At 68.0% G+C, this 57212-nt stretch carries 46 protein-coding genes (2 of these 46 running past the window's edge); 19 read left to right on the top strand and 27 right to left on the bottom strand.

The window, feature by feature from the left end; translation table 11 throughout:
* Nucleotides 1-221: the 3' end of a hypothetical protein gene (locus ABNQ38_RS20115; RefSeq protein ID WP_377809909.1), read on the top strand. 499 nt of this gene lie to the left of the window's left edge; only the last 221 of its 720 coding nucleotides appear in the window; the start codon falls outside the window, past its left edge; the stop codon is at nt 219-221.
* A 19-nt stretch (nt 222-240) separates the two neighbouring features.
* Here ABNQ38_RS20115 and ABNQ38_RS20110 read toward each other — a convergent pair whose 3' ends face one another.
* The 3 genes from ABNQ38_RS20110 to ABNQ38_RS20100 all read right to left on the bottom strand — a co-directional run bounded on the left by ABNQ38_RS20110 (nt 241) and on the right by ABNQ38_RS20100 (nt 2913).
* The gene (locus ABNQ38_RS20110; RefSeq protein WP_377809908.1) at nt 241-1128 is read right to left on the bottom strand and encodes a DMT family transporter; all 888 of its coding nucleotides are present in this window, start codon (nt 1126-1128) and stop codon (nt 241-243) included.
* A 191-nt stretch (nt 1129-1319) separates the two neighbouring features.
* Nucleotides 1320-2303, bottom strand: coding sequence for a cobalamin biosynthesis protein (locus ABNQ38_RS20105; RefSeq protein WP_377809907.1), 984 nt, complete (start codon nt 2301-2303; stop codon nt 1320-1322).
* 34 nt (nt 2304-2337) lie between these two features.
* A complete protein-coding gene (locus tag ABNQ38_RS20100) occupies nt 2338-2913 on the bottom strand; it encodes an ankyrin repeat domain-containing protein (protein WP_377809906.1) in 576 nt (191 codons plus the stop codon).
* 121 nt (nt 2914-3034) lie between these two features.
* Between ABNQ38_RS20100 and ABNQ38_RS20095 the strand changes: the two genes are divergently transcribed.
* Entirely contained in the window at nt 3035-3178 is a 144-nt protein-coding gene (locus ABNQ38_RS20095) for a hypothetical protein (protein WP_377809905.1), read from the top strand.
* A 96-nt stretch (nt 3179-3274) separates the two neighbouring features.
* Nucleotides 3275-3922, top strand: coding sequence for a hypothetical protein (locus tag ABNQ38_RS20090; protein WP_377809904.1), 648 nt, complete (start codon nt 3275-3277; stop codon nt 3920-3922).
* A 45-nt stretch (nt 3923-3967) separates the two neighbouring features.
* Here ABNQ38_RS20090 and ABNQ38_RS20085 read toward each other — a convergent pair whose 3' ends face one another.
* Genes ABNQ38_RS20085 through ABNQ38_RS20075 form a run of 3 tightly spaced genes read right to left on the bottom strand, consistent with a single transcriptional unit; the run spans nt 3968 to nt 10472 of the window.
* Nucleotides 3968-5386: a DUF1329 domain-containing protein gene (locus tag ABNQ38_RS20085; protein WP_377809903.1), complete on the bottom strand. Its 1419-nt coding sequence runs from the start codon at nt 5384-5386 to the stop codon at nt 3968-3970.
* Nucleotides 5383-8073, bottom strand: coding sequence for a response regulator (locus ABNQ38_RS20080; protein ID WP_377809902.1), 2691 nt, complete (start codon nt 8071-8073; stop codon nt 5383-5385). The genes ABNQ38_RS20085 and ABNQ38_RS20080 overlap by 4 nt, the downstream gene beginning before the upstream one ends.
* Nucleotides 8070-10472, bottom strand: coding sequence for an ATP-binding protein (locus ABNQ38_RS20075; RefSeq protein WP_377809901.1), 2403 nt, complete (start codon nt 10470-10472; stop codon nt 8070-8072). Before ABNQ38_RS20075 ends, ABNQ38_RS20080 begins: the two co-directional genes overlap by 4 nt.
* Nucleotides 10473-10761: 289 nt before the next feature.
* Here ABNQ38_RS20075 and ABNQ38_RS20070 point away from each other — a divergent pair, with 289 nt between their 5' ends.
* From ABNQ38_RS20070 to ABNQ38_RS20060, 3 genes are all read left to right on the top strand, one after another.
* On the top strand, nt 10762-11067 hold the full coding sequence (locus ABNQ38_RS20070) for an STAS domain-containing protein (RefSeq protein WP_377809900.1): 306 nt from the start codon (nt 10762-10764) through the stop codon (nt 11065-11067).
* 63 nt (nt 11068-11130) lie between these two features.
* A complete protein-coding gene (locus ABNQ38_RS20065; protein WP_377809899.1) occupies nt 11131-11934 on the top strand; it encodes an ATP-binding protein in 804 nt (267 codons plus the stop codon).
* Between the two features lie 10 nt (nt 11935-11944).
* On the top strand, nt 11945-13132 hold the full coding sequence (locus ABNQ38_RS20060; protein ID WP_377809898.1) for a PP2C family protein-serine/threonine phosphatase: 1188 nt from the start codon (nt 11945-11947) through the stop codon (nt 13130-13132).
* Between the two features lie 16 nt (nt 13133-13148).
* Here ABNQ38_RS20060 and ABNQ38_RS20055 read toward each other — a convergent pair whose 3' ends face one another.
* The 5 genes from ABNQ38_RS20055 to ABNQ38_RS20035 all read right to left on the bottom strand — a co-directional run bounded on the left by ABNQ38_RS20055 (nt 13149) and on the right by ABNQ38_RS20035 (nt 18517).
* On the bottom strand, nt 13149-14015 hold the full coding sequence (locus ABNQ38_RS20055) for an NAD kinase (protein ID WP_377809897.1): 867 nt from the start codon (nt 14013-14015) through the stop codon (nt 13149-13151).
* Nucleotides 14016-14186: 171 nt separating this feature from the next.
* Nucleotides 14187-16502 (bottom strand): ATP-dependent Clp protease ATP-binding subunit ClpA, encoded by a 2316-nt coding sequence (gene clpA, locus ABNQ38_RS20050; RefSeq protein ID WP_109051261.1) that lies wholly within the window; start codon nt 16500-16502, stop codon nt 14187-14189.
* Nucleotides 16503-16510: 8 nt separating this feature from the next.
* Nucleotides 16511-16837, bottom strand: coding sequence for an ATP-dependent Clp protease adapter ClpS (clpS, locus tag ABNQ38_RS20045; RefSeq protein WP_014246998.1), 327 nt, complete (start codon nt 16835-16837; stop codon nt 16511-16513).
* Nucleotides 16838-17180: 343 nt separating this feature from the next.
* A complete protein-coding gene (locus ABNQ38_RS20040) occupies nt 17181-17660 on the bottom strand; it encodes a phasin family protein (protein WP_377809896.1) in 480 nt (159 codons plus the stop codon).
* Nucleotides 17661-17992: 332 nt separating this feature from the next.
* Complete coding sequence (locus tag ABNQ38_RS20035) at nt 17993-18517, bottom strand: phasin family protein (protein WP_377809895.1); 525 nt, start codon at nt 18515-18517, stop codon at nt 17993-17995.
* 511 nt (nt 18518-19028) lie between these two features.
* Between ABNQ38_RS20035 and ABNQ38_RS20030 the strand changes: the two genes are divergently transcribed.
* Entirely contained in the window at nt 19029-19790 is a 762-nt protein-coding gene (locus tag ABNQ38_RS20030) for a peptidase (RefSeq protein ID WP_109051258.1), read from the top strand.
* Nucleotides 19791-19856: 66 nt separating this feature from the next.
* On the opposite strand, the gene ABNQ38_RS20025 is transcribed toward ABNQ38_RS20030, so the two are convergent.
* Nucleotides 19857-20603 carry a hypothetical protein gene (locus tag ABNQ38_RS20025; protein WP_377809894.1) on the bottom strand — a complete coding sequence of 249 codons (747 nt, stop codon included), beginning with the start codon at nt 20601-20603 and terminating at the stop codon, nt 19857-19859.
* Nucleotides 20604-21080: 477 nt separating this feature from the next.
* Here ABNQ38_RS20025 and ABNQ38_RS20020 point away from each other — a divergent pair, with 477 nt between their 5' ends.
* Nucleotides 21081-22346 (top strand): D-alanyl-D-alanine carboxypeptidase, encoded by a 1266-nt coding sequence (locus ABNQ38_RS20020; RefSeq protein ID WP_377809893.1) that lies wholly within the window; start codon nt 21081-21083, stop codon nt 22344-22346.
* A 32-nt stretch (nt 22347-22378) separates the two neighbouring features.
* On the opposite strand, the gene ABNQ38_RS20015 is transcribed toward ABNQ38_RS20020, so the two are convergent.
* The 3 genes from ABNQ38_RS20015 to ABNQ38_RS20005 form a co-directional block, all read right to left on the bottom strand.
* Entirely contained in the window at nt 22379-23146 is a 768-nt protein-coding gene (locus tag ABNQ38_RS20015) for a response regulator (RefSeq protein WP_377809892.1), read from the bottom strand.
* An 85-nt stretch (nt 23147-23231) separates the two neighbouring features.
* Entirely contained in the window at nt 23232-23723 is a 492-nt protein-coding gene (locus ABNQ38_RS20010) for an MmcB family DNA repair protein (RefSeq protein WP_377809891.1), read from the bottom strand.
* Nucleotides 23724-23866: 143 nt separating this feature from the next.
* Nucleotides 23867-25477: an ATP-binding protein gene (locus ABNQ38_RS20005; protein ID WP_377809890.1), complete on the bottom strand. Its 1611-nt coding sequence runs from the start codon at nt 25475-25477 to the stop codon at nt 23867-23869.
* 254 nt (nt 25478-25731) lie between these two features.
* On the opposite strand from ABNQ38_RS20005, the gene ABNQ38_RS20000 reads away from it, so the two are divergent.
* From ABNQ38_RS20000 to ABNQ38_RS19980, 5 genes are all read left to right on the top strand, one after another.
* Nucleotides 25732-27201 (top strand): response regulator, encoded by a 1470-nt coding sequence (locus tag ABNQ38_RS20000; protein WP_377809889.1) that lies wholly within the window; start codon nt 25732-25734, stop codon nt 27199-27201.
* Nucleotides 27202-27503: 302 nt separating this feature from the next.
* Nucleotides 27504-29789: an ATP-binding protein gene (locus tag ABNQ38_RS19995; RefSeq protein WP_377809888.1), complete on the top strand. Its 2286-nt coding sequence runs from the start codon at nt 27504-27506 to the stop codon at nt 29787-29789.
* A gap of 556 nt (nt 29790-30345) precedes the next feature.
* Nucleotides 30346-31734 carry a bifunctional enoyl-CoA hydratase/phosphate acetyltransferase gene (locus ABNQ38_RS19990; protein ID WP_377810102.1) on the top strand — a complete coding sequence of 463 codons (1389 nt, stop codon included), beginning with the start codon at nt 30346-30348 and terminating at the stop codon, nt 31732-31734.
* A gap of 14 nt (nt 31735-31748) precedes the next feature.
* The gene (locus ABNQ38_RS19985; protein ID WP_377809887.1) at nt 31749-32933 is read left to right on the top strand and encodes an acetate/propionate family kinase; all 1185 of its coding nucleotides are present in this window, start codon (nt 31749-31751) and stop codon (nt 32931-32933) included.
* Nucleotides 32934-33040: 107 nt separating this feature from the next.
* The gene (locus ABNQ38_RS19980) at nt 33041-33931 is read left to right on the top strand and encodes a LysR substrate-binding domain-containing protein (RefSeq protein ID WP_377809886.1); all 891 of its coding nucleotides are present in this window, start codon (nt 33041-33043) and stop codon (nt 33929-33931) included.
* A 62-nt stretch (nt 33932-33993) separates the two neighbouring features.
* Here ABNQ38_RS19980 and ABNQ38_RS19975 read toward each other — a convergent pair whose 3' ends face one another.
* The 3 genes from ABNQ38_RS19975 to pgi all read right to left on the bottom strand — a co-directional run bounded on the left by ABNQ38_RS19975 (nt 33994) and on the right by pgi (nt 37031).
* Nucleotides 33994-34836, bottom strand: a complete 843-nt coding sequence (locus ABNQ38_RS19975; RefSeq protein ID WP_377809885.1) for a hypothetical protein — start codon at nt 34834-34836, stop codon at nt 33994-33996.
* Nucleotides 34837-34975: 139 nt separating this feature from the next.
* Nucleotides 34976-35227 carry a hypothetical protein gene (locus tag ABNQ38_RS19970; protein ID WP_377809884.1) on the bottom strand — a complete coding sequence of 84 codons (252 nt, stop codon included), beginning with the start codon at nt 35225-35227 and terminating at the stop codon, nt 34976-34978.
* 151 nt (nt 35228-35378) lie between these two features.
* Complete coding sequence (gene pgi, locus ABNQ38_RS19965; RefSeq protein ID WP_377809883.1) at nt 35379-37031, bottom strand: glucose-6-phosphate isomerase; 1653 nt, start codon at nt 37029-37031, stop codon at nt 35379-35381.
* A 204-nt stretch (nt 37032-37235) separates the two neighbouring features.
* On the opposite strand from pgi, the gene ABNQ38_RS19960 reads away from it, so the two are divergent.
* The gene (locus ABNQ38_RS19960) at nt 37236-37418 is read left to right on the top strand and encodes a hypothetical protein (RefSeq protein ID WP_377809882.1); all 183 of its coding nucleotides are present in this window, start codon (nt 37236-37238) and stop codon (nt 37416-37418) included.
* 41 nt (nt 37419-37459) lie between these two features.
* Here ABNQ38_RS19960 and ABNQ38_RS19955 read toward each other — a convergent pair whose 3' ends face one another.
* The 5 genes from ABNQ38_RS19955 to ileS form a co-directional block, all read right to left on the bottom strand.
* Nucleotides 37460-38782, bottom strand: coding sequence for a M16 family metallopeptidase (locus tag ABNQ38_RS19955; RefSeq protein ID WP_377809881.1), 1323 nt, complete (start codon nt 38780-38782; stop codon nt 37460-37462).
* 188 nt (nt 38783-38970) lie between these two features.
* Nucleotides 38971-40368: a M16 family metallopeptidase gene (locus ABNQ38_RS19950; RefSeq protein ID WP_377809880.1), complete on the bottom strand. Its 1398-nt coding sequence runs from the start codon at nt 40366-40368 to the stop codon at nt 38971-38973.
* A gap of 114 nt (nt 40369-40482) precedes the next feature.
* Entirely contained in the window at nt 40483-41040 is a 558-nt protein-coding gene (locus ABNQ38_RS19945; RefSeq protein ID WP_377809879.1) for a DUF3035 domain-containing protein, read from the bottom strand.
* A gap of 154 nt (nt 41041-41194) precedes the next feature.
* Nucleotides 41195-41698: a signal peptidase II gene (gene lspA / locus ABNQ38_RS19940; protein WP_109049862.1), complete on the bottom strand. Its 504-nt coding sequence runs from the start codon at nt 41696-41698 to the stop codon at nt 41195-41197.
* A 148-nt stretch (nt 41699-41846) separates the two neighbouring features.
* Nucleotides 41847-44690, bottom strand: a complete 2844-nt coding sequence (gene ileS / locus ABNQ38_RS19935; protein ID WP_377809878.1) for an isoleucine--tRNA ligase — start codon at nt 44688-44690, stop codon at nt 41847-41849.
* A 376-nt stretch (nt 44691-45066) separates the two neighbouring features.
* Here ileS and ABNQ38_RS19930 point away from each other — a divergent pair, with 376 nt between their 5' ends.
* The 4 genes from ABNQ38_RS19930 to ABNQ38_RS19915 all read left to right on the top strand — a co-directional run bounded on the left by ABNQ38_RS19930 (nt 45067) and on the right by ABNQ38_RS19915 (nt 50305).
* Nucleotides 45067-46044, top strand: a complete 978-nt coding sequence (locus ABNQ38_RS19930) for a glycosyltransferase family 10 domain-containing protein (protein WP_377809877.1) — start codon at nt 45067-45069, stop codon at nt 46042-46044.
* 31 nt (nt 46045-46075) lie between these two features.
* On the top strand, nt 46076-46798 hold the full coding sequence (locus ABNQ38_RS19925; RefSeq protein ID WP_377809876.1) for a hypothetical protein: 723 nt from the start codon (nt 46076-46078) through the stop codon (nt 46796-46798).
* Nucleotides 46799-46865: 67 nt separating this feature from the next.
* Nucleotides 46866-49511 carry a tetratricopeptide repeat protein gene (locus ABNQ38_RS19920; RefSeq protein ID WP_377809875.1) on the top strand — a complete coding sequence of 882 codons (2646 nt, stop codon included), beginning with the start codon at nt 46866-46868 and terminating at the stop codon, nt 49509-49511.
* Nucleotides 49508-50305, top strand: a complete 798-nt coding sequence (locus ABNQ38_RS19915; protein WP_377809874.1) for a galactosyltransferase-related protein — start codon at nt 49508-49510, stop codon at nt 50303-50305. The genes ABNQ38_RS19920 and ABNQ38_RS19915 overlap by 4 nt, the downstream gene beginning before the upstream one ends.
* 50 nt (nt 50306-50355) lie before the next feature.
* Here the strand turns inward: ABNQ38_RS19915 and ABNQ38_RS19910 are convergent, their stop codons facing one another.
* From ABNQ38_RS19910 to ABNQ38_RS19900, 3 genes are all read right to left on the bottom strand, one after another.
* The gene (locus ABNQ38_RS19910) at nt 50356-51039 is read right to left on the bottom strand and encodes an orotate phosphoribosyltransferase (RefSeq protein WP_014247028.1); all 684 of its coding nucleotides are present in this window, start codon (nt 51037-51039) and stop codon (nt 50356-50358) included.
* 125 nt (nt 51040-51164) lie between these two features.
* A complete protein-coding gene (locus ABNQ38_RS19905) occupies nt 51165-52841 on the bottom strand; it encodes a methyl-accepting chemotaxis protein (RefSeq protein ID WP_377809873.1) in 1677 nt (558 codons plus the stop codon).
* Between the two features lie 130 nt (nt 52842-52971).
* Complete coding sequence (locus tag ABNQ38_RS19900; protein WP_377809872.1) at nt 52972-54678, bottom strand: methyl-accepting chemotaxis protein; 1707 nt, start codon at nt 54676-54678, stop codon at nt 52972-52974.
* A 216-nt stretch (nt 54679-54894) separates the two neighbouring features.
* Between ABNQ38_RS19900 and ABNQ38_RS19895 the strand changes: the two genes are divergently transcribed.
* Entirely contained in the window at nt 54895-56526 is a 1632-nt protein-coding gene (locus ABNQ38_RS19895; protein WP_377809871.1) for a S10 family peptidase, read from the top strand.
* Between the two features lie 90 nt (nt 56527-56616).
* On the opposite strand, the gene ABNQ38_RS19890 is transcribed toward ABNQ38_RS19895, so the two are convergent.
* Nucleotides 56617-57212, bottom strand: the 3' portion of a protein-coding gene (locus ABNQ38_RS19890) for a flagellin (RefSeq protein ID WP_377809870.1). Its footprint extends 1267 nt past the window's final position; only the last 596 of its 1863 coding nucleotides appear in the window; its start codon lies off the right edge, out of view — the gene reads right to left on this strand; it ends in the stop codon at nt 56617-56619.

Genomic DNA, 57212 nt, shown 5'->3' with positions numbered 1-57212 from the left:
CCGAAAGTCTTCCCGGCATCGACCGCACCCGCGCCGACCGCATCCTGAAACGGCTGGGCGAAGCGCCGGTGCCGGACGAGCTGGAGCTTCGCCCGCTGGACGGGGGCGGCGATCTCTGGACCATCAAGGCCGGCGGGATCAGCCGCTTCATCCTGCGGGTCGAGCGCGACCGGCGGGGACCGTTCTACATGGTGGAGGATGTCGGGCCGCAGGCCGCCTGACGGCTGCCGGCCCGACGGTTCAGGAGGACTGCCGCGACCGCATCTGTTCGCGATAGAAGATGTAGACGCCGCTGCCGACGATGACGGCGGTGCCGAGGATCGTCGACAGGCGCAATTCCTCGCCGAACAGCATCAGCGAATAGACCGCCGCCCACACCAGCGTGGTGTAGCCGAAGGGCGCCACGGTGGCGGCCGGGGCGGCGCTGTAGGCGCGGATCAGGCAGAAATGGCTGATACCGCCCAGCGTCCCCAGCAGGATCATCAGCGCCGCGCCCGTCAGGTCGGGCGTCACCCAGTTGAAGGGCAGGGCCAGCGTGCAGGCGACCGTCCCGGCCATGCCGGTGTAGAAGATGGTGGTCGTCGGCGAATCCGCGCCCCGCAGCTTGCGCGTGGCGATCTGGTAAAGCGCATTGCTGAACGCCGCGGCCAGCGGCAGGGCCAGCGCCCATTGGAAGGTGCCGCCCACCGGCCCGACGATGATCAGCGCGCCGGCCATCCCGACCAGCACGCCCGCCCAGCGCCGCCAACCGACCTTCTCGCCCAGCAAGGGCACCGACAGCGCCGTGATCAGGACCGGCACGGCGGCGGCAATCGCCTGCACCTCTGCGAAGGGGATGCTGCGCAGGGCCAGCACGGCGAACAGCGTGGTCGCCAGCAGCAGGCAGGAGCGGACGAGTTGCAGCGGCAGCCGGTGCGACACCATCAGATGCGGGCTGCGCCACGCGACGACCGTACCCACCAGCAGCATGTGCACGGCGAAGCGCGCCCAGGCGACCTCCACCACCGGATAGCTTTTGGTCAGGACCCGGATGGTGGCGTCCTGGGTGACGAACAGCAGTGTCGTCAGCATCATCCAGAAAATGCCGGCCCGGCCCGACCGCCGTTCCGCCAGGGCCCGCTCGGCCAAAATATTTTCCGCCAAAGCCGCTTCCGCCGGCGCAGCCTCAGCCGCAGCCGGTGCACTCTCTCCCGTACTCATCGCCCCCGCTTTCCCTGCTTCGCCATACTAGTATATGGACGGGATGCGGGCAGTGGCCTGACAAGGGCGGGACATTGCCGTGTCCGGGGCGCAGGGCTGAGTCACAGGGCTGCGGTACCTCAGATCCCGGCCACGCCCCACAGCAGCAGCGCCACCAGCCCGACCAGCAGCAGGGAGGCGACGGCGGACAGAGCGAGCGCTCGCCCGATGTCGGCGGGGGTGACGCGGGCGCGGCCGTCGCCGATCCAGTTCTCGGTGATGACCACGCCGCCGTCACGGTGCGGGCCTCCCAGCGCCAGCCCCAGCGCGCCGGCCATCGCGGCGATGGGCCAGCCCATGTTCAGGGACGGATGCTTGCGCGCGTCGCGGCCAAGAGCGCGCAAGGCGCTGCCGGCCTTGGCGGTGCCGATGAAGGGGGCGGCCAGCGCCAGCAGCAGACCGGCCAAGCGGGCGGGCAGGGCGTTCAGCGCGTCGTCCAGCGTCGCCGCGGTCGATCCGAAGCGGCCATGGCGGACGCCGGGGCTGCCGAGCGCGGCGTCGGCGCCGTCCATCGCGGTCCAGACGAACAGGCCCGGCACGCCGAGCAGGGCATAGCCGAAGACCGGCGCCACCAGCTTGCGGTCGAAGGCGCGGGCGGCGGCCTCCACCGCCGCGCGGGCGATGCCATGCTCGTCCAGCCCATAGACATGGCGGCGGGTCAGCGACTGGATCGCCTCCTGCCCGGCGACGACTCCGCCGCTTTCCAGCGCCCGGCGCACCGCCCGCACGCGGGTCCAGGCTGCCCGGCCGCGCAGGCCGCAGAGCAGGGCCAGCAACTCCACCATCCAGCCGCGGCCGATGGAGCCGATCCACTCCACCAGCAGCCCGGCGGCGGCGGCGATCAGCACCAGCGCCAGCACCACCAGCGCTCCTCGGAACATTTGAGCCGACTTGCCCCGCTCCGCCCGGTTCAGCCGGGCATCGGCGGCGTTGCAGAAGCGCCGCGCCAGACCCGCCGGGTCGGGCAGGATGCGGTCCAGCCAGTCGCCGAACAGCGCGTCGATCCCCAGCGCCAGCAGCAGAAGCAGCAGCGGACCGGGACCGCCGAAGGCCGAACCGAACATGGAGTCTCCGGGGCAGAGGATCAGCGGAAGGTGGTCAGCGGGCGCCGGCTTGGCGCAGCAAGGTTCCTACGCGCGAGTTGCGGCTTTCCTGCGCCCAGTTCAGGGCGGTCCGTCCGGTGAAGTCGGAACGGTCGACCTTCGCCCCGGCTTTCAGTAGCCGGTCCACCACGTCGGCCCGGCCGTTGCGGGCGGCGACCATCAGCGGGGTCATGCCTTCGCGGTTCTCCATGTCGACCTTGGCGCCCTTCTTCAGCAGCAGGTCGATCAGTTCCGGATTGCCGTTCTCGGCAGCGGCCAGCAGCGGGGTGACGCCGGCCTTGTCGGCGCGGTTCACGTTGGCGCCGCTGTCCAGCAGCAGGGCGGCGATGGCCGGGCTGGAGCGGTCGACGGCAGCCAGCAGGGCGGTCTTGCCATGGATGTCCGCCTGGTTGGGGTTCTCGCCCCGCAACAGGGCGCCCTTCGTCTTGGTGACGTCGCCGTCATTGACCGCCTGCATCAGGCCGGTGTCCTGGAACAGGCTGATCTGGGCGAGGGCCGGGGCGGCTGAGCCGACGGACAGGCCGGCCGCAAGCAGAGGGGCGAACAGGGTGGCGAGCAGGAGCCGCTTCATGGCGGGTATCCTTCCTTGACAGCATGGATGCCGGATACTAGCCAAAACACCGGTGCTTTTGCCAGATCGGCCTTCATCGCCAGACCGTGGCCCGGCAGGTCCGCATCGACAGGTTGAACCCATGGTCCGCAATCCGCTCGCCCGCCACATCGCGCTTTTCCTGCTGGTGAAGGCCGTGCTGATCGGGCTGGGCCTGTGGTGGTTCCTGGGGACCATGCCGGAACCGCGTGGCACGGTGCCTCCACCGGCCGCCTCGCGGCCCTGATCTAAACCCGCCTCACGCTCCCCAGCGGAACCTTGCCGCCGCTTTCCGGTTGGATTCGGATTGTTCGGACTTCCTGCCAAGCGAAGGGGTGGAGGCATGATCGAGAGCCGCGACCAGAACCCGACCACGATCGATTCCAGTGCCTGGACGGGAGACAGCGGAACCGCCGGCACCGATGCCGGCAGCACCGATGCGACGGTGCGCGAGGCCGTGGCGGTCTTCGACAGCCGCGATGCCCTGCAGAACGCCATCGACGACCTGACGCTGGCGGGCTTCCAGCGCCACGAGCTGAGCCTGCTGGCCAATGACGAGACGATCCGCGAGCGGCTGGGCGATGTGCCGGGCGACGTCGGCAGCCTCGCCCACGACCCCGACGCACCGCGGCAGGCCTACATCTCGCCGGAGGATGTCGGCAGCGGCAAGGGTGCCGCGGTCGGCTTCCCCGCCTATGTTGGCGCCATCATCGCCACCGGTGCCGTGCTTGCCACCGGCGGCACCGCTCTGGCCGCCGCCGCCGCTGCCGCCGCGGCGGGTGTCGGCAGCGGGGCGGCCGGGTCCTTCCTGTCGCAATGGATCACCGACAAGCGCAACGAGCCGATGCTGCAACACCTCGACAAGGGCGGCATCCTGCTGTGGGTCAATGTCGGCGACGCCGCCCGCGAACGCATCGCGCTGGAGATCCTGAACCGCCACGCCACCCGGCCGGCCGAGACGCACGAGGTCAGGCAGACCGGATCGATGTAACGACCCGCCGCCGCTTCACCCCCGCCCCGGCTATCCCCGCCCCGGTTATCCCCGCCTTCCGCGGCGGACCAGCACGTCGGGGGTGAAGTCCTCCGGCTTCAGCGGGGCGTCGTAGCGCGGCGGGGGCAGGCCGTTCTCCACGCCGCGGGCGGTGTAGCGGTCTGCCGTCAGGTCGAAGGCGAATTCCATCGTCGGGACCAGGGCCGGCACCTGCCAGTCCGGCAACGGGTGCGCTTCGGCGTAGCGCAGAAGCTCCCCCTTGCCGTTGTAATGCTCCGACGCCAGGATCTGCCAGCTGTCCTCGTCCAGGTAAAAGGTGCGGTCGGGCAGCGAATGCTTGAAGTTCGGCTTCAGCCGGGCGTCGACCACCCAGACCCGGTGCATCTCATAGCGCAGGAACTGCGGGTTGGGATGGTGCGGCCACAGGATGTCCCGCATCGTCAGGCTGGGGTTAGTCAGCCGGTGGGCGTTGTACGGCATGTACATCTCGCGCCGCGTCACCAGCGTGTAGTCGAAGCGGTCGAGCGCGCCGCTGAACATGTCCAGCATGTCGGCGGTACAGATCCCGCCGGTCACCGGGTCGGGCGTGTCATAGGCGAAGTCGGACGCCGGAACGACGCGTCCGCGCTCCCCCTCCCGAATCCAGGCGCGGGTGCGGGCGGCGATGGGGTCGAGCGTTCCCTGGACGATCAGGCTGCTGCCCGCCTGTTCCCTGGGATCCAGGATCGTGCGGCGGTAGAGCAGGGGTGGGGCGGCGGCATCCCCGGCGGCATAGGGCGAGGCGAAATCCTCGCGCAGCCGGGTCAGCGACCGGGTTCCGTCGCCGGACTGCACCACCGTCAGGCTGGTGCGCGACAGGGTGCCGCCACGCCAGCGCAGCTTGTGGTTCCACATCGCCTGTACGCCGTTCGCCGGAATCGGGAAGGGCACCCCCACCGTGGCGTCGCGCAGGGCCAGTCCGTTCTCGCCCAGCTTGGCGCGGTCGGCGTTGGCGAGCGAGGCGTCGTAGATGCGCTGCGGTGCCGCGGCGCTGCGGCGGCTGGGAAACAGCGCCAGTTCGAAGCTGTCCGGAAACTTCTCCAGCAAGGCCTGCTGCCCGGCGGTCAGCCGGACCTTGTAGCGCTCGACGTCGGCGGCGCCGACGGTGAACCAGCGCACGTCCTCGATATAGGGATCGGGCGAGGGGCGGTCCGGCACATAGCCGCGCGGCGCCGCGGTCAGCCCGCCGGTCCAGGGCGGAATCGCCCGCGTGCGGTTGCCGGCGCGCACCGCTCCGAAGGGCGTCAGTTCCTCGCCCAGCCGCGGCACGCCGACATCGGCTGGGACGCTTGGGGCCGGGGCGCCCTGGGCCGGGGCGCCTTGGGCAAGCGCACTGCGGGCAGTGGCGGCGACGGAGGCAGCGGTCCCCAACAGCAGGCCGAGGGCTTGCCGCCGGTCGGGGTGGAAATCCGTCGGATCGCTCATGCCGTCGACCGCTCCATGAGAGCCAGTTCCCGTTCGATGGAGGTGCAGGTCGCGGCGAAGCTGTCGCGCAGCCGGCCGGCCTCCTCCGCGAGCCGGGCGAGCGGCGCGCCTTCGGCGGCCGACTGCTCCAGCATGCGGGCGGCCTCGGCCAGCGGCTTGGCGCCGGCATTGCGGGAGGAGCCCTTCAGATTGTGGGCGCAAGCCCGCATCCGGTCACGGTCGCCCATGTCGAGAGCCTTGTCCAGATCGGCGACCACCCCGCGGCCGATGGCGATGAAATCGCCCAGCAGTTCCGCCAGAATCTCCGCATCGCCGCCGCACAATGCACGCAGGCCGGCGAGTTCGATATACTCTCCAGGCTGCGCCTCGGACACCGGTTCCGGCAACGCCTTGGGCAACGCCTGTGCCGGCGCCTTCTCTGACGCCGCCGGAGCCGGCGGCATCCAGCGCGCGAGCGTCGCCCCCAGTTGCGACAGCTCCAGCGGCTTGCTCAGCACGTCGTCCATGCCGGCGGCGCGGTAGCGTTCGATGTCGGCCGGGGCGGCATTGGCGGTGATGGCGACAATCGGGAGGCGGTCCGCCGGCGGTTCGGCGCCACGGATCCGGCGGGTCAGTTCGAACCCGTCGATCTCCGGCATCTGGACGTCGGTCAGCAGCAGGGCAAAACGCCGCCGGCCCTGCCGCATGGCATCGAGCGCCTCCAGCGCCTCGGCTCCGCCGGGCGCCATCTCCGCGGCATAGCCCAGCGCCTGCAATTGCATCAGCAGAACCTTGCGGTTCACTGGATTGTCTTCGGCCACCAGGATCAGGCGCCCCTGCGCTTCCGCCTCCTCCACGCCGGGGGCGCTGGCGGCGGGGCCTGTCGCGGTCCTGGCACCAGCGGGCCCCGGCAGGGCGGGGGGCAGGGCGGAGGATTGAGGGTGGGGCTGCGGGTGGACCGGCTGGAGATGCAGCCGCCCGGCGGCGACGGCCACCGCGCGCAACAGCACCAGCCGGCGCAGCGGGCGGCTCAGCACCACCGTGCCGGCTTCCGCCCTACGCGTCGCGGGGTGGGAGGACGGGCCGGCCATGCCGCCAGTCTCATGGCAGAGCAGGACCACCGGTGGCCGGGCCTCGCCGCTGCGGCGGCCAAGCTCCTCCGGCGCGCAGGCGGCGGCCGGGACATGCAGCGCCTCGTCTATGGTGACGACGCCGACCGCGCAGCCGGCTTCGCGCGCGATGCGGGCCTGGGCCGCCAGTTCGGGCGGGGAGGCGGCGGGCAGCACGCGGGCGCCGGCCTGCGCCAGATAGCGGGCGAGGAAACCGCGCTCCGTGTCGTCGGGCACGCCCAGCAGGACGGTCAGCCCGTCCAGACCGATGGCATCGGGACCGTCTTCCGCCGAAACCGGCGCGGCGGTGCTGGCCAGGGGCAGGCGCAGCCAGAAGGTGGAACCGAGGCCCACCTCGCTCTCCACCCCGATCTCGCCGCCCATCAGGGCGGCCAACCGCCGGCTGATCGACAGGCCGAGCCCGGTGCCGCCGAAGCGCCGGGTGGTGGAGCTTTCCGCCTGGGTGAAGGGCTGGAACAGGCGCTGGCGCGTCGCCTCGGCGATGCCGATTCCGGTGTCGCAGACGGCGATGCGCAGCAGCGTCTCCGATCCCGTCGCGGGCGATTCCAGCTCGGCGTGCAGCACGACGCGTCCGGCCTCGGTGAATTTGATGGCGTTGCCGGCCAGATTGAACAGGATCTGGCGCAGCCGCACCGGATCGCCCAGCAATGCCTGCGGGATCGCCGGGTCGACATAGGTCAGCAGTGCCAGCCCCTTGGCCCCGGCGGCGGGCGCCAGCGTTTCCGCCACCCCTTCCACCAGCGCCGGGACCGACAGCGCCACCCGTTCCAGATCCATCTTCCCGGCTTCGATCTTCGAGAAGTCCAGGATGTCGTCGATGATCCGCAGCAGCGCGTTGGCCGACTCGCGCATGGTGCCGACGGTGTCGCGCTGGTGGTCGTCCAGCTCGGTCCGCTCCAAGAGGCCCAGCATGCCGAGCACCCCGTTCATCGGCGTGCGGATCTCGTGGCTCATGGTGGCGAGGAAGGCGGATTTGGCCTTGGTCGCCTCTTCCGCCTGCTCGCGGCTTTCGCGCAGTTCGCGCGTGCGCTCCGCCACCCGGGTTTCGATGGACTGGATCTGGTCGAAGGCGCGCAGCGCCGCGATCACTGCGGTGAACAGGCTTTCCGCCGACAGGTCGGCCTTCGGCTTGTAGTCGTTGATGTCGTAATCGACGATCACGTCACGCTGCGGCGCCTGACCCGGCTGGCCGGTGCGCAGGATGATGCGGACATCGCGGTTGCCCAGCCCGTCCCTGATCCAGCGCACCAGCTTCAGGCCGGAATCGTCCTCCTCCATCACCACGTCGAGCAGAATCACGGCGATGTCGTGCCGGCTTTCCAGCACGGTGCGGGCGTCCGCCGCGGTGAAGCAGCTGACGAGGTCCAGCCGCCGCCGCTGGAAGGCGACGTCGGCCAGCAAAAGCCCGGTCATGGAATGGACGTCGGACTCGTCGTCCACCACCAGGATCACCCAGGGCGGGGCTGCCGGGTCGATCAGGTCCGCGCCGGCGGCCGCCTCACCGGGATCGGGCTGGGCGCCGTCTGCCTCCTCGTCTGCGAACAGGATTTCGTCGTCGTCGTAGGCGCCGGTGCTCATGCGGGTTCGGTCTCCAGCGGTACAGGCGTCGGCGAAGGCGTGGCGGCGGCAGGACTGCCGGGAAGGATGACGGTCTTCGGAATGCGCAGGGTGAAGGTAGTTCCATCGCCGGGAATGCTGTCAACCGAGATCCGCCCGCTCAGCGACTGGGTGACCAGATTGAACACGATGTGCAGCCCCAGGCCGCTGCCGCCCGACCCGCGCCGGGTGGTGAAGAAGGGCTCGAACACCTTGGGCAGGTTTTCCGCGGCGATGCCGACACCGTCGTCGGCGAAGCGGATCTCCACCTCGCCCTCGGCCACCTCGTCCACGTCGATGACCATGTGCCCCCTGCTGTCCGCCGGGAAGGCGTGGGTCAGCGCGTTCATCACCAGATTGGTCACCACCTGGCTCAGCGCGCCGGGGAAGCTGTCCATCAGGATGCCGGGCGAGCAGGCGATGGCGACGCGGTGCGGGCTCTTGCGCAGGGTGGGGCCGAGCGAGGTCACCACCTCCTCCAGATAGGCCAGCAGGTCGAAGCGGCGGCGTTCCTCGCTGGTCTGGTCGACGGCGACGCGCTTGAAGCTCTGGATCAGTTCGGCGGCGCGGGTCAGGTTCTGTTCGATCAGGCGGGAGGATTCGCTGGCGGTGGCGACATAGGCGGCAAGCTCGGACTTCTTCATCGTCCCGCGCTCGAACGTCTCGGCCAGCATTCCGGTCCGGCCCGACAGGTGGGTGGCGCAGCCGAAGGCGATGCCGATCGGGGTGTTGATCTCATGAGCGACGCCGGCGACCAGCAGGGCGAGCGAGGCCATCTTCTCGGCCTGGACCAGATTGGCCTGCGTCTCCTTCAAATCGGCGTAGGCGCGTTCCAACTCCTGCATCGCATTGAAGATTTCCTCGGCCGACCGGGCTTCCACCGTCACGTCGGTCAGGGTGCGGACGAATCCGCCTTCCGGCAGCGGGTTGGTGCGCACCTCGACGATGCGGCCGTCGGGACGACGGCGCTTGAAGGTGAAGGGCTGGTCGATCATCCCCGCCGGCTCGCTTGGTGGCATCGCGAAGCCGTCATCCATACCGGCGTCGGAACCGCGTCCGCGGCCCTCCGGGCCGACGCCGTAGCTGAGATAGAGGTCGGGGTCGTCGCCCATCTCGCCGAACTCGCCCTGGCGGCGCTGGAGCGCCACCACGTCGGCGAAGCGCGGGTTGCCGGCCAGCACCTCGGGCGGGATGTTCAGCAGTTCTGCGGCGCGGCGGTTCGCCGTCACCACCCGCCCGTCGCCGTCGACCTTGATGATGCCCTGGTCGGTGTTGTCCAGCGTGACCTGCAGCACGTTGCGTTCATGGGCCAGATCCAGCTCGGCCCGCACCCGTTCGGTGACGTCGGACATGGTCCCGGTCAGGCGGCGGGCGCGGCCGTCGGGATCGCGCTGGGCGGTGGCGCGGTCCTCGATCCAGGCCCACCGGCCGTCGCGCCGGCGCATGCGGTAGACGGCGGTGTAGGCCATGGCGCGGTCGCGCACCCGGCGCCGCGACTCCTGCATCACCCGCTCCGCCTCGTCCGGATGCAGCAGCGAGGACCAGGTCTCCGCCGTCATCCGCAGCTCGCTCGGACCATAGCCGAGCAGGGCGGGGAACTCCTTCGACCACCAATACTGCCCGGTGCGCAGGTCGTAATCCCAGACGGAGGACCGGGTGGCGGTGATGGCCAGCGCCAGCCGCTGCTCGCTCTTGCGCAGGGCGGCCTCCTCCTGTCCCAGCCGGGCGAGCATGGCGTTGTGGGCCTGGATCACCCGCCCAAGTTCGTCGGCGGCGCGCCAGTCCACCGGCTGGTGCCCGCCGCCCCGTTCCGATTCGAGGATGGAAGCGATCAGCCGCCCCAGCGGCCGGCCCACCGTCAGCCGCAGTGCCGTCAGCGCCGCCGCGATGGTGCCGGCCAGCATCAGCAGAAGCAGCACCGCGGTGTTCACCACCTCCTGCCGCAGCTGTTCGCGCACCACGTCGTGGCTGTAATGCAGGGTGATGGTGCCGACCTGAAGGTTCTGGACCCGGACCGGCCGCCGTTCGATGTTGGCGTCGCTGCTCAAGGGACAGCTCGGCCCCGGCCAAGCGAACAGCCCGTCGGCCAGATCGTCGCTCACCTCGACGCAGACAAGCTCCCGGTTGGCGCCGATGGCCTGGATGACGTTGCGGATCGCTTGGACGTCGAAGGTCCACAGGTTGTTGGACAGTGCCGCCGCGTTGATGTCGGCGATGGTCGCCACCTTCTCCCTCAGCGCCGCCTGCAAATCCTTGTAGCGGTCATAGAAGAACAGGGCCGAGAACAGCGAAACCGCGACCACGAGGCTGGGCATCAGGATCAGCAGGAACTTGGTCGATACGGTCGGTATGCGCCGCCATGCCTCAACGATCCTGGTCATGCCTTCGTTCCGGAGGTTCGTCATAGCGCGGCTGGCGGCGGTGTGGCACGCGGAGCGCGCGCCTCCCCGGGGACGTTCTACCCCGTCGTCCGCCGCCCGTCCATGCGGGTTGAGTGCCAGGAGCGGGAAGCGGAGGAAAAATGTCGCGCCAGGGGAGAGTGGCTCTCCGATTGCGGTATCGGTACTTGAGGCCGGGCAAGTGCTTGCACTACTGTGCATAGGTGGATGGCCTTGGTTTCGCGCGCATTTGTATGGTTGCGGACCGGGTGAGAGGATCTTGAGAGGATCTATGGATTTCAAGACGACCAATACAGCCGATGCGACGGAGGTATGGCTGACGGGCCGCCTCGAGTTCACCGACCATGACCGGCTCAGGGACATCGTCGAACTGGTCGAGCAGTCCCGTGCGCGGCGCTTCGTCATCGACATGTCGAAGCTGGACTTCATCGACTCCGCCGGGCTCGGGATGTTGCTGATCCTCCAGGAGGAGACCGAGAGCCGCAACATCAAGATGATCGTTCGCCATCCCCTGGGTGACGTGAAGCGGTCGATCGAACTGGCGCGGCTGGGCGAGATCATCACCATCGAATTCTAACCTGCCGAGTCCTGGCTTGCCGAGCCCTGACCCGCCGGTCCTTGCCCCAGGGGAGTTTGCCGCATGGATGCCGCTCATCACGACTGCCCGGCCGAAGCGGCACTCCGCGGCTTCAGCCTGTTGCGCGACCGGGTGCCCGCCGACATAGCCGCCCGCGTCGCGTCGCGCTTTGCCGGGACGGTACAGGTCCAGGGGGACGATGCCGTGGCAACCGGGCGGGGGCTGCCGGACCGGGCGGTGGAAACGCTTTTGATGGAGCGGGCCGACCGTGACCGTCTGCGCGCCGCCTTCGACCGGAGCCCCTTTCTGACGGTCGAGCTGGGGGAGGGCGCCGACGAGGCGGCGGCCCCGCTCGACGACTGGTCGGGGGCGCCGGCGGCGGAAGATCCCGGGCTTCCCGGATTCTACCTGTCGCTGACCACCGGCACCGCCTATGGCCTGCAATGCCCGGTGCTGGTCTGCGACGAGTTGGTGCGGCGCGACGTTCTGGATCCGCAGCGCCGGTCCAATGTGGAGCTTTGCCTGCACGAGGCTGTCGCCAACGCCATCGTCCACGGCAATCTGGGCCTGTCCAGCGCGGTGAAGGGGGAACCGGGCGGCTATCGCCGGTTCAGCGAGATGATGCGCGACCGGCTGGGCGATCCCGCCGTGACGCGGCGGCGGCTGGACATCTTCTGCCGCTGGAACGGGCGCTGCATCGCCATCGCGGTGGTGGACCAGGGTGGCGGCTTCGACACCGCGTTGGCCCCGGCGACCACCGGCAACAAGGCGCGGTCGGGCCGCGGCTTCGTCTTCATGCGGACGCTGGCCTCGCGGGTGACGGTGACCGACGGCGGGCGCTGCACCGTCCTGCAGTTCGACCGCTGACGGAGCGTCCATGGCCGCGCCCGCCCTGTCGCTGTCGGACTGCCGCGTCCTGATCGTCGACGACAATGAATTCAACCGCAAATCGCTCGCCCTGGTGATCCGCCGCGCCGGCATCGCCGAGATCGCCTTCGCCGAGAACGGCCGGGAAGGGCTGGCGGCGGTCGACCGCTTCCGCCCCGACCTCGTCCTGCTGGACGTCGACATGCCGGTGATGAACGGCTGGGAGATGTGCGAGGCGCTGCGCCGCAACGCGACGCACGAGCAGCTTCCCGTGCTGTTCCAGACCGCGCTGGACAGCGACGAGGAGCAGGTGCGCTGTTTCGAGGCCGGCGGCAGCGACTTCATCTCCAAGCCGATCAAGCCCGGCGAATGCGTGGCGCGTGTCCGCCATCAGCTGGAAAAGCGCAAGCTGTTCAACGATCTCGCCGCCTTCCGCGAACGGGTCCAGCGCGAGCTGTCGCATGCCCGCGCCATGCAGACCTCGCTTCTGCCGGAGAACCGCAAGCTTGCCGAGGTGGCGGACCGCTACGGCCTGACGCTGGATGCCCATTTCGAGACCTCGTCGGAGCTGGGCGGCGATTTCTGGGGCCTCTATCCGCTGGGCGACCGCCGGCTGGGGCTGCTGATGATCGATTTCGCCGGGCACGGCATCACCGCGGCGATCAACACCTTCCGCCTGCACACGCTGATCGACCGTTTTCCGATGCAGCATATGGCGCCGTCGCAATGGCTGACCCAGCTGAACGGCGCGTTGAAGGACGTGCTGCCGACGGGGCAGTTCGCCACCGCCTTCTTCGGCATCCTCGACCTCGCCATCGACACGCTGACCTTCGCCGCGGCGGGTTCGCCCAACCCGGTGCTGGGGACGCCGGCCGGCGCGAAGGGAAACGGGCCCGACATCCGCCTGCTCGATTCGGCCGGACTGGTGCTCGGCGCCTCGCGCCGGGCGCAGTATGTCGACCAGAGCCACCGCCTGCCGCGCGGCGGCTTCCTGTTCCTGTACAGCGATGCCCTGATCGAATGCGGCAGCGACGAGCATGCCCCGCTGGGGCAGGGCGCCGTGCCCGATTTCGTCCGCGACGCGCTGGCCCGCGACCGCCAGCACCCGCTGCGGCCGATGATGGACAGCTTCTATGCCCGCACCAGACTGCCGCTGCGCGACGACCTGACCGCGGTGTGGGTCGCGCGGCGGGCGTGAAGGAGGGACGCAAGCCTTACGGCGCGAACTGTTCCTTCAGGATGCGCTCTTCGAAGTTCAGTTCCGGGTCGAACAGCAGGGTCAGGCCAACCTCGCGGCATTCCTGGACCTCGACCCGCAGGACCTCGCGCACCTCGGTGAAGTCGGCGACGGCGCTGACCGGGCGCTTGCCTTCCTCCAGCACGTCGAAGGTGATCTTGGCGGTGTGCGGCAGCAGCGCGCCGCGCCAGCGCCGCGGGCGGAAGGCGCTGATCGGGGTCAGGGCCAGTACGCCGGCATTCAGCGGCACGATGGGGCCGTGGGCCGACAGGTTGTAGGCGGTGCTGCCGGCCGGCGTCGCCACCAGCGCGCCGTCGCAGATCAGCTCCGGCAGCCGGGTCACCTTGTCGATGGTGATGCGCAGCTTGGCCGCCTGCCGCGTTTCGCGCAGAAGGGAAACCTCGTTGATGCCGAGCGCCTCGACCCGCTCACCATTCACCCGTGTCGCCACCATGCGCAGCGGATGCAGGCGGACATGCTGGGATGCCACGATCCGCTCCGCCAGATCCTCCTCGCGGTAGGCGTTCAGCAGGAAGCCGACCGAACCGCGGTTCATGCCATAGACCGGAGTCGGCCGTTCCCGGTTGCGGGTCAGCGCCCGGTGCAGGGTTTCCAGCAGGAAGCCGTCGCCGCCCAGCGCCACGATGACATCGGCTTCGTCCGCCAAGGCATTGCCGTAGCGGTGGACCAGCCGGGTGCGGGCAGCCCGCGCCTCGTCCGTGTCGGCGCAGGAAAACGCGATGCGCAGCGCATCGGGCGCCGGCATCAGCGGCGCCTGCGCATCTGCGGACTGGACAAGGCCGGATTGATCGACGGCGGGCGGCGTGGCGGCGGATTCGGTCATGGCGCGACCATACCGCAGTCCGGGCCTTGCGCAAAAGTATCGCGCGGTGACGACCCGACGCAAAAGAGCGCATCCGTCGGCCGCACCCATTGGCCGCACAACGAAAAAGGGGACCGCGGACGGTCCCCTTTTTTACGATGCGGAACGGGTCGGTGGGCCGACAGGCCGAACCTACTCGACCATCTCCGACACCATCTCCTCGTCATCGTCGCCGGAGGTGCGCTTCGGCCGGTTGCCTTCGGTGTAGTCGAAGGCCGGCTTGTCGTCCTTGACGGTGACCTTGACCAGACCGCCCTTGCTGAGCTTGCCGAACAGCAGCTCTTCCGCCAGCGGCTTCTTGATGTACTCCTGGATCACGCGGCCGAGCGGGCGGGCGCCATAGAGCGGGTCGTAGCCCTTCTTGCCCAGCCACTCGCGCGCCTCTTCGTTCAGCTCGATGGACACGCCGCGGTCTTCCAGCTGCGCTTCCATCTGCATGATGAACTTGTCGACGACGCGGTTGATGACCTCCTGCGTCAGCGGCGCGAACGGGATGATCGCGTCGAGACGGTTGCGGAACTCCGGCGTAAACATCTTCTCGACCGCTTCGATGTCCTCGCCGACCCGGCGGTCACGCTCGAAGCCGATGGCGGGCTTGGCCATGTCGGCGGCCCCGGCGTTCGAGGTCATGATCAGGATGACGTTGCGGAAATCGACGATCTTGCCGTTGTGATCGGTCAGCTTGCCGTGGTCCATGATCTGCAACAGGATGTTGAACAGATCCGGATGGGCCTTCTCGATCTCGTCCAGCAGCAGGACGCAGTGCGGGTGCTGGTCGATGGCGTCGGTCAGCATGCCGCCCTGGTCGAAGCCGACATAGCCCGGAGGGGCGCCGATCAGGCGCGACACCGTGTGCCGCTCCATGTATTCGGACATGTCGAAGCGGGTCAGCTCGATGCCCAGCGTCATGGCGAGCTGGCGGGCCACCTCGGTCTTGCCGACACCGGTCGGGCCGGTGAACAGGTAGTTGCCGATGGGCTTCTCCGGCTCGCGCAGGCCGGCACGGGCCAGCTTGATCGCGGAGACCAGCGCGTCGATCGCCTTGTTCTGGCCGAAGACCATGGTCTTCAGGTCGCGCTCAAGGTTCAGCAGCGTTTCCTTGTCGTCGCGGCTGACGGACTTCGGCGGGATGCGGGCGATCTTGGCGACCACCGCCTCCACGTCCTTCACGCCGATCTTCTTGCGGCGCTTGTTCTCCGGCAGCAGCATCTGCGCCGCACCGACCTCGTCAATGATGTCGATGGCCTTGTCGGGCAGCTTGCGGTCGCCGATGTACTTGGCCGACAGCTCCACCGCGACGCGGATGGCGTCGTTGGTGTAGGTGACCTTGTGGTGCTTCTCGTAGTAGGGCTTCAGGCCCTGGAGGATCTTGATCGCATCCTCGACCGACGGCTCGTTGACGTCAATCTTCTGGAAGCGGCGGACCAGCGCCCGGTCCTTCTCGAAGTAGCTGCGGTATTCCTTGTAGGTGGTCGAACCGATGCAGCGCAGCGAGCCGGAGGCCAGCGCCGGCTTCAGCAGGTTCGAGGCATCCATCGCACCGCCCGAGGTGGCGCCGGCGCCGATCACCGTGTGGATCTCGTCGATGAAGAGGATCGCCCCCTCCGTCGCCTCGAGTTCCGACACGACGGCCTTCAGCCGCTCCTCGAAATCGCCGCGGTAGCGCGTGCCGGCCAGCAGCGAGCCCATGTCGAGCGCGAAGATGGTGGCGTTGCGCAGCACCTCAGGCACTTCCTGCTGCACGATGCGGCGGGCGAGGCCTTCGGCGATGGCGGTCTTGCCGACACCGGGGTCGCCGACGTAGAGCGGGTTGTTCTTCGACCGCCGGCACAGGATCTGGATGGTCCGTTCGACCTCCTGCTCCCGGCCGATCAGCGGATCGATCTTCCCGCCGGACGCCTTCTTGTTCAGGTTGACACAATACGCCTCTAGCGCTTCGCTGCCTTTTTTCACGACCTTCTCCGCCGCCGCCTCGTCGTCAGCGCCCGAGACACGCTTTGTTTCCGAGCGGCCCGGAGCCTTCGCGATTCCGTGAGAGATGTAGTTGACCGCATCGAACCTGGTCATCTCCTGCTCCTGCAGGAAGTAAACCGCGTGGCTCTCGCGTTCAGAGAACAAGGCAACGAGCACATTTGCTCCCGTCACCTCCTCACGTCCCGACGACTGGACGTGGATGGCCGCACGCTGCAGAACCCGCTGGAAGCCAGCCGTCGGCTTGGCATCATCGGGCCTGTTCGTGATAAGGTTCGCCAGCTCATTGTCGAGGTAATCCGACAGTTCCGCGCGCAGTCGGTCGAGATCGATCCCGCAAGCGCGCAAGACGGCGGTAGCATCGGAGTCTTCGGTCAACGCGAGAAGCAGATGTTCGAGCGTCGCGTATTCATGCCTGCGCTCGTTCGCGTGGGCCAGGGCTCGGTGCAGCGTCTGTTCCAGGTTACGCGACAGCATGTGTGGGTCTAATCCTTTTCTAACGTGCATTGCAGCGGGTGCTGGTTCTGGCGCGCAAAGTCCATCACCTGCGTGACTTTCGTCTCCGCCACCTCGTAGGTGAACACGCCGCACAACCCCACACCCCGCCGGTGCACATGCAGCATGATCTGTGTCGCTTCCTCCCGCGATTTGCTGAAGAAGCGTTCGAGAACGAGAACGACGAACTCCATGGGAGTGTAATCGTCGTTCAGCATCAACACCTTGTACATCGACGGCTTCTTGGTCTTTGGCTTGGCCTTGACGACCACGCCGCTGTTAGTGCCGTCGTTGCCCTGCTTGTCAGAGTCGGCCATGGTCCCAGTCGAATGTCATCGCGATGCACTTTCACTGGGAATGATATGGTCATTTCGGGCGCGGTGGGAAGGGGCCGTTTTCAGCTGACCTCCATTTGGCAGACCCTCCTTTGGACCGCAGGCCCTTCCGCTACTCCGTAATAGGAGACACCGCTTCGGAAATGGCCGCAATCGGCGGAAAACCCTACCCCGATCAAGGGGCCTTCCGACCGTTGGTGGAAGAGGGCGGCCGGAAACGCAAAGCGGCCCGGCATCCCAGGGCGGGATACCGGGCCGCTGCGATGCGGTCCTTCAGGTGGGCATTGGCTGCCCACCGGTCAAGAAAGCAGGGGAGTCGGACCGGTCAGGCGGCGACCGGCTTCTTCGACAGAACCTCGACCGTGGCGTTGACGCGGGCGTTCAGCGGGGCCAGCGCCTCGTTGGCGACCTTGACGGTCAGTTCCTGCAGCTTGGTGCTTTCCGACACGAATGCGTCGAGGCTGGCCTTGGTATAGGCCTTCTGCAGCTCGACCAGTTCCTGGATCGTCTTCACCGCCAGCAGGGCCTTGGCGTTCGACACGCTCTTCTCCAGCGAGGACTGGGTGAAGGCGGCGACCTGCTTGCCGGCCTCTTCCGCGCCCTTGGCGACGATGGTGCCGGACTTCACGAGCGCATCGACATTCTCCTTGGTGAGAACGGTCAGCTCGTCATAGCTCTTCAGCACCTTGGCGGAGGCCTTTTCGATCTGCTCCTGCTGGGCCTTCACCAGGCCTTCCAGGTTCTGCTTGGCAGTAGAGATGGCGTCTTCGACGGACTTGGTGACGGCGGCGATCTGGTCGGACATGGCTATGCTCCTCGCGCTCTCTATAAGGGGTCAACCGCGCGGCCCCGGCGATGCGGCGGCCGATTGCGGAGTGGGTTGAAACCCTCGGGCCCCGGCAGAGCGGGCGCCCGAGATATGCTGCACTGCAACATAACCTGAAGATAAGGAAGCCTGCTGGCGGAGTCAATCCGTATTGTGCGCTGCACAAAAAACTTTCGCGCGAAAATCCTGCAGGAGCGTCGGAGGCCCGAACGCAAGACGGCCCGGCAACCGCGTGGAGGTTGCCGGGCCGTCTTGCGATGCCGGGGCACATGGCTGAACCCCGGCCGTCACATGCCATCCGATGGGGCCGCTCAGGCGGCGATCGGCTTGGCGATCGGCTTGGAGAAGGTCTCGACCGTCGCGGTGACGCGGGCGTTCAGCGGGGCCAGCGCCTCGTTGGTGACCTTGGTCGACAGTTCCTGAAGGCGGGTGGTCTCGGCCACCAGCGAGTCGAAGCTGGACTTCAGGAAATCGTTCTGCAACTCCACCACTTCCTGGATGGTCCGGGCGGTCAGCAGGGCCCGGCCGGTGGTGATGGACTTGTCCAGAGCCGACTGGCCGTAGGCGACGACTTCGCGGCCCAGATCCTCGGCGCCCTTGGCGGCGATGGTGGTGCTGGCGATCAGCGCCTCGACATTGGCCTTGCCGGTGGCCTGCAGATCCTCGTAGCTCTTCAGCAACTGGGTGGCAGTCTTCTCGAACTGTTCCTTGGCGGCGGTCGCGGTCTGCTCGAACTGCTTGACCGTCTGCTCCTGGCCGGCCTTCACCAGGCCCTCATACTGCTCCTTGGCCTGGGCGGCGACGTTTTCGAGCGACTTCGGCGTGAACTGGTTCATGGCGCGCGTTCCTTCCTGGCTGATGCCGGCGTTTGGTTGGGAGACCCGTCCGCCGCAAAGCGTGGCGAGGAGCCTGCCGGCAGCGGTGTGCGTTGCATTTTTTACGTTGTGCGGGCGTTGACCGGCCAATTCCGCAAGCCGCGGAACGGCGCAGATAATGCTGCACTGCAATATAAGAATTTTATGGGCTAAGCACAGCGCGGTGTCAACAGTCCGTTTGGCGGGTATCCGGCTTACTCCCTTGCGCCGCACCATACCCCCATGGCGTGAAGCTCCGATGACAACCGCGTCGCCTTCCGTTGCCGGCCGGCGCCCGCTTCGCGGAACCGTCGGCAAGTCCTTGAAAGCGGCCCTGATGGCAGATGTCCTTAACGAAGGCTTTACCGGCGCTGGGACAAGTGTAGCTTGGCCGCGGGCGGGATTCGCCTCGGCCATAGGTCAGGTGCGGCGCTTGGACGCGGCGTGCCGGACCATCCGCTCTTCAGGCCGCATCTTCGGGACCATTTCGATCATGACCTATTGCCTTGGCATCAAGACCCGCGACGGCCTGATCGGTCTGTCGGACGGCCGGATCACCAGCGGATCGCAGCTCTCCTCGGCCCGAAAGGTGACGATGATGGGCAGCGGCGGCGACCGCTTCTTCATCATGAATTCCGGCCTGCGCAGCGTGCGCGACAAGACGCTGGCTTATCTGCGCCGCGACATGCAGAAGCGCCGGGGCGAGTCCTATTCGACGATGCTGGACGCGGTTTCGGCCTTCACCGCCTGCCTGCGGCAAGTCGCCGCGGAGGACAGGGAGTCGCTGGAGGCGTCGAAGCTGCACTTCAACCTGCACGCCATCATCGGCGGCCAGCTGGCCGAAGACCGCGAACCATACATGTTCCTGGTCTATCCGGAGGGCAACTGGATCGAGGTGGACGAGCGAACCCCCTATCTGTCGATCGGTGCCACCGCCTACGGCAAGCCGATCCTGGACCGCGCGCTGACCTACGGCACCGACATGCAGACGGCGCTGAAGCTGGCCTACCTGTCCTTCGACAGCACGCGCTTCTCCAGCAACGATGTCGGCTTCCCCATCGACATGGTGTCCTACCATGCCGAATCGCGCAGCTGGCGCCAGTCGAACTACGACTATGACGACCTCGCCGAACAGCGCCAGTGGTGGAACCGCAACCTGACCGAACTGGCCCGGCGCATGCCGGACGGCCCCTGGGTCGAGACGCTGGTCCCGGAAGACATGCGTCCGCGCCAGCCGGCCGAAGAGACCGTCTGAAACCCGGCGGTCACCCGTGACCGCCACCGCCCTGCGGTCGCTTGTGACCGCCATCGTTGCTTTGGCTCATTTCCCCGGAAGGGCGCTCAGCAGCAGCGCCCCGAAGGGGGCGGTCGGGCCGACCAGCCCGTCGCGCCCGATCTGCACCTCGAAGAACACGCCGCCGTCAGCCAGCTGGCCGGAGGAGGGCAGGGTGCGCGGAGCCTCGTCGGGAGCCGGCAGACCGGGATAGGCGATGCCGGTCGGGTCGATGCTGCGCAGCATCTCCGGAAACCGGGCGTCGGTGAAGCGGCTGGACGGGTAGGGGTAGGCGGTGAAGAACCATTGCCCGGCCCGGCAGCCGTTGATCAGCCAGTAAAAGCCGTTGGACGGCAACCGCAACCCCTGGGGCGGCGGGTCGAAGACCCCGTCCTCGCGCAGGCGGCCGACGAAGCTGTCGAACTGCGCGGCGCTCAGTTGCAGGGTCGCCGTGTTGCCGCGTGCGGCGGAGAACGGATCGGCCAGCGTCAGGCGGGTGAGGTCGGTCGCCTCAATCACGTGGGCTTCGACCGCCGCGCCGCCGCGGTCCGGGTCGCCGACGATGTCGTAGGTGCGGACATGCCGGTTGTAGTCGGCGTTGAAGATCAGCCGGTAGCGGTCGGCACTGTCCTTGCCGCAGCGGGACCGCAGGTCGTCGCCGTTGAGATAGCTGAACCAGGTCAGCTTGCGCGCCACCGGGTTGTCGGTCAGCCCTACGGAGCTGCAACCGGCGAGCGTGAGCAGCGCGGCCGCCAGGGCGGCCCCCCCCGCCATTCTGGCGGTTGCGCGGACCATGGCCCGACGGTCACCCCCGCGGGAAAAAAAGGCGACCGGAACGGTTCTTTGATGACCACGGCTCATTGTCGCTTGCCTCGCGTCGGCGGCCCCTGGTAGGTGGAGAACGAAGGACGTGGCGGCAAGACCCGATCTCCGGACACCGGTGGGCTTTGGCCTGCCGGAGGGCGCCGGTAATCCGTTTGCCCCTTCCGTTCGCGCCGTGCCGCACCCCTTCCGCCGTGCCGTCCCCGCCGTTCCTTACCCTCTACATGCAGGACCCGCGATTTTGGCCACAGAAACTGCGAAAAGCCAAAGCAGTAAATTAACGAATTCATGCTAGACACTGATTTCGCACGAATTTACCATTGAACCAAGCACCAAGATCTAGCGGTTGGCGGGGCCATCATGAGTGTAACGCGCAACACCGTTCGTAACGGATTGTTTCCGTTCGCCTTTCGCGCGGCGGATACGGCCGGCGGGCGGAGTTCGGCGGGTATGGGGCGCCATCTGCTCGCGGCGGCCGCGCTGCTGGGCATGGTTGCCGCCGGATCCGGCCTGTCCGCCGCCGAGGCACTGGCGGCCAAGGCCGCCGCCATTGTGGTCGATGCCCGCACCGGGCAGGTGCTGATCGACCAGGCCGCCGACGCGATCACCCATCCGGCGTCGCTGACCAAGATGATGACGCTCTATTTGACCTTCGACGCGCTGGAGGACGGTCGGCTGACCCTCGACCAGCAGTTGCCGGTTTCGTCCTGGGCGGAGAGCATGACGCCGACCAAGCTCGGCCTGCGCGCCGGCCAGACGCTGAAGGTGGAGACGGCTATCCTCGGCCTCGTCACCAAGTCGGCCAACGACGCCGCCGTGGTGCTGGCGGAGGCGCTGGGCGGCACCGAGTCGCGCTTCGCCGAGATGATGACTCGCAAGGCCCGCGAACTGGGCATGCGCCACACCGTCTACCGCAACGCCTCCGGCCTGCCGAACATGGAGCAGGTGACGACGGCCCGCGACTATTCCTTCCTGTCGCGCGCGCTGATGCGCGACCACGCGAAATATTACCCCTATTTCAGCCGCCGCAACTTCGTCTACGGCGGCCGCACCCTGGCCAACCACAACCACCTGATGTCCCGCTACGAGGGCATGGACGGCATCAAGACCGGCTACACCGTGGCGTCCGGCTTCAACCTCGCCGCCTCGGCGGTGCGGGACGGGCGGCGTCTGGTCGGTGTCGTGCTGGGCGGCAAGTCTGCGGTGTCACGCGACAACAGGATGGCGACGCTGCTCGATCAGGCCTTCGGCCGGCCCAACCGGGGCCGTGACGATGCGCCGGTGATGGCGAGCCTCGACACCACCCGGTCCGACGCCGTTGACGGCGAAGGGGACGATGACGACGAGGAGGTCGAGGTCAAGGCCAAGCCGGTCCGCGCCTCGCTGCAGACCGCGGCAGTTCCGGCGGCGATCCCCGCCGCGCCGGCCCGTGAGGAGAAGTCCACCCGCGGCGGCAGCCCCTCGCATTGGGGCGTCCAGGTCGGCGCCTTCTCCAGCAAGGCGGCGGGCAACAAGGCGGTGTCGCAGGCCGTCAAGCAGGCCCCTTTCCTACTGCGCACCGCCAAAGCCAGCGTGGTCGAGGCCAAGACCGGCAAGGAAACCGTCTACCGTGCCCGCCTGACCGGATTGGACGAGAAGGATGCCCGCAAGGCCTGCGCCGTCCTGACCAAGCACGGTCATCACTGCGTCGCCGTTTCGCCCGGCGAGCGGGGCTGAAGAACAGGCTGACTGCCGTCGGCCGGGGTAAGTTATCCCCGTGCCGCGGCAGCGCAGCGTTCCAGGAATTCAAGCGCCGGCGTCAGCATGCCGGCCAATTCACTGGCTTGGTCCCCCGTATTGGCGCCTTTTTCCTCCAGGTCCTTCTCCAGAGCGCGTGCGGCCCGGCGCAGGGCGACGCAGCCATATTGCCCGGACACGCCGGCGATCTTGTGAGCCATCGCCCCGGCGGTCGTCCGGTCCCCGTTTTTCAGTGCTTCGTCCAGCGTCTGTCCATGCTGGCGCAGCACCGCCACCGTCTTGTCGATCAGTTCGGCGACGCGGGCGGCGGGCAGAATCTCCTGCATCGTCCCGATGGCGCGCTCGTCGAACGCCGGTTCAGAAGCCGGGTCGGCCGCCGGCGTCCTGGCCTGCGCTCCCCGGCTCAGTGCCGTCAGCAGGGCGTCGAGCCGCAGCGGCTTGATCAGCGTGCCATCGGCGCCGCAGCCGTCACAGCGGTCCTGGCCTTCGCTGGTGGCGCTGGCGGTCAGCATCAGGATGCGGAGATCGCCACCGCCGGGCTGGTGCCGGATGGCGCGAACCGCCTCGTCACCCGGCAGGCCGGGCAGGCCGAGGTCCATCAGGATCAGGTCGAAGGCAGCCGCCGCAGCGGCGGCGACGGCGGCCGGTCCGTCCTCCACCGCCACCACCCGATGGCCGGCGCGCTCCAGCAGGACGCGGGCGGCAAGGCGGGTGACCGTCTCGTCCTCCGCCAGCAGGATGTGCAAGGGATGTGCTGCGCCCATCTGGTCCGCCGGCATGCCGGTCCGCTCTTCCCGGTTGATGTGGTGACCGCAGTCTAGCCGGTTCCGCGCTCCTCCGCATCCCCGCGGTCGGGTGGCCGGGTCACACGGTCGGCGAGGATTGGGTAAACATTGGATCCTCGATCCGGTGCAGACGGCCGGCGCCCGTCATCGCGGCACGCAGCAGCAGGGTCTTGCGGCGGGCGGCGGCCAGCTTGGCGACCGGAGCCTCGCGCAGTACTTCGGCGCCATAGGCGTCGGCGACGATCAATCCGCAATCCTCCGGGATCAGTTCGGTCGGGAAGCCGTCATCCACCGCGAAATAGAAAGCGTCGCACCATTCGCGATACTCCTGCCATTTCTGGTCGGAGCGGAAATCGGGCACACCGCTCTTCACCTCGACGATCAGGATGTTGCCGGCCTCGTCGATGGCGAGCACATCGGCCCGCCGGCCGCTCGCCAAACGGAATTCGGTCAGGCTGGCATAGCCGCGCATCGCCAGCGCCCGCCGGACGCCGCGGAAGATCGGCGTCGCGCCCACAGCCGGGAAGCTGGCATCGGTGTCGGAAACCGGAACGGCAATGTCGTCGCTCATGACGCGGTGCCACCATCGAAACAGGAACGTGTAGGGAACATGTGGCCCACAATGACCTGTCGTCCCGCCCCCGCCAAGGGGCAAAAGGTGGATGACGGCAATCGGCGCGGCGAAATCAGCTCGGCAGAAATGGCTTGGCAGGGTCAGTGGGGCAGAACGACCGGAGGCAGGGGCGCCGGACGGCAGCGGTTGCGCGGCAGGCTGCGGTCGGCGGGGAAGACCAGCACGACCGCGGTGCCGACGCCGGGCTGGCTGGTCAGTTCCATCCGTCCGCCATGCATCTCGACCAGCCGCTTGACGATGGGCAGCCCCAGCCCCGTCCCGCGGGAGTTGCGGGCGATGGTGGAGTCCGGCGGTTCGAACGGGTGGAGGATGCGCGGAAGCTCGGCGCTCGGGATGCCCACGCCGGTGTCGGCCACCATCAGCCCGATCCCGCCGTCCGGCATCAGATGCGCGGTCAGCATCACCTCGCCGCCGGGACGGGTGTGGGTAACGGCGTTCGACAGCAGATTGGTCAGCATCTGGGTCAGCGCCTGGGCGTCGCCCTGCAGAAGCGGCAGGTCGGCCGACACCTCGCGGCGCAGGTGTACGTCGCCTTCCTTCGCCACCTCCTGCAGGGCGGAGACGACGCGCAGCGACAGCATGTCGAGGTCCACCCCCTCCTCGGCCATCGGCATGCCGCCGCCATCAAGGCGCGACAGCTCTAGGATGTCGTCGATCAGCGCCAGCAGATGACTTCCCGCATCGCGGATGTCGCCGGCATAGCTGCGGTAGCGGGGGTTGCCCAGCGGCCCGAACGCCTCGGACAGCAGCATCTCCGAAAAACCGAGAACGGCGTTCAGCGGTGTCCGCAGTTCGTGGCTCATCTGGGCCAGGAAGGCGCTTTTGGCGCGGCTGGCGCTTTCCGCCTCGGCGCGGGCGGTTCGGGCCTCCGCCTCGCGGATGCGCAGCCGCTCCTCGTTCAGCTTCAGCGTGGTGACGTCGGTGTAGTGGACCAGCACGCCGCCCGGCACCGCATGTTCGCGGCTGAGCAGCCAGCGTCCGTCGGGCAGCGGCACCACCACCGGCGGCTCCAGGCGGCGATGGCGCTCCAGCCGCACCGCCACCCAGGCGCGGCGCTCCTCCTCGGTGGTCAGGCGCGGGTCGGTCAGGGCGAAGCGGTTGGCCAGCTCTTCGAACGAAACGCCGGGAACCAGCCAGTCGGCCACGTCGGGCAAATCCCTCTTCAGCCGGCCGTTGGCATGGACCAACCGGTCCTCATGGTCGAACAGGGCGAAGCTTTCCGCACTGTGCTCGAGCGCTGCGGTCAGGCTTTCGGCCAGAGCCTCGGCCACCGTCGGCGCTTCGGGGCCCAGGTCGGTCAGCACCGCGCACAACCCGCCGGCCACAGGGCCGGCCGATACCCGCCAGCGCACCGGCGTCGTGCCGTGCCGCGCCGCGACGGTGCGCTCCACCGGGCCGTGCAGGGCATCGGCCAGGGCGGCGAACAGGCCGGGGCAGGCGGCATCGATGCCGCCGCCGCGCAGCCGCCGGCCCGTCAGTGGGGCGATGCCCATCAGCCGCTCCGCCGCCGGGTTGGCGGACAGCCATTCCAGGTCGGTCAGCGCGCCTGTGCAGTCGTGGTGCGCCTTGAGCAATGCAACCGCGTCGGGCAGATGCAGCATGGCGAGCCGCAGAGGATCGGCAGGCGGGAGTTTCCCGGCCGCGGTCCCGTCCCGCCCGGCGTCGGCGCAAGTCTGCGTGTCGCAATCCATCGGGCGATCATTGCGGCCTATTCCTAAAAAACGCTGAAGGCCGACCCAAATATGTCGCCGAATATTTGTCGAATTGTAACAAGCGAGGTGGGGAGTCCTTTCGATGCATAGGGTTTACCGAAAAAGCAACGAAAGGTTTGATTGAAGTGACCGTTATGATCTTCGCCTTCTATCTGCCCAATGGCGGGCTTTGCAACGGGCCATGCCTTCCATAGTCTCTAGTCTTATCGGAACATGAGGTTTGGGATGCAGGTGTGACGGTGAACGGCAGCCACGACGACGCCGGCAGCGCGGGGCCGGCCCTGCTGGTGTTCGGGACCGATGGACGGCTCGCCGACTGGACGCCTGCGGCAGCGGTCCTCCCGCTGCTGGCCGGACGCCTGACCGCCGGCATGCCGGCCGAGGAGCTGGAGACCAGCCTGTTTCCGTCCGCCGGACCGCACATGGTGCCCGACCGCAAGGTGCTGCGGCTTGCCGGCGGGGGGATGGTGTGGCGGTTCGACCTGTCGGCCTCTTCCGTCTCTGCGAATGCCGGCTCCCCTGCGGTCCGGCGGATGCCCGATCCGGCCGACAGGCTGTTCGCGGCAGCAAGTCATGACCTGCGCCAGCCCCTGGCCGCGCTCTCGCTGCTCATCGGCACGCTGGACGGCCGTCTGGATGCCGGAGTGGCGGAAAACAGGCTGTCGGAAAGCCGGTTTGCGGAGGGGCGCGACCTGCTGCGCTCGATGGCCCAGGCCGTGGAATCGATGCGCAGCATGGTCGATGGCCATTTCGACCTTGTCCGCCTGGAAAGCGGCCTGATGGAGCCGGACATCCGCACCCACGCGGTGAATGGCGTCCTGATGCGTCTGGCGCTGGAGGTGGCGCCGCGCTTCGCCGACCGCGGTCTGCGCTTCTCCGTGATGCCCTGTTCGGCGATGGTGCGGACCGACTCCGCACTGTTGGAACGCCTGCTGCACGGGTTGGTCGCCAATGCCCTGCGCGGCACGGTGCGTGGCCGCGTTCTGCTGGGCTGCCGCCTGCGCGGCGACGGCCTGCGCGTCGAGGTGTGGGACAGCGGCCGTGGCCTGTCGTCGCAGCGGCTGGCGGGCCTGCGTACCGAACTGGCGAAGCCGGTCGGGGAGGGGGGAGGGGCGCTCGGCCTTGACCTGACCCTCGTGCGTGGCCTCGCCCGCAAGCTCGGCCTCGGGCTGGAGGTCTGCGCCGAGGAGGGGCGGGGCACCGTCTTCGCCGTCCTTGTCCCGATATCCGTCGAACATGGTGCCGAAGGGGCGGACGCTTCCGCACAGGCGGAGAGCGCGGCAACCGGGTCATTGGCGTCGGACGGCGGCACAACCGACATCAGCCGCACCCGTATCCTGGTGATCGAGGACGACCCCATGGTGCTGGCGGCGCTGGAGGCGCTGCTTGGGCAATGGGGATGCAGCGTCGTCGGCGCGGACTCCTACGACATGGCGGTCGAGCGGCTCGGCCCGGCACCCGAACACTTCCACCTGATCATTTCAGATCTGCGGCTGAAGGGAGCCGCCAACGGCATCGTCGCGATCCGGCAGATCGTCAAGCTGTTCGACCGTCCGGTTCCCGGAATGATCCTGACCGGCGACACCGATCCCAAGCGGCTGCGCGAGGCGCGGCTGTCCGGCTACCCGCTGTTGCACAAGCCGGTGGCCCCGCTTGCCCTGCGTGCCGCCGTCGTCCGCCTGCTTGGGCATGATCCGCTTTGATAACAAAGACCAGACGGTCGGCAGAGGGGTTCAGGGGAAGTACACAGAAGATAGGGTGTCGAAACCATCGAGATTTTGTGCGGTGCAATGACATTTCTGAAACAGAGACGGAGGGTATGCGGCGAAGTGCGACAGATTTTCGCCTATTCTTCTCAATGCAATAGTCCTTTTCCCTACCAATGGTTAGATCGATATCCTCCTTTCGTTTGAATTTTAAGTTTCACATACCATTTTATGTCTTTCCTTCGCTATGATTGGTACGAGCACTCGCTGTTCGAACGGATTGGGTGGAGGGCGTTCGGATGAACCGGCGTTATCGGGAAGGGGGACGGACCGGAAAACTGGCGGTGCTCGTCGTCGCTGGAGTGTTCCTGTCTTTTTCGGCCTTTCTGATGATCAGGAGTGCCACCCGCGGAGCGGAACTTGCTCTGGCCGACCGCCAAGCCATCCAGCTCCATGACCAGCTGAAGTCTGATTTCGAGGATCAGAGCGTGCTTCTGCGCGCGCTCAGCGGTCCGATGGCCGGTCCGGCTCCGGTCACGGAGGCAAGCTTCGCGTCGGCCGTCGAGCCGCTGCTGCCGCTTTACCCCAACCTTCATGCCGTCGCCTGGGCGCGCCGGATCGCCGAACGGGACGTTCCGCTGCTGGAGCGCGCCATGCGCGCGGCGGGCCACAGTTCCTTCGCCGTCCGCACCGCCGGTGGCGGGGGGAGCGCGGAGTCCAATGGCGGCCCCGGCGATTCTTCCGCCGGTCAGCTTGCCGCCACCCGGTTCGTCACTGTGCTGGCCGAACCGCGGTCCGCCGCCGGGCTGGTCGGATTGGACATGGCCACCCTTCCCGGCCAGCGCGACGTGCTGGCCCGCTCCTGCACCGCCAACCGCATCGTCGCGGCCGGCGGCGAGCCGCTGAGGTATGAGCTGGGCAAGAGGTCCGTGCTGATCTATCTGCCGGTCTATTCCCGCGAGGTCGATCCCGACGACGGCCGTCCCTACGCCGGTGGGCGCCTCGTCTGCGATGTGCTTACCGGCTTCCTGTGGACCAGCTTCGATGTCGGGCAGCTGCTGCGCGATTCGGTCCGCCGGGTCGGGCTGAGCGTCGGCGATGCCTATCTGCTGGAGCCGCCGGGCCAGACGACCTCAGGAACATCCCGGCTGCTGGCCGCCGAGGGGGCGATCGGCCGTCCCGGCGAGCTGCCGCACCCGCCGGTCGATGCACTCACCGTGGAGCAGCTGACCGGCCCGGCGGCGCCGTACGCCATCGTCCGCGACATCGCCTATGGCGGCCGGGTGTGGCGGCTCTATGTGGTTCCGAGCCCGGCGCGGCTGTTCAGCGTGGAGGACCGGCTGGCCTGGACGATGCTGATCGGCGGGCTTCTGCTGACTGCCGGCGGCGCTGCCTATGTCCTGCGCGAGGGGAGGACCCGGCGCCTGCTCCAGACCGAGGCGCGCGCCCGCGCTGCCATGGCCCGTGCCCTGCGCGAGAGCGAGGAGCGGTTCCGGATGGCTCTGCGCTATTCCAAGGTGACGCTGTTCAGCCAGGACCGGGATCTGCGGCACCTGTGGATTTACTGTCCGCGCATGGATCTGAATCCGGAACGCATGATCGGCCGGACCGATGGCGATCTGTTCCCGCCGGAGGAGGCGGCGCGGACGGTCGCTCTCAAGCGGTCCGTGATGGAAAGCGGGGTCGGGACCCGGTGCGAGCTGGAGCTGACCTATTGCGGCTCCCGCCGGGTGCTCGACCTGTCGGTGGAGCCGATGCGGGACGAGACGGGGGCGGTGGCCGGCGTCATCTGCGCCGCCATCGACGTGACGGAATCGGCCGACATCCGCGAGGCGCTGGCCCGCGCCCATGCCGAGGCGGAGCGGGCCAACCAGGCCAAGAGCCGCTTCCTGGCCGCCGCCAGCCACGACCTGCGCCAGCCCTTCCAGGCAATGAGCCTGTTCCACCACATCCTGATGTCCAAGCTGGACGATCCCCATCAGGTGGAGGTGGCGAACAAGCTGGGAGAGGCGCTGACCGCCGGCAACACGCTGCTGTCCACCCTGCTCGACACCTCCGCGCTGGAGGTCGGCAACGTCAAGCCGCGGGTCGTCGAGTTCGACGTGCAGGACATCCTGAGCCGTCTGGCGGTGGAGATCGGCGATCAGGCCATCGACCGCGGGCTTCTGCTGCGGATGGTTCCCTGTTCCGTCCGCGTGAAGAGCGATCCGATCCTGCTGGAGAGGATGGTGCGCAACCTGCTGGTCAACGCCCTGCGCTACACCACGGAAGGGCGGATCCTGTTGGGCTGCCGGCGCCGGTCCACCGCCGATGGCGGGCTGCGCCTGTCCATCGAGGTGTGGGACACCGGTCCCGGCATCGCCGAGGCGGAAATGGCCGCGATCTTCGAGGATTTCTACCGCTGCGGCACCGACCAGCGCGACAGCGGCCGCGGGCTCGGCCTGGGACTGTCGATCGTCCGCCGCATGGCCGAGATGCTGGACCATCCCGTCACCGTGCGGTCGCGGGTGGGGCGCGGCACCATGTTCGCCGTCAGCATTCCGGTCGTGGCACAGCAATGCTCCTGCTGCGCCGCCGCCGACTGAACGGTCCGCCGACTTCCTCCATTCCGCAGCGCGCAATGGTGGCAGTTCCGCAGGCCGGTCCGCTTTTCCCGTCCTGGTCTGCGCAAGTTTCGGTTATGCTGCGTCTGCTCACTGAACCGAAACGATCCCAGTAACCCAACTGCAACAATGGCTTGGAAACTTTATTGATGTAGGTCATTGGGCCCCTTCGCCATAGGGGCTATTGCTTCCGCACAAGCACAGTCCTTTGGAAAAACTTGGAAAGCGAAGGTTCCGTTTCGAAGGAACCCAACAAGACGGAGTTCGGCCGGTCGCCATGGCCTGCCCGGCAAGGGCGCCGGCGGCGACGGGAACCGGACTTGGGAGGATACGGCCTGCCGCCGCGACGGATGCCTCGGCCAACGGACATCCGGTCCGGTCACCGGCATTCGGGTCTTCGCCATTCCGGCGGGGTCCGTTGGTCGGGCGCCGCGATCCTTTTCAGGAGCATTCTAGTATGGACACCGCCATCGCCGCCCCCTCCGCCGCCCCGGCGGGTCGCAGCGGCATCGTTCCGACCGGCAAGAACGGCAGCCCCATGATCGAAAACGTCACGTTCGAGGAAATCCGCATCGGCCAGCAGGCGAGCCTGTCGCGCCGTCTGACCATGTCCGACATCGAGCTGTTCGCGACGGTGTCCGGCGACCTCAACCCATCCCATGTGGACGAGGATTACGCCGTCGACCACAAGGTGGTCGGCCACGGCATGTGGTCGGGCTCGCTGATCTCCGCCGTCCTCGGCACCCTGCTGCCCGGCCCCGGCACCGTCTATGTCGGCCAGGATCTGCGGTTCGAACGTCCGGTCCTGCTGGGCGACATCGTCACCGTGACTGTCACCGCCAGGTCCAAGGATGCGGCGCGCAAGACGGTGGTCTTCGACTGCCTGTGCCTCAACCAGGACGGCCGGACGGTCGCGACCGGCGTGGCCGAGGTGATCGCCCCGACCGAGAAGGTGTGCCGCGCCGCGGCGGAGCTGCCGCAGGTGCAGGTGATCCGCCATGACGGCCACGAGTTGATGCTGAAGAAGTGCGAGTCGCTGCCGCCGGTGCCGACCGCCGTCGTCCATCCCTGCGACGAAAGCTCGCTGCGCGGCGCCGTCGAGGCCGCCGAAGCGAACCTGATCGACCCGGTGCTGGTCGGTCCGGAATCGAAGATCCGGTCGGTCGCCGATGCTTGCGGCCTCGACATCTCGCGCTACCGCATCGTCGACGTCGCCCACAGCCATGCCTCCGCCGAGACCGGCGTCCGGCTTGCCCGCACCGGCGAGTGCGAGGCGGTGATGAAGGGCAGCCTGCACACCGACGAGCTGATGGGCGAGGTGGTGAAGAAGGAGACCGGCCTGCGCACCGGCCGCCGCCTGAGCCACGTCTTCGTGATGAACGTCCCGACCTACCCGCGGCCGCTGCTGATCACCGATGCGGCGATCAACATCTACCCAACGCTGGAGGACAAGGTCAGCATCGTGCAGAACGCCATCGACCTCGCCAAGGTGCTGGGCACCGAGGTGCCGCGCGTCGCCATCCTGTCGGCGGTCGAGACCATCAACACCAAGATCGCCTCGACTCTGGAGGCCGCCGCGCTCTGCAAGATGGCCGACCGTGGCCAGATCACCGGCGGCATCCTCGACGGCCCACTGGCCTTCGACAACGCCATCAGCCGCGAAGCCGCCATCACCAAGGGCATCAAGTCCGAGGTGGCCGGTCAGGCCGACATCCTGCTGGTCCCCGATCTCGAAGCCGGCAACATGCTGGCCAAGCAGCTGTCCTTCCTGGCCCATGCGGATGCCGCCGGCATCGTGCTCGGCGCCCGGGTGCCGATCATCCTGACCAGCCGCGCCGACAATGTCCGCACCCGTCTGGCGTCCTGCGCCGTGGCCGTCCTCTCTGCCGCCGCGCGCCGCCGCGGTGCCGCCCCCGCGGCCGAGTGAGAAGGCCCGACGCCATGTCCAACGCGATCCTCGTCATCAATGCCGGCTCCTCCAGCCTGAAATTCTCGGTGTTCCGGGATCATGGCGGCGGGGATCCGGTGGTCACGATCAACGGCCAGATCTCGGGCATCGGCACCCAGCCGGTGTTCGAGGCCAAGGACGCCCAGCGCCGTCCGCTCGCCGAAAAGAGCTGGGGGGCCGGTGAGGCCAGCGACCGCACCGCCCTGCTGTCCTACCTGCTCGACTGGATCGAGGAGCGGCTGGACGGGGCAACGCTGATCGCCGCCGGCCACCGGGTGGTGCATGGCGGCGTCCGCCATGCCGCCCCGGTGCTGCTGACCCCCGCCGTGCTGGACGAACTGGACGGTCTGGTCCCGCTCGCCCCGTTGCACCAGCCGCACAACCTCGCCGCCATCCGTGCCCTGGCCGAGGCGCATCCGGAGCTGCCGCAGGTCGCCTGCTTCGACACCGCCTTCCACCGCAACCAGCCCTGGCAGGCCCAGACCTTCGCCATTCCGCGGGAACTGACCGAGGATGGCGTGCGGCGCTACGGCTTCCACGGCCTGTCCTACGAGTACATCGCCCGCCGCCTGCCGGAAATCGTGCCGGAACTGGGTGATTCGCGGGTGGTGGTCGCCCATCTCGGCAGCGGCGCCAGCATGTGCGCCATCCATGGCGGGCGCAGTGTCGACAGCACCATGGGCTTCACCGCGCTGGACGGCCTGCCGATGGGCACCCGCTGCGGCACCATCGATCCCGGCGTGCTGATCTACCTGATGCGCAAGGGCATGGATGCCGGCGCCATCGAGAAGATGCTGTACAACAAGTCCGGCCTGCTCGGCGTGTCCGGCATCTCCAACGACATGCGCGCCCTGCTCGACAGCAGCGACCCGCATGCGCAGGAGGCGGTGGAGCTGTTCTGCTTCCGCATCGCCAAGGAGACCGGCGCGCTGTCCGCCTCGATGGGCGGTGTCGATGCGCTGGTGTTCACCGCCGGGATCGGCGAGCGTTCCGCCCCGGTGCGGGCGCGGGTCGGCGACAAGCTGGCCTGGATGGGGGTGGACATCGACGCGGCGGCCAACGAAGCCAATGCGACGAAGATCTCGACCCCCGGCAGCCGCCTGCCGGTCTATGTCATCCCGACCGACGAGGAACGGATGATCGCGCTGCACACCCGCAAGGTGCTGACGGGGCGGTGAGCGATTTGTGCGGGGGCGCCGGCTGACGCCCCCCACATCCCCCTGGAGCCCGCCCCCCATTCGGTGCTAGCACGCCCACCGGCATCACGCATCGTCCGGGGGAAATTTTGGTCCGCCCCTATCTGCCGCTGAACGCCCTGCGTGCCTTCGAGGCGTCGGCACGGCATCTCAGCTTCACCCGCGCGGCCATCGAGCTGTGCGTGACCCAGGCCGCCGTCAGCCATCAGGTCAAGCTGCTGGAGGAACGGCTGGGCGCCAGCATGTTCCATCGCCTGCCGCGCGGCCTCGCCCTGACCGACGAGGGGAGGGCGCTGCTGCCGACGCTTGAGGAGGCGTTCGACCGCATCGGCGGCCTGCTCGACCAGTTCGAGGGCGGGCGGTTCCGCGAGGTTCTGACGGTCGGCGCCGTCGGCACCTTCGCCGTCGGCTGGCTGCTGCCGCGGCTGACGCGTTTCCGCGAGGCGCATCCCTTCGTCGACCTGCGCCTGTCCACCAACAACAACCGCGTCGACATCGCGGCGGAGGGGCTGGACTACGCCATCCGCTTCGGTGACGGCGCGTGGCACGGCACCGAGGCCGTTCATCTGTTCGACGCGCCGCTGTCGGTGCTCTGTGCGCCGGAGATCGCCCGGCGGCTGCACGAGCCCGCCGATGTCGGGCGCGAGACCCTGCTGCGCTCCTACCGATCCGACGAATGGCCGGGCTGGTTCGCCGCCGCCGGGATGGAGTCGGCGGCGATGCCTGCGGTCAAGGGGCCGGTCTTCGACTCCTCGTCCCTGATGGTTGAGGCGGCGATCCAGGGGGCCGGGGTGGCATTGGCCCCGGTGGCGATGTTCCGCCGGCCGCTGGCCGTGGGGCTGATCGAGCAGCCCTTCGCCGTCACTGTCTGCAAGGGCGCCTATTGGCTGACGGCGTTGAAATCGCGGCCGGAGACGCCGACCATGCGCGCCTTCCGCGACTGGCTGTTCGCCATGGTCGCGGAAGAGGCGGTGGCCTGAATGGGCAAGCTGGTGGCAGGAGATGGAACTCCGCTCGTCGTTGCTTCCCGACTTGCCCCCTTTTATCGGCTGCCGGTGCCGTCACCGGTCGAGCCGGGCAGGTAACGGCCGACGGCCTTGATGATCGCAAGCGCTGAAGTCGCCGCATCGTCCATGCCGACGGAACGGATCGCCGCCGCAACTTTTGCATTCGGCTCTGAGCCGCCATCGGTAACCGCAAACAGGCTGGCATCATCTCCGCTGTCGGACGACAGCAGCTTGGCCAGCGATCCAGCACCAGCACTTCGGGCCAGCGCGCCAGCACCCTGCCGATCATCCAACTGCACCAACGCCATCGCATCCGATGCGATCCCAGTGCCGCGATTGAATGCAATATCGAGCTTCTGGCCAAACCGCGAATCCTGCTGATCGGTGATGCTCAACCCGATATAGCCTGTGCCAGCCTTGCGGTCCTCTGCAGTTGCTCCGACCTCGCTCTCACCAGCTTCAACCAGTATGGATGGCATTTTGGGCTTGGCGATTCCCTTGCTGGCGGCAATGGCGTCCATCATGGCCGTCCCAGCCCCGCCAGTGGTGATCGAGATACTGTCGGATAAGCCGAAGGTGGCGCGGAATGCGTCAGCGGCCTTTCCCATATAGTCGCTTGTCGCATTGGCCCAGTCGGTCATTGCCGGAATCGCAGCGCCGACGCGCCGGATCTCCTGATCTCGTTCGGCCGACAGGGCGGTCGGCTTCTCACGCCCCATTTTCAGGCGCGCAGCATCGGACAAATCCACAATATCCGTAAGAGGCGGGCGTGGTGCCTGAGAGGCAATGGCGGTCGAGGGGCGTGCGGATGCTCCGGTGGGCTTGACCATGCCAGTGGTTGTATCGAGCAGAATCGACGACCCAACAATCCCCGTCATGACACAGCCTCCCCGTGTATTGTATTTATGGTATACACGGGGTGACGGGGTGGCAAGATGTTTGCGCCAACTCAGAGCCCGCGATTCTTCCGCGACCGATTGTTCGCCATGGTCGCGGAAGACACCACCGATGGAACGGTCAGGACAAAGTGACGCGGCGCGGCGCCTGCTGTTGTTCCCGCTGCTGCCAGAAGCGCAGCCGCAGCCGCGGCGCCATGAACCAGGCGATGGGAGCGGCAAGGATGACGCTGAGGATCACCACGGTCGGCATCAAGGTCATCGCCTGTTCGGAAAAGCTGGGGATGCCCAGGACCAGGACGGTGCCGATGCCGAAGACCACACCCTGGATCATGCCGTAGATCAGGATGGCGAGGCGTAAACGGGTGGACATGGGACTGCTCCGCTGAAGTTGGATGGTGCATAGACCGTTTCCTTCTTCAACCGGAGTGAGGCCGCAATGTTCCGAACGCCATCGGAGGGAGTTTGCTCCGTCCGATGGCGTTCGTATACATACAATTATTGGGCGTGACGAGAACCTGCCCTTACTGGTGCGCCCGCCACCACGCCATCAGGCCGTTGGTGGAGCTGTCATGCACCCCCTCGGCCGGACCGGTTTCCATCTCCGGCAGGATGGTGTTGGCCAACTGCTTGCCCAGCTCGACGCCCCATTGGTCGAAGCTGTTGATGTCCCAGACGATGCCCTGGACGAAGACCTTGTGCTCGTACAGCGCGATCAGGGCGCCCAGCGTTGCCGGAGTCAGGCTCTGCATCAGGATGGTGTTGGACGGGCGGTTGCCGGGGAAGACGCGGTGGGGGACCAGCGCCTCGACCTCATCCGCCGGCTTGCCGGCCTTGGTCATCTCCGCCCGCACCTCGTCGGCGGTCTTGCCGCGCATCAGCGCCTCGGCCTGGGCGAAGACGTTGGACAACAGGATGCGGTGATGGGCGCCGGCCTCGGCCCCGATCGGATTGTGGCTGGTCGCCGCCGCCACGAAGTCGCAGGGGATCAGCGAGGTGCCCTGGTGGATCAGCTGGTAGAAGGCGTGCTGGCCGTTGGTGCCGGGCTCGCCGAACAGCACCGGGCCGGTCTGGTAATCCACCGGCTCGCCGCCGCGGGTCACCGACTTGCCGTTGCTCTCCATGTCCAGTTGCTGGAGATAGGCGGGGAAGCGGTGCAGATACTGGTCGTAGGGCAGCACCGCGTAGGACGAGGCGTCCCAGAAATTGCGATACCAGACACCCAGCAGGGCCAGCACCACCGGCATGTTGCGCTCAAGCGGCGCGGTCTGGAAATGCTCGTCCATCGCATGGGCGCCGGCCAGCATCTCGGCGAAGCGCTCCGGCCCGATGGCGATCATGATCGGCAGGCCGATGGCCGACCACAGCGAATAACGGCCACCGACCCAGTCCCAGAAGCCGAACATGTTGGCCGGGTCGATGCCGAACCTGCGCACCTCCGCCTCGTTGGTGGAGACGGCGACGAAGTGCTTGGCGACATGCGCCTCGTCCTGCGCGGTCTCCAGGAACCAGCGGCGGGCGGAATGGGCGTTGGTCAGCGTCTCCTGCGTCGTGAAGGTCTTGGAGGCGATGACGAACAGCGTCGTCTCCGGATCCAGCCACTTCAACTGTTCGGCCAGATGGGTGCCATCGACGTTGGAGACGTAATGCAGCGCCACATGGGCATGGGCGAAGGGCTTCAGCGCTTCCGTCGCCATGACGGGACCGAGGTCGGAGCCGCCGATGCCGATGTTCACCACGTCGGTGATCGGCTGGCCGGTGTAGCCGCGCCATTCGCCGTCGCGCACCGAATTGGCGAAGGCGTCCATCCGCTCCAGCACCGCACGCACGCCCGGCATCACGTCGCGGCCATCGACGGTGACGGCGCGGTCGGAGCGGTTGCGCAGGGCGGTGTGCAGGACCGCGCGCTTTTCCGTCAGGTTGATCGGCTCGCCGCCGAACATGCGGGCACGCGCGCCTTCCACATCCTGCTGGCGGGCGAGGTCGAGCAGCAGGCCGACCGTGTCCTGGGTGATGCGGTTCTTCGAATAGTCGAGGAACAGCCCCGCGGCTTCCATCGAGAAGGCTTTGAACCGGCTGGGATCGGCGGCGAACAGGTCACGCATGTGCGTGCCGGCCATGTCCTGGCGGTGTTGGGCGAGGGCGGCCCAGGCGGGGGAACGGGTCAGCGCGGTCATGATGCTTTGGACTCCTTGACGTCAGCGGTCCTTTGACGCGGCCCATCTGCGGGGCGTGTGGAGCCTAACACCGACCGCCGGCCACGACCACGGGCCAAAACGCGGCGGTCGGCGCTGCTTATCGGCCTATGCGGGCCGGCCAGGGTGCAACCCGGCGGGGCGGTCGGGTGTTGTCGGTCAGGGACGTTTCAACAGGAGGATGCCATGTCGGACAAGCCTGCCACGGACAAGCCCGTTGCCCCGCCGCTGGAAGAGCGCGAGGAACAGCGCGACCGCGACGACGCAGCGCGGCCGGATCAGGTCGGGATCATTCCCGGCAAGGTGCCGGGCAGCCCGGTCGATCCGAGCGATCCGCGCTTTCCGGGGAGCCAGCCGGATTTGGCGTGAGGGAAGGCCGGGGGCATCGTCAGCCGACGCCCCCGGTTCACTCAGCTTCCGCCTTCGATGGTCCGCGTCGGCGTCACGCCCTCCGGCTTGCCGACCAGCACGGTCAGCAGCTTGGCCGGGTCGAGCAGGCGCCGGGCGACGCGCTTGATGTCCTCCTGGCTCACCGCGTTGATGTAGCGGTCGCGCTGGTTCAGATAGTCGATGCCCAGCTTGTCGCGCTTCACCTGCAACAGGATGCGGGCAATGGCCTGGGTCGAGCCGAGTTGCAGCGGGAAGGAGCCGGTCAGGTAGGTCTTGGCGTCGGCCATCTCCTGGTCGGTCAGCCCGTCCTTGGCCATGCGCGCCCATTCCTGGCGGATGATGTCCAGCGCCTGACCCGCCTTGGCGTTGACGGTGGAGCCACCCGCCATCACCAGCGCGGTGTGGTCCATCGGGATCAGATAGCTGTAGACGCCGTAGCTGAGCCCGCGCTTCTCGCGCACCTCTTCCATCAGGCGCGAACCGAAGCCGCCGCCGCCCAGCACATAGTTCATCACCGTGGCGGCGTACCAGTCGGGATCGTCGCGCTTCACCCCCGGCTGACCCATCAGCATCACCGTCTGCGCGGTCGGGCGCGGCAGCAGGATGGTCTGGCCCAGCCCGGACATCGTCACGTCGGGAATCGGCTTCGCCTCGGTCTTGGCCGGCAGCCCGCCGAACACCTTGTCCAGCGCCTTGCCGAGATCCTCCGGCGAGATGTCGCCGGTCGCCGCCACCACCAGCCGGTCGCGGCCAAACTGCCCCTTCACGAAGGCGCGCAGGTCGTCGGGGGTGATGGCCGGCAGGCTATCCAGGCTGCCGCGACTTTCGCCGCCATAGGGGTGGTCGGGGAAGGCGGTGGCGTAGAACTGGCGCCGCGCGACATAGTTGGGGTCGGCGAAATCGCGCTTGAGGCTGGCCATCACGGAGGCGCGCATGCGGTCCAGCGCCTCGGGCGCGAAATGCGGCTCGGTCAGGGCGAGCCGGGTCAGTTCCAGCGCCTCGTCACGGTTGTCGGCCAGGGTGCGCATCGAGCCGCTGAAGCCGTCGCGCCCGGACTCGAAGCCGAGCGCGATGGCCTTGTCCTGCAGGCGCGCCTGGAAGGTCTGGGAATCGTACGGCCCGGCCCCCTCGTCCAGCATGGTGGAGGCGATGTTCGCCAGCCCTTCCTTGCCCTTGGGGTCGGTGCCGCCGGCTCCCTCGAAGACCCATTCCAGCGCCAGGACCGGCACCTTGTGGTCCTCGACCAGCCAGGCCTCGATCCCGCCGGGGCTGACCACCCGCTTGATGTCCATGGCCTGGGCGGGCGAGAGGAACGCTAAAGCCGTTACGAAAACGGCCGCCAAACCGACGCGCAGATCCCCTCTCCCCCCCGGGGAGAGGGTTAGGGTGAGGGGGAACCGCAGCGAGGAAAATGTCTTTGGCATGCGCTTCGCCAGTCGGGAAAAGCCACGCCGTGCATCCCCCTCACCCCGACCCTCTCCCCAGGGGGGAGAGGGGGAAGAAAGTCGGTGGAAATGGAGTACGCTCATCCTCAACTGTCCTTTCCGGTCGGGGGCAGCAGCAGGCCGGTGACGTGGTTGGTCTGGCTCAGCACGGCGCGGGCGGCGGCGTTGACCTGATCGGCGGTCACGCCGTCGATGCGCACCGGCCAGTTCTCCACGTCGTCGATGCTCTGGCCGGTGGCGAGCGCCGCACCCAGCGTCTGGGCCGGTCCGGTCAGGCTGTCGCGGGCATAGGCCGCGGAGGCCAGCATGCGCCTGCGCGCGGTGGCGACCTCCTCCTCCGTCACGCCGGATTTCAGCAGCTTGTCGACCTCGGCCCACAGCGCCGATTCGAGCTTGTCCATCGGCACGCCGGCGGCCGGGCTGGCGCCGACGCTGAGCGTCGCCATGTCCCAGGCGGTCGGCCCATAGCCGAGCCAGGCCGAGGTGGCGAGCTTCTGGTCCACCACCAGGCTGCGGTAGAGGCGCGACGTGGTGCCGCCGCTCATGATCTCGGCCAGCACCTGCAAGGCATAGGCCTGGCCGGTCTGGTCGAGGCGGTAGGACGGGGCGGTCCAGATGCGGCGGACCGAGGGCTGCCGCACCTCGTCGTCACGCAGGACCACCTGACGGGAGGAGGTCAGCGGCGGCTCGGTGACCCGCTTGCGTTCCGGCACCGGGCGGGCGGCGATGGCGCCGTAATAACGTTCGGCCAGCGGCTTCAGCTCCGCCGCGGTGACGTCGCCGGACACCACCAGGATGGCGTTGTTGGGCGTGTACCACGTCTTGTAGAAGCGCTCGGCCATCTCCCGCGTCAGCGCCGACATCTCCTGCGGCCAGCCGATCACCGGGGTGCCGTAGGGGTGGTGGACGAAGAGGGTAGCGTTGATCTGCTCGCCGATGCGGTCGGCCGGCTCGTTCTCGATGCGCTGGCGCCGCTCCTCGATGATGACGTCGCGTTCGGGATAGACCACCGCGTCGGTCAGCTTGAGGTTGGCCATGCGGTCCGACTCCATCCGCATTACCATCTCCAGCCGGTCGCGGGCGACGTTCTGGTAATAGGCGGTGTAGTCGTAGCTGGTGAAGGCGTTGTCGCGCCCGCCGTTCTTGGCGATGATCCGGCTGAACTCGCCGGGCTGGATCGCATCGGTCCCCTTGAACATCAAATGTTCGAGGAAATGGGCGATGCCGGACTGGCCGCGCTCCTCGTCGGCGGCGCCCACCTTGTACCAGACCATGTGGGTCACGACCGGCACGCGGTGGTTCGGGATGACCACCACCTGCATGCCGTTGGACAGGGTGAAGCTCTCGGGGAAGAACACCCCCTTTTCCGCCGCGTGGGCGGGCTGGAACCCGAGCGGAATCGGTGCCAGGGGGGCCGCGACGGTCATCGTCAAGGCGAGAAGTCCTGCCGCGGCGAGGCGGCGGGCTGGAATGCAGGCGGGCATGAGGGCTCCCGGATCAGGAGGACCGAATCGAAAGGGCGCCCTTCGCTGGGAAGGACGCCCCCGGAAACTGGTGTGATGTCGCGTCTTGGACAAGACCGAAGGGACCGCCCGGGCTTAGAACAGGCCTTCCAGCGGCGCCTTGCGCTTGCGCTCGATCGTCGGGGTGGCGGCGCCGTCCAGCGCCTTGCCCTGGGCCTGGGCCTCGCGCAGGCGCTGCTGCTCCTTGGCCGGGTCGACGACGGAGACGGGCGGCTGCTGGGTCTGCCAGAACAGGAGCGAATCGATCCAGCTCTTGTCGGCGACGATCAACTGGGTGGTTTCCTGATCGACCTTGGCGCGGATGTTCGGGTCGATGCCGTCCCGGGCCGAAGCCTGGGCGACCAGCGACTTCTCGCCCGCCGTTGCGCCGGCCGCAGCCTTGGCGCCGCGCGCAGAGCCGCCGAACACGGCGCCGGCGGCCATCTGGGTCGGGGTGCTGTCCTGCGGACGGGCGGCCCCGGGGCGCGGCTTCGGCAGGTCCTGCATGCTGGGCGGCAGGGTCAGCGGAGCGCGGGAAACGACGGAGAACTCGTCGGGGCTCTGGCGGTCGAGACCGATGGACCGGCGCACATCCGAGCAGCCGGCGAGCGTCAACGCCGCAAGCGCCAGCCCGATGAGCGGGAGCCGCGCCAAAGGAAGCCGGGTCCGAGGGAAGGAGAGGGCGGAGGAGATGCTGGTCACGTTCGGAGGATCCCGTCGTCTGTCACGTCGTGGCGACCCGGCCCGAAGGTCGAGGCCGCATGGTCAGCGCTCGCCGGCGGTTATAACGCCACCGGCGACGGAACTCTTACGACTTTTCGCGGCCCGCGAACAGTCCGTCGATCAGCAGCAGCACGACGCCGACGCTGATTCCGCTGTCGGCCACGTTGAAGGCCCAGAAATGCCAGCCGCCGACATGGAAATCGAGGAAATCGACCACCGCCCCATGCAGCATCCGGTCAGCCACGTTGCCGACCGCCCCGCCGATGATGAAGCCCAGCGCCAGGGCGATCAGACGGCGTTCCGCCTGCCGCAGCCAGAAGACCAGACAGACGGCGATCACTGCCGCGATGGCGCTCAGGATGTAGGGCATCAGCGCCCCGCCGCTGGCGAAGGTGCCGAAGCTGACGCCGTAGTTCCACACCAGCACGAGGTTGAAGAAGGGGGTCACCTCGATGACATGCGGCACCGGCTGCATGACCTGCTCGAGGATCCACCACTTGCTGCCCTGGTCGAGGACCACCACCACCACGGCGACGATCAGCCCGAACAGCCAGTAGGATCGGGATTGGTTGGCGACGAAGGCGTTCATGTGACCGCACGTTCTCCCTCTCCCCCCCGGGGAGAGGGTCGGGGTGAGGGGGAAGCGCGGCGAGGAGCGTCCGGCAGGCGGAACCCCCTCACCCTAACCCTCTCCCCGGGGGGGAGAGGGAATAAGGCCGCAACTGTTACGACTTGCCTCATGCCACCGCGTCGGAGCAGCGGATGCAGAGCGTCGGATGGTCATGGACCGTGCCGACCTCCTCCAGGACCTTCCAGCAGCGCTCGCACTTCTCGCCGTCGGCCAGAGCCGGGGCGACGGCGATGCCGGGGACGTCGGGCAGGGTGAAGGCCCCCTCCGGCGCCGCGGCGTCCGTCACCTCGATGGCCGAGGTGATGCAGACGTCCTGGAAATCGACATCGGCCAGCAGGGCCTTGGTCGCGGCGTCGACGAAGACGGTCGGATCGGCCTGGAGGGACGAGCCGATGGTCTTGTTGGCGCGCTCCAGCTCCAGGGCGCCGGTGACGACGCGGCGGACGGTGCGCACCGCCTCCCACTTGGATGCCAGCGCGTCGTTGCGCCACTCCGCCGGCACCTCCGGGAAGCCCCGCAGATGCACGCTCTCGTCGGTCCAGCCCGCACCCTCGGTCAGGCCTTCCGGCCGGGCCAGCCACGCCTCTTCCGCGGTGAAGCAGAGGATGGGCGCGAGCCAGGCGGTCAGGTTGGAGAACAGATGCTCCATCACCGTCCGCACCGACCGGCGGCGCACCGAGTCGACCGGATCGCAATAGAGGCTGTCCTTGCGGACGTCGAAATAGAAGGCCGACAGCTCCACCGCACAGAAGTTGTGCAGGGCCACGAACAGGGCGTGGAAGTCGTAGGCCTCGACCTTCTCGCGGACCAGCGTGTCCAGCTCCGACAGGCGGTGCAGGACCCAGCGCTCCAGCTCCGGCATCTCGGCGGCGTCGATCCGCTCGGCCGGGGTGTAGTCGGCGAGCGCGCCCAGCAGGTAACGCAGCGTGTTGCGCAGGCGGCGGTAGAGGTCGGCCTGGGTCTTGATGATCTCCTTGCCGATGCGGAGATCCTCAGAATAGTCGGAGTTGATGATCCACAGGCGCAGGATGTCGGCGCCATACTGGTCGCAGACCTCCTGCGGGGCCACCACGTTGCCCAGCGACTTGGACATCTTGCGGCCCTGCTCGTCGAGCACGAAGCCGTGGGTCAGCACCGCGTTGTAGGGCGCCCGGCCGCGGGTGCCGCAGCTTTCCAGCAGCGAGGAGTGGAACCAGCCGCGATGCTGGTCGGAGCCTTCCAGATAGAGGTCGGCCGGCCAGGCCAGCTCCTCCAGCCGCTGTTCCAGCACGAAGGCGTGCGAGGAGCCCGACTCGAACCAGACGTCGACGATGTCCCTGACCTGCTCGAAATCCTCGGCGGAATAGGAATTGCCGAGGAAGTCCTGCGGGTCGCGGGCGAACCAGGCGTCGGCGCCCTCCTGCTGGAAGATGTCGGCGATGCGGGCAAACACCGCCTCGTCGCGCAGGATCTCGCCGGTCACCTTGCGGACGAACAGCGCGATCGGCACGCCCCAGGCGCGCTGGCGGCTGATGCACCAGTCCGGGCGGCTCTCGATCATCGAGCGGATGCGGTTCTCGCCCTGCGACGGGACCCAGCGGGTGTCGGAGATCGCCTGCAAGGCCACCTTGCGCAGGTCGTTCGTCTCCATCGAGATGAACCACTGCGGCGTGGTGCGGAAGATCAGCGGCGCCTTGGAGCGCCAGCTGTGCGGATAGCTGTGCTTGATGCGGTTGCTGGCCAGCAGCGACCCGGCTTCCTCGAACGCCTCCAGCACCGCCTTGTTGGCGGGGCCGGTCTTGCCCTGGTCGGTGTAGACGGCCAGCCCGGCGAACAGCGGCACATGGGCGTAATAGCGCCCGTCCTCGCCCACCGTCTGCGGCACCTCGATGCCGTTGGCCTGGCCCAGGCGGAAGTCGTCCTCGCCATGGCCGGGGGCGATGTGGACGAAGCCCGAACCGGCATCGGTGGTCACGAAGTCGCCGGCCAGCAGCGGCACCTTGAAGTCGTAGCCCTTGCCGTTCAGCGGGTGGCGGCAATAGGTGCCGGCGAGACGCGAACCGGGGAAGCGGTGCAACTGCTTCCACTCGGTGATGCCGGTCTCCTTCAGCACGCTCTCGGCCAGCGCGGTGGCGAGCACGAGGCGCTCGCCGACCACCGCCTTGCTGCCCTCGGCGACCGCCGTGACCTTGAAGGTCGCGTATTCGATCTCGTCGCCATAGGCGATGGCGCGGTTGCCCGGCAGGGTCCAGGGGGTGGTCGTCCAGATGACGATGCTGGCCTCGTCCACCTCCGGCGCCGACGACCCCCAGACGGGGAAGCGGGCGAAGACGGTGGTGGAGGTGTGGTCGTGGTATTCCACCTCGGCATCGGCCAGCGCGGTCTTCTCGACCACCGACCACATCACCGGCTTGAAGCCCTTGTACAGGCCGCCGTTCACCGCGAACTTGTGGATCTCGCGGACGATCTGCGCCTCGGCCGGGAAGGTCATGGTGGCGTAGGGCTGCTTCCAGTCGCCCTCCACGCCCAGACGGCGGAACTCGGCGGCCTGGATGCCGACCCACTCCTCGGCGAACTGGCGGCATTCGGCGCGGAACTGGATGAGCGGCACGTCATCCTTGTTCTTGCCGGCCTTGCGGTACTTCTCCTCGATCTTCCACTCGATGGGCAGGCCGTGGCAGTCCCAGCCGGGGACATAGTCGGCGTCGAAGCCCTGCATCTGGCGGAAGCGGACGATGACGTCCTTCAGGATCTTGTTGACGGCATGGCCGATGTGGATGTTGCCGTTGGCGTATGGCGGGCCGTCATGCAGCACGAACTTCTTGCGGCCCTTGGCGCCGGCGCGCAGCTTGCCGAACAGGTCCATTTCGGCCCAGCGCTTCAGCAGCTCGGGCTCCTTGGTCGGCAGGCCGCCGCGCATGGGGAAGTCGGTGCGGGGCAGGAAGACGGTCGATTTATAATCGCGGGTCATATCGGATCCCTGGGGGAAAGCATTACCGTCGGGCGGCGATGAGGCCACCCGGTCCACAGCAGGTCTCTATCCCGGCCCTCCTCAGAGAGCCGGGCCGGTAATTCGCGTGCGATGCGCAGGAGCGCGCATCATCATCGGGATCCGCAAGGAGACGTCCATGGCGCCGGATATTAGCGGCGCGGGCCGTGCGGTCAAGGACCGCTCACATGCGCCGTGTGCAACCGCGAACCGGTTTCGCCGGGGGGAAGTCCCCTCGGCGCCGGCTCCCGAAATTACCGCTGGCAACCTGGCGGGGGCAAAATTACGGTGTGTCCGCCGAGCTTGTCCGGGGTGCGGGCCGCTCGCGGCAGTCAGCGCGTGCGGGAGCGTCTTCGGCATGATCGACCAGCGGACCGGCGGCTTCCTGTCGGAGTTCCTCGACACCCCCAACAGGGATCCGGCGGTTCTGGACCGCTTCCTTCTGCAGGGACCGGACGGCGGCCGGCGCGGGGCGAAGCCGCGCCTGAAGGTCGCCTTCTTCGATTTCTGGCCGGACTTCGATCCGTCCGCGAACTTCTTCGTGGAAATCCTGTCCGCCCGCTTCGAGGTGTCGGTGGTCGAAAACGACAGCGACCTCGCCGTCGTCTCGGTGTTCGGCACCCGCCACCGGGAAGCGCGGACGGCCCGGTCGATGTTCTTCACCGGGGAGAATGTGCGGCCGCCGCTCGACGGCGTCGACATGTCGGTGTCGTTCGACCGCATCGACGATCCCCGGCATTTCCGCCTTCCGCTCTACGTCATGCATGCCTACGACCACCTGCGCGAAGGGGCGGCGCCATATTTCTGCCATTCCGTCCTGCCGCCCGTGCCGCCGACACGGGAGGAGGCCGCGGAGCGGAAATTCTGCGCCTTCCTCTACAAGAACCCCAACTGCGCCCGCCGCAACGACTTCTTCCACATGCTCAGCGCCCGGCGCCATGTCGAGTCGGTGGGCTGGCTGCTGAACAACACCGGCAGCGTGGTGAAGATGGGCTGGCGGCCGAAGATTCGGGTGTTCTCCCGCTACCGCTTCGCCTTCGCCTTCGAGAACGCTAGCCATCCCGGCTATCTGACCGAGAAGATCCTGGACGCTTTCCAGGCCGGTGCGGTGCCGCTCTATTGGGGCGATCCCGGCGTCCTGCGCGATGTCGCGGCCGGCAGCTTCATCGACGTGTCGCGATACTCCTCCGACGAGGAGGCCATCGATGCCATCCTGGCCGTCGACGACGATTACGGCGCCTACCGCCGCTACCGCAGCACGCCGCCCTTCCTCGGCACGGAGGATTTCCACTTCGACGCCTACCGTCTGGCCGAATGGATCGAAAGCCGTCTTTGAACGTGGCTTTGAATGTGGGGGAGGTGGAGCGATGAGGCGGGTGCTGTTGAATTATGCCGACGGGGCCTTCACGACGGCGCAGAAATACAATGGCAGGACCGGCATGGAGACCGGCGGCTTCGACGGCGTCGCGATGATGGGGCGTCAGCGCATCGATGCCGCTTTCGCATCGCGGAACCGGCATGTGCTGGACCAGCCGCGCGGGGCCGGCTATTGGCTGTGGAAGCCTTACTTCATCGACCGGCTGCTGCGCGAGGATCTGAAGGACGGCGACATCCTGTTCTACAGCGACAGCGGCGCCCATTTCGTCCACAGCGTCGATCCGCTGATCGAGATTTGCCGGCAGCGGCGCGATCTGCCGATCCTGCTGTTCACGCTGGACGATGATCACCGCAACGGTGTCTGGACCAAGCGCGACTGTTTCCACTTCATGGGGCTGGACCGGCCCGATGTCGTCGAGGCGCCGCAGATCATGGGCAGCTTCATCATGTGCGAACGCGGGCCTGAAACCATGGACTTCGTCGCGCAATGGCTGCGGCTTTGCCAGGATGCCCGGCTGATCACCGACGCGCCCAACGAATGCGGCCTGCCAAACTATCCGGAGTTCCGCGACCATCGCCACGACCAGAGCATCCTCAGCCTGCTCGGCCGCCGCCATCGCGTGACAACCATTCCCGACATCTCGCAATGGGGGGACGGGAGCCGTCCGGCCGAGATTCCCCGCATCATGGAACACACGCGCTGGCGCGACTAGGGCCGGTTGTGGCAGACAGAAGCCCGGTCCGTTTCCTTCAACCGCCAGCGGCGATCGGCAGCAGCGCATGACCAATTTTTCCCGTGCCGTGGCGGCGGAAAACGCCGGCAGGCTGGAGGAGGCCAGGGCCCGCTACCTCGACGTCCTGCGGGCCGAGCCGCAGAACCCGGCGGCCCTGCACCGGCTGGGGGTGGTGGAGTTGCGGCTGGGCAACCCGCGCGACGCGGTGGTCCTGTTCCAGAAGTCTCTGGCCATCGCCAAGGATCTGGAGGTCTATCTCGATTTCGGCGCGGCGATGGCCGGCATGGCCCGCTGGGATGCGGCGGCGACGGTCTATGGCGCCGCTCTGCGGGTCGCCCCCGCATCGGCCGACGCCCATTACGGTCTGGCGCTGGCCCTGCACCGGCAGGGGCGCCCACAGGATGCCGAGCCGCATTACCGCAAGGTGCTGGCGACCTGTTCCCATCTTGGAGAGATCCACAACAACCTCGGCGTCGCCCTTCAGGACCTCGGCCGGTTCGCGGAGGCCGCCGCCGCTCATCGCGAGGCGGCGCGGATCGATCCCGCCGACGCGGCGTCCTGGTCCAAGCTGGGCGTGGCGCTCCATGCCATCGGACAGAGAGCCGAGGCGGAAGCCGCCTTCCGCAAGGCGCTCGGCCTTGCGCCGCAGGATGCCGACTGCTGGCACAACCTGAGCGGCCTGCTCGACGCCGGCGGTCGCCCGGCGGAGGCGCTCGCCGCCGGCCGTCTTGCGGTCGCGTTCGATCCGGGGAGCGCCCGCAACTGGCTGGCCCTGGGCAATGCCGCCGGTGCCGCGCGGCGTCTGGAGGAGGCATGGCGCGCCACGTCGGCTGCGGCCCGGCTGGAGCCTTTGAACCCGGCGGCGCGCAACAATCTCGCCAGCGCCTTGCAGGAACTTGGACGCTGGCACGAAGCGGTGGCCGAATACCGTGCGGCGCTGGAGCTGCAACCGGATTTTCCGGTGGCCGAGATCAATCTGGCCCAGGCTCTGTCGGGGCTGCGCGAGGCGGATGGCGCACTGGCGGTCCTGCGGGCCCTGCTGGCGAGGCAGCCGGCGAACGGCGAGGCCTGGCGGCGGCTGGGCAGTGTGCTGGCGGAGGCCGTCCGCCCCGATGCCGCGGTGGCCGTTCTGCGCAAGGCGGTGGCGCTGGCCCCCGGCGATCCGGATGCCCAGGCCGATCTGGCGATGGCCGCCGCGATGGCCGGCTGGAGCACTCAGTCGGTGGATGCCTGCCGGCGGGTCCTCCGGTTGGTTCCCGGCCATGCCGCAGCCCTCGGCCAGCTCGTGCATCAGCAGAGGCTTCTGTGCGACTGGCGCGATCTGGACGGGCTGGAGGCGGAGCTTCTCCGGCAGGTGCGCGCCGGGGCGGAGGGGGTGTCGCCCTTCGACGTCCTGTCCTGCGCCTCGACCCTCGCCGACCAGCAATCCGCCGCGGCCCGCTGGGCGTTGGCGAAGGCCCGCGGCGCCGGGACCGTCACCCGGCCGGCGGCGACGGCGACGATGGCGGCCGCAGGCGATGGGCGGTTGCGGATCGGCTATCTGTCGTCGGATTTCCGTGAGCATGCCATGGGCCACCTGATGGTCGATGCGCTGGAAACCCATGATCGGTCCCGCTTCGCCGTCACCGCCTATTCGACCGGCCTCGACGACGGCAGCGCGCTGCGCCAGCGGTTCCAACGCGGGATCGAGCGCTTCGTCGACCTGCGCCGCCACACCGACGCCGATGCGGCGCGGGCAATCGCGGCGGACGGCATCGACATCCTGGTCGATCTGACCGGCTTCACCTCCTTCTCACGCACCTCGATCCTGGCGGCTCGTCCCGCCCCGGTGCAGGTCAACTGGCTGGGCTATCCCGGGACGCTGGGGGCGGGCTATGTCGACTACATCGTCGCCGATCCCACGGTGATCGCGCCGGGCGAGGACGGCTTCTTCAGCGAGCGGGTGGTGCGGCTGCCGGATTGCTATCAGCCCAACGACCGCCGGCGCGCCATCGCCGAGGCCACGCCGACGCGCAGGGACTGCGGGTTGCCCGAGGATGGTTTCATCTTCTGCTGCTTCAACAGCGCCTACAAGCTGACGCCCGCCTTGTTCGACGGCTGGGCGCGCATCCTGGCGGCGGTGCCGGGCAGCGTGCTGTGGCTCTATGCCGGGACCTCCCAGGTGGCGGTCAACCTGCGCCGCGAGGGCGAGGCCCGCGGTCTCGATCCCCACCGGCTGGTCTTCGCCCAACCCCTGCCGCACGCGGAGCATCTGGCGCGGCACCGGCTGGCCGACCTGTTCCTCGACACGCTTCCCTACAACGCCCACACGACGGCCAGCGACGCGCTGTGGGCGGGCCTGCCGGTGCTGACCCGGCGCGGGACCACCTTCGCCGGGCGCGTGGCGGCCAGCCTGCTGCGGGCGGCCGGATTGCCCGAGCTGATCGTCGACGGGCAGGAAGCCTACGAGGCGGAGGCGGTGGCGCTCGCCCGGTCGCCCGGACGGCTCCGCGACCTGCGGCAGCGGCTGGCACTCAACCGGCCGGTCTGTCCGCTGTTCGACACGCCGCGCTTCACCCGGCATCTGGAGGCGGCCTACCGGGCGATGTGGGACATTCACCGGGCCGGCGGGGCACCGCGCCCGATCGCCGTTACGGCTGAGGACGCCGGCGGTCCGGCATCCGCCATGCAGGGAGAAGGGGAGAACGCATGACCACCGGCGAGAGCACAGCAGCGCGGCTGCACATCGTCGTCCCCTACCGGGATCGCGAAGACCATCTCCGGCAGTTCGTTCCCTGGGTGAGCGCTTATTTCGACCGTCTGGCGCAGCCGATCGATTATCGCGTCACCTTTGTGGAGCAGGAGGCCGGGCTTCCCTTCAACCGTGGGGCGCTGAAGAATGCCGGCTTCCTGCTGGGCGAAAGGCAGAGCGACTATGTCTGCCTGCACGACATCGATTATCTGCCGGTCGATGCCGATTATTCCTGGGCCGACTGTCCCACCCCGATCCTATGGTACGGGGCGGAGCTGCGCCCGGTGGCGCCGGGACGCTCGGACCGCACGGTGACGACCAACCTCGAAAGCACGATGGGCGGCGCGTTGTTGATGCCGAACGCGGCGATGCGGCAGGTCGACGGCTATTCCAACCTCTTTTGGGGCTGGGGATACGAGGATTTCGACTTTTCGCTGCGCATCCGGGCGCGCCGCATCCCCACCGGCCGGCGCAAGGGGCGTTTCCAGCCGCTCGACCATGCCAACGACGGCTTCACGCCGGACGCGACGCCATCCCCCATTTCCCTGGTGAACCGCCGCGTGCTTCAGGAGCTTTGGTCTTCCGGCAAGATCCCGGCCGGCGACGGTTTGTCCTCGCTGTCCTTCGAGGTGCTGGACCGCAGGCCTTGCGATGGGTGCGTCGAGGGCGCGCAGGACCGTTGGGAGATCGTCCGGGTTCGCTTCGCCCATGTCCCAACGCCGGAACAGGCGGCGGCGGACGGCACCCACGCCTGACATCAGCTTGACATCGCAGGGGGGCGGCGACTCCACCGCCCCCGATATCGTCACATGCTCGACTTGCCGCCGTGGGCCGACGACCAGCCGACCGGGTCGTTCAGGAACTTTTCGACTTCCGACAGGGTGTTCTCGTCGAAATAGCGGTTGTCGCGGGCGACCTTCAGCACGTCCCACCAGGTGCACAGCGCGTGCAGGCGCACGCCGATGGCGTCCATGTTGACCTTCGACTGCGGGAAGATGCCGTAGTGGAAGATCACGAAGGTATCGGTCACCTGGGCGCCGCCATTGCGCAGGGCGGTGACGAAGTTCTCCTTGCTCTTGCCGTCGGTCGCCAGATCCTCGACCAGCAGGACGCGCTGCCCCTCGGTCAGCAGCCCCTCGATCTGGGCGTTGCGGCCGAAGCCCTTCGGCTTCTTACGCACATACTGCATCGGCAGTTCCAGCCGGTCGGCGATCCAGGCGGCGAAGGGGATGCCGGCGGTCTCGCCGCCCGCCACCGCGTCGATGGCCTCATAGCCGATCTCGCGCTCGATGGTGGCGACGGCGAAATCCATCAGCGCCTTGCGGGCGCGCGGGAAGGAGACGATGCGGCGGCAGTCGGTGTAGACCGGGCTGGCCCAACCCGAGGTGAAGATGAAGGGCGTCTCGGCGTTGAAGTGCAGCGCCTTGATCTCCAGCAGGATCTTGGCCGCGGTGGCGGCAATGGTGGCCTGATCGGGCAGGGTCGACATGGAAAGAGGGCTCCGGAAAACGGGATGGCATCGCGCGGATGCCCATTGTGTAGCGGGGGAGGGCGCGATTCGCAATTCCCGACCATCCCTCCTCGCTCATCCCGGCAGGAACCGGGTATCCGCCGTCAGGCTGTCTGCACGGTGCGGGTGTAGCTGTCGACATCCGTTCGCAACTGCTGCATCTCCCGGCGCAGCTTGGCCGCGGCCCCCGCCAATTCGCCAGCGGTGCGGTCGGTCCGCACGATGACGTCGTGGACGCCGCCCAGCATGCCGGACATCGCGGTCACCGCGCCCGACCCGTCCTTCATCGCCCGCAGGATGCCCTCCGCCGCGTCCGATTGGCGCGACACCGCATCCGCGATGGCCGCTCCGCTGTCCCGGGCCGCATCCACCGTCCGGGAAACACCGTCCATGGCATGGACCGCTTCGTCCACGCTGGTCTGGATGCCGGCGACCTGGCTTTGGATGTCATCGGTCGCACGTGCGGTCTGGCCCGCCAGGCTCTTGACCTCGCTGGCGACCACGGTGAAGCCCTTGCCGGCCTCCCCGGCCCGTGCCGCCTCGATGGTGGCGTTCAGCGCCAGCAGGTTGGTCTGGCTGGCAATCGAATTGATCAGCCCGACGACCTCGCCGATGCGCCGCGACGCCTCGGCCAGTTCGCGGATGCGGCCCGCGGCTTCATCGGTCCGCTGGACGGCGTCGGCGGTCATTTGGGCGGCCTTCCCGCTGTGGCGGCTCACCTCGTCGATGAGGGCTCCCAACCCATCGGCGCCGGCGGCGGCGTCGCTCACGATGCGGCTCGCGGTGTCCGCATGCCCGCGCACATGGCCGACCTCGTCCGCCGCGCGGCCTGCGTCCTCGGACATCGTGCCGGCGGTGGATTGAAGCTGTTCGCTGGTGGTGCCCAGCCCGCTCAGAATGATCTCGGTCTGGTGGGTGAAGCGGTCCGTGGCGTCGTTCAGGGCGGCAAGTTTGCGCTGCTCCTCGTCCCGCCGCGTCTCCTCCTCGACCCGGCGGCGGTCGAGATCGCTCGCCTGGCTTTGCATCAGCATCACGGCCGCGGTCACCCGGCCGATGGCATCGTCCACCGGATACCTCAATGCAATATCGCGTCGTCCGCGTCCGATCTCGGCGATTCCGTCCGCGGCGCGGTCGAGCGGCCGGGTGATCGAACGGCCGATCACCAGCGCCATCAGGGCCGATCCGCCGATGGCCAGTGCGGTCACCACGCCGATCAGCACATAGGCGTAGGTCGTGATGCTGGCCGAATTGCCGTTGCTCGCCTGGTTTTCCGCCCGGATCAAGGTGGACAGGGCTTCGTTGCGCTCCTCCAGCCGATGGAAACGCTCCAGAAAGCCGGCAAGTCCGTCCTTCGCCTTCGCCCTGTCGCGCAGGGCCGCCTCGATCAGCCCCTCCGCCGCCCGGATGTACTCCTCCATCTCGGGCAGCAGTTCATCCAGCCCCTTGCCGATGGCGGGACTCAGGGCAAGATGCCGGTTGGCGCTCAACGCCTCGCGAAACGTGTCGGCATGTTCCTTGAGATCCTTTCGGACCTCGTCCCGCTCCGCTTCGGCTCCGTCCGGGCCGGTCAGAAGAGCGGCAAGCACGTCGGCACGCAGGGCGTCGTGCATCATGTCGCCTGCCTGATGATTCGACAGGGCTTCCCCCGTGATCAGAACCTGACGGTTCGCACTGTCGACCATGGAGAGCGCCGAGACGGCGACGCCCCCCACGACCAGCAAGGCCAGAGCGAAAGACAAAGGCAGCAGAGACAATTTCCGGGACAGGGTCAGGACGGACATCTGCACAACCCTTCATTGGTGCGCGAAATAGGATTGACGCATCATCCGTGCAGGATAGGCAATTTTATATGTTGAGTCCCATAGGGGTTTTCGGGATGTTGCGCGAACGCCCGGCCGTTCGCGCACTTCATCAGACCTTGCCGCGCACGCTGCCCAGGAACCGGTCCACCTGGGTGTGCAGCAGCTCCGCCTGCTTCGACAGCTCCCCGGACGAGGAGAGCAGGCGCGATGCGCCGCTGCCGGTTTCGGAGGCCGCCTGGAGCACGCCGCCGATCGAGGACGAGACTTCGTTGGTGCCGGCTGCCGCCTGCTGGACGTTGCGGGCGATCTCCATGGTGGCGGCGTTCTGTCCGTCGACCGCCTGGGCGATGGTGCCGACGATGACGTTCACCTCGCCGATGGTGGCGGCGATGCTCTGGATCGCCTCCACCGCGTCGGCGGTGGCGGTCTGGATCTCGGCGATCTGCTGCGAAATGTCGCCGGTCGCCTTGGCGGTCTGGTTGGCGAGGCTCTTCACCTCGCTGGCGACGACGGCGAAGCCCTTGCCCGCCTCTCCCGCCCGTGCCGCCTCGATGGTGGCGTTCAGCGCCAGCAGGTTCGTCTGCCCGGCGATGGAGTTGATGAGGTTCACCACGTCGCCGATCTGGTTGGCCTTGGACGACAGGCCGTCGACGATGCGGTTGGTGCCGTCGGCCTGATCGGCGGCCTGCTTGGCCTTGCGGCTGCTTTCGCCGATCTGGCGACCGATCTCGGAGATGGAGGCGGCCAGTTCCTCCGCGGCGGCGGCCACGGTCTGGACGTTGACCGATGCCTGCTCCGACGCGGCGGCGACGGTGGTCGCCTGGGTCTCGGTATGGTCGGCTGTGGTCGCCAGCGACTTCGCCAGTGCCCGCACCTCGGTGGAGGAGGAGGCGACGCTGTCGACCACGCCCTTCACCTCATTCTCGAACCGGTCGGCCAGCGCGGCCATCTCGGCCCGCTTGCGCTCCTCGGCTGCATGTTCCGCCTCGGCCTGACGGCGGCGGAAGGCATCGGCTTCCACCGCGTTGGCCTTGAAGACCTCGACTGCACCGGTGATCTGCCCGATCTCGTCCCTGGAATCCGATGCCGGGACAGTGACGGTCAGATCGCCGCGCGACAGCGTCAGCATGGCGTTGGTCAGGCGGCGCAGCGGGCGCAGGGCGGCCACCGTCCACAGGCCGAAGGCGCCGGCCAGCAGCAGGGCGGCACCGCACAGCGACAGCATCAGCGTCTGGAAGCCCTTGGCGACCTCGCGCGCGCGCGCGGCGATGGTCTGGTTCTTGCGCTCCTGCAGGTCGATGAAGGCGTTGATGCGCTTCAGCCATTCGGTGAAGGCCGGGCGGGCGTCCTGCATCAGCCCCTTCTGCGCTGCGGCCATGTCGTTCGCCTTGCGGGCGGCGATGACCGTCTTGATCGCCGGCAGGCTCTTCGCCTCGATCTCCTTGATGCCGGCCAGCAGCTGCCGTTCCTCCGGCTCGATGTCGGTCATGCTGGCGAACATGGCGTCGAGCGGCTTGGCGGAGTCTTCGTAAAAGGCTGCCAGCCGGTCGATGTCGGCCAGCACCAGCGACAGGGTCGCCGGGTCGGTTGTCAGCACCACGTCGCGCAGGGCGATGGCCCGGTCATGGACGCTGCCGCGGAAATTGATGGCGTAACGCTGCTTGACGCTGTTGACCTCGTTGATCCGGGTGAGGTCGGCGTCGATCTTCCGCACCTCGCGGACCCCGATGACGGTCAGGCTGATCAGAAGCACAAGAACCACGCCAAAGCCGAGAAACAAACGTGTGCGTATCGTGGCGTGCCGTGGAAGGAACATGTCGGCGCATCCCGTCAAAGTTGGCCCGCATGGGCAATAAACTGACCTTATCCCAAAAGGCGTTACCTTTTTGGGTTACTCAACATGTGATTTTCTGTAGACCGCGGCAAGGCGGCCGGCGCAACCCTGCGCAAAAATGTGCGGGTTGCGGATCGAAGCCGCCGCCGCAATATGCGAGGCCCGGAGACCGATCCGGAAACCGCCTTGGATTTGCCGATGCAGCCCCTGCCCACGTCCCGCCGCAGCCGCAGCCTGTCACGCCTGCTGGCGACAGCCTTGCTCCCGGCCCTGCTGCTTGCGCCGCTGGCGCCCGCGTCGGCCGCCGATGCGGATGGGGGCGCCCAGCAGGACCGGCCTGAGCACGCCGGAACGGCTGCTGCCAAGTCAGAAGGGGCCAAATCCGAAACCGCAAAGGCCGACGCTTCCAAAGCGGATGACCTCCGGGGGTTCGATTCGCAGCGCAGCGTGACCAGCCACAGCCTGCCGCTGCCGGACGGTGCGTTGGCCTACACCGCGACGGCGGAGTTCCTGCCGCTGCGCGACGGCGCCAAGGAGGAGCTGGCGGCGCGCATCTTCACGGTGACCTACACCGCCGACCCCAAGACGCCGGCCGCCGGTCCGCGCCCGGTCACCTTCGTCTTCAACGGCGGGCCGGGGGCGGCGTCGGCCTACATGCATCTGGGCGCTGCCGGTCCGAAGGTCGTCGCCTTCGGTCCCGACGGGGCTCTGCCGCCGCCGCCAGCCCCGCTGGTCGACAATCCCGACAGCTGGCTTGCCTTCACCGATCTGGTCTTCATCGATCCGGTCGGCACCGGATACAGCCGCGCGGTGAAGCCCGACGAGACGGAAAAGCGCTTCTGGTCGGTGGACGGCGATGCGCGGTCGATGGCCGAGATCGTCCGGCTCTGGCTGACCCGGAATGGCCGCTGGTCTTCGCCGACCTTCCTGGCGGGGGAGAGCTATGGCGGCTTCCGCATCGCGAAGATGGCGGACGAGCTGATCGATCAGGTCGGGCTTGCGGTGAACGGGCTGATCCTGGTTTCCCCCGTCGTCGATTTCGCCGCCATCGACGAGGACGGCATCCTCGGCCCGGCCTGGAAGCTGCCGTCGATGGCGGCATCCGCCGCCGCGCTCGGCCGCACCTCCGGCACGCCCGAACAGGCGGCGGAGGCGGCGGAGCGCTTTGCCCTCGGTCCCTATCTCACCGGGCTGGCCGGTCTCGACTACGGACGGCTCGATGACGCTCGGGACGTCTTCGCCGAGGTGGCGCGCATCACCGGCCTGCCGGTGGAGACGGTGCGGCGCCAGCGCGGGCGCGTGCCGATGGGTGTCTTCACCCGCGAGCTGCTGCGCGACCGCGGCCGCATTCTCAGCATCTATGACGGCACCTTCACCGCTCCCGATCCCGATCCGGGTGCGCCGCGCGTGCCGTTCGATCCCTTCCTGAAGGGCACGGTGCCGACCTATAGCACGGCCTTCGCCGCCTATGCCCACGACGCGCTGGCGGTGCGCACGGAGCAGCCCTACCGGCTGCTCAGCGACCGGGTGAACCGGAACTGGGAGTGGCCGCGCATGTCGGTGCCGAGCGCGGTGGATGCGTTGCAAACGGCACTGACCCTTCAGCCGGCGCTGCGGGTGCTGATCGTCCATGGCCGCACCGACCTGATCACGCCCTACATGGCCTCGCGCTGGGTGGCGTCGAGGCTGGAACTGCCGGAGGGCGAACGCGGCCGGGTGGCGGTGACGGTGCATCCCGGCGGCCACATGATGTACACGCGGGGCCAGGGCCGCGCGGCGCTGGCGGCCGACGCCCGTGCGCTGATCGCGGAGAGCCTGCGCCCGCGGTGACCGGCGCCTGCCGGCGTTGGAAAGCCCGGAATCGGAAAGGGGCGCCCCGGTGGGGGCGCCCCTTTCCATGTGTCGGATCGCTGTCCCGGATCAGAACAGACGCAGGATCGACTGCTGCGACTGGTTGGCGAGCGAGAGGGCGATGGTGCCCAACTGCTGCCGGGTCTGCAGCATCAGCAGGCTGGCGCCTTCCTCGTTCTGGTCGGCCAGCGTCAGCTTGCTGGCGCCTTCCGTCAGCACGTCGCTGAACTCCTTGGTGAAGCTTTCGCGGGTCGTGATGATGTTCAGGTTGGTCGACAGATTCTGCGAGGCGGAGCGGATCGTCGCCTTGGCGTGATCGAGGCCGGCGACCGCCTTGTCGATGTCGGAGCGGTCCATCCAGCCGTTCTGCGCGCCGTCCAGCTGCAGGCCCTGGCCGCTGGTCGACAGGTTGACCGCGTTCACCGTGATCGCGTTGGTGTTGCGCTCGTTCAGCTGGACCGTGATGTCGTTCGACGTGTTGGCGTCGGAAATCTGCTTAGTGACGATGTTGGCAGAGCAGTTGGCCGAGGCCGCCTTCTTGATCGTCTTCGCGTCGATTTCCATGCGGACGGTGCCGCTGTCGAAGTTGAAGGACTGCTCTCCGCCCGTCAGCTTGCCGTCGCCCTTGTCGTTCATGCCGTCGCGGGTGACCTGGGCGCCGTTGG

Source organism: Azospirillum sp. A29 (assembly GCF_042604625.1).
Taxonomy (GTDB): domain Bacteria; phylum Pseudomonadota; class Alphaproteobacteria; order Azospirillales; family Azospirillaceae; genus Azospirillum; species Azospirillum palustre.
The sequence above is the reverse complement of the archived record's forward strand: the minus strand, read 5'-3'. Positions and strand labels throughout refer to the sequence as shown.

Excerpts from the sequence above, each read along its gene's own strand:
- ABNQ38_RS20105 (WP_377809907.1), bottom strand. The coding sequence starts at position 2,303 with ATGTTCGGTTCGGCCTTCGGCGGTCCCGGTCCGCTGCTGCTTCTGCTG.
- ABNQ38_RS20100 (WP_377809906.1), bottom strand. The coding sequence starts at position 2,913 with ATGAAGCGGCTCCTGCTCGCCACCCTGTTCGCCCCTCTGCTTGCGGCC.
- ABNQ38_RS20095 (WP_377809905.1), top strand. The coding sequence starts at position 3,035 with ATGGTCCGCAATCCGCTCGCCCGCCACATCGCGCTTTTCCTGCTGGTG.
- ABNQ38_RS20090 (WP_377809904.1), top strand. The coding sequence starts at position 3,275 with ATGATCGAGAGCCGCGACCAGAACCCGACCACGATCGATTCCAGTGCC.
- ABNQ38_RS20085 (WP_377809903.1), bottom strand. The coding sequence starts at position 5,386 with ATGAGCGATCCGACGGATTTCCACCCCGACCGGCGGCAAGCCCTCGGC.
- ABNQ38_RS20080 (WP_377809902.1), bottom strand. The coding sequence starts at position 8,073 with ATGAGCACCGGCGCCTACGACGACGACGAAATCCTGTTCGCAGACGAG.
- ABNQ38_RS20075 (WP_377809901.1), bottom strand. The coding sequence starts at position 10,472 with ATGACCAGGATCGTTGAGGCATGGCGGCGCATACCGACCGTATCGACC.
- ABNQ38_RS20070 (WP_377809900.1), top strand. The coding sequence starts at position 10,762 with ATGGATTTCAAGACGACCAATACAGCCGATGCGACGGAGGTATGGCTG.
- ABNQ38_RS20065 (WP_377809899.1), top strand. The coding sequence starts at position 11,131 with ATGGATGCCGCTCATCACGACTGCCCGGCCGAAGCGGCACTCCGCGGC.
- ABNQ38_RS20060 (WP_377809898.1), top strand. The coding sequence starts at position 11,945 with ATGGCCGCGCCCGCCCTGTCGCTGTCGGACTGCCGCGTCCTGATCGTC.
- ABNQ38_RS20055 (WP_377809897.1), bottom strand. The coding sequence starts at position 14,015 with ATGACCGAATCCGCCGCCACGCCGCCCGCCGTCGATCAATCCGGCCTT.
- clpA (WP_109051261.1), bottom strand. The coding sequence starts at position 16,502 with ATGCTGTCGCGTAACCTGGAACAGACGCTGCACCGAGCCCTGGCCCAC.
- clpS (WP_014246998.1), bottom strand. The coding sequence starts at position 16,837 with ATGGCCGACTCTGACAAGCAGGGCAACGACGGCACTAACAGCGGCGTG.
- ABNQ38_RS20040 (WP_377809896.1), bottom strand. The coding sequence starts at position 17,660 with ATGTCCGACCAGATCGCCGCCGTCACCAAGTCCGTCGAAGACGCCATC.
- ABNQ38_RS20035 (WP_377809895.1), bottom strand. The coding sequence starts at position 18,517 with ATGAACCAGTTCACGCCGAAGTCGCTCGAAAACGTCGCCGCCCAGGCC.
- ABNQ38_RS20030 (WP_109051258.1), top strand. The coding sequence starts at position 19,029 with ATGACCTATTGCCTTGGCATCAAGACCCGCGACGGCCTGATCGGTCTG.
- ABNQ38_RS20025 (WP_377809894.1), bottom strand. The coding sequence starts at position 20,603 with ATGGTCCGCGCAACCGCCAGAATGGCGGGGGGGGCCGCCCTGGCGGCC.
- ABNQ38_RS20020 (WP_377809893.1), top strand. The coding sequence starts at position 21,081 with ATGGGGCGCCATCTGCTCGCGGCGGCCGCGCTGCTGGGCATGGTTGCC.
- ABNQ38_RS20015 (WP_377809892.1), bottom strand. The coding sequence starts at position 23,146 with ATGCCGGCGGACCAGATGGGCGCAGCACATCCCTTGCACATCCTGCTG.
- ABNQ38_RS20010 (WP_377809891.1), bottom strand. The coding sequence starts at position 23,723 with ATGAGCGACGACATTGCCGTTCCGGTTTCCGACACCGATGCCAGCTTC.
- ABNQ38_RS20005 (WP_377809890.1), bottom strand. The coding sequence starts at position 25,477 with ATGGATTGCGACACGCAGACTTGCGCCGACGCCGGGCGGGACGGGACC.
- ABNQ38_RS19995 (WP_377809888.1), top strand. The coding sequence starts at position 27,504 with ATGAACCGGCGTTATCGGGAAGGGGGACGGACCGGAAAACTGGCGGTG.
- ABNQ38_RS19990 (WP_377810102.1), top strand. The coding sequence starts at position 30,346 with ATGATCGAAAACGTCACGTTCGAGGAAATCCGCATCGGCCAGCAGGCG.
- ABNQ38_RS19985 (WP_377809887.1), top strand. The coding sequence starts at position 31,749 with ATGTCCAACGCGATCCTCGTCATCAATGCCGGCTCCTCCAGCCTGAAA.
- ABNQ38_RS19975 (WP_377809885.1), bottom strand. The coding sequence starts at position 34,836 with ATGACGGGGATTGTTGGGTCGTCGATTCTGCTCGATACAACCACTGGC.
- ABNQ38_RS19970 (WP_377809884.1), bottom strand. The coding sequence starts at position 35,227 with ATGTCCACCCGTTTACGCCTCGCCATCCTGATCTACGGCATGATCCAG.
- pgi (WP_377809883.1), bottom strand. The coding sequence starts at position 37,031 with ATGACCGCGCTGACCCGTTCCCCCGCCTGGGCCGCCCTCGCCCAACAC.
- ABNQ38_RS19960 (WP_377809882.1), top strand. The coding sequence starts at position 37,236 with ATGTCGGACAAGCCTGCCACGGACAAGCCCGTTGCCCCGCCGCTGGAA.
- ABNQ38_RS19950 (WP_377809880.1), bottom strand. The coding sequence starts at position 40,368 with ATGCCCGCCTGCATTCCAGCCCGCCGCCTCGCCGCGGCAGGACTTCTC.
- lspA (WP_109049862.1), bottom strand. The coding sequence starts at position 41,698 with ATGAACGCCTTCGTCGCCAACCAATCCCGATCCTACTGGCTGTTCGGG.
- ileS (WP_377809878.1), bottom strand. The coding sequence starts at position 44,690 with ATGACCCGCGATTATAAATCGACCGTCTTCCTGCCCCGCACCGACTTC.
- ABNQ38_RS19930 (WP_377809877.1), top strand. The coding sequence starts at position 45,067 with ATGATCGACCAGCGGACCGGCGGCTTCCTGTCGGAGTTCCTCGACACC.
- ABNQ38_RS19925 (WP_377809876.1), top strand. The coding sequence starts at position 46,076 with ATGAGGCGGGTGCTGTTGAATTATGCCGACGGGGCCTTCACGACGGCG.
- ABNQ38_RS19920 (WP_377809875.1), top strand. The coding sequence starts at position 46,866 with ATGACCAATTTTTCCCGTGCCGTGGCGGCGGAAAACGCCGGCAGGCTG.
- ABNQ38_RS19915 (WP_377809874.1), top strand. The coding sequence starts at position 49,508 with ATGACCACCGGCGAGAGCACAGCAGCGCGGCTGCACATCGTCGTCCCC.
- ABNQ38_RS19910 (WP_014247028.1), bottom strand. The coding sequence starts at position 51,039 with ATGTCGACCCTGCCCGATCAGGCCACCATTGCCGCCACCGCGGCCAAG.
- ABNQ38_RS19905 (WP_377809873.1), bottom strand. The coding sequence starts at position 52,841 with ATGTCCGTCCTGACCCTGTCCCGGAAATTGTCTCTGCTGCCTTTGTCT.
- ABNQ38_RS19900 (WP_377809872.1), bottom strand. The coding sequence starts at position 54,678 with ATGTTCCTTCCACGGCACGCCACGATACGCACACGTTTGTTTCTCGGC.
- ABNQ38_RS19895 (WP_377809871.1), top strand. The coding sequence starts at position 54,895 with ATGCAGCCCCTGCCCACGTCCCGCCGCAGCCGCAGCCTGTCACGCCTG.